The organism is Stenotrophomonas sp. TWI1409, assembly GCF_039673015.1.
In the GTDB taxonomy this organism is placed as follows: Bacteria; Pseudomonadota; Gammaproteobacteria; order Xanthomonadales; family Xanthomonadaceae; genus Stenotrophomonas; species Stenotrophomonas maltophilia_A.
Genome location: NZ_JBDJKU010000003.1, coordinates 1 through 55,659 on the forward strand (window position 1 = coordinate 1; position 55,659 = coordinate 55,659).

Sequence of the window (55,659 nt, forward strand, 5' to 3'; positions counted from 1 at the left end):
CCCTCCCGGCGGCCCCGCGCCCGCCACTACCCGGCCCCGCGCCCCGTGGTCGGGCCGGCCGCGGGCCGGCAACCTCCCCAGGATCAGGCGGCGACGCTTTCTTCCAGCGTCGCGTAATCGGTGAACCCGACCGCACCACCGCCGAAGAACGTCGCCCGATCAGGCGGGTTCAATTCCGCCCCCAGACGCAGGCGCTCCGGCAGGTCCGGGTTGGCGATGAACGGGCGACCGAAGCCGATCAGGTCGGCCCACCCTTCAGTCAGTGCCTGCTCGGCGCGCTCGGCGGTGTACTTGCCGGCGTAGATCAGGGTGCCCGGGTAGACCATGCGCAGCGCCTGCTTGAACGCCACCGGCATCAGCGGTGCGTCATCCCAGTCGGCCTCGGCGATGTGCAGGTAGCCCACGCCCAGCTCGCCCAGCAGGTGTGCCGCGGCCAGGTAGGTAGCCTGCGGCGTATCGTCCACCGCGCCCTGCAGCGTCGTCAGCGGCGCCAGGCGCACGCCCACACGATCACCGCCCGCCACCGCGGTCACCGCCTGCACGACCTCGCGCAGGAAACGCAGCCGGTTCTGCAGCGAGCCGCCATAGCCGTCGCTGCGCTGGTTGGCCTGCGAGTCGATGAACTGGTTGATCAGGTAGCCATTGGCTCCGTGCAGCTCAACGCCATCGAAGCCGGCGGCCAGCGCATTGCGGGTGGCCTGCGCGTAGTCGGCGATGATGCCCGGAATCTCGGCCTCGGCCAGCGCGCGCGGCATCGAGTGCTGGATCATCTCGCCCACGCCCGCTTCCGGGCCTGCGCCGGTGGGGTCGACAAACACCTTCACGCCCTCGGCCAGCAGCGCCGACGACGACACCGGCGCGGCACCACCGGGCTGCAGGGCCACGTGCGAGACCCGACCCACATGCCACAGCTGGGCGTAGATGCGGCCACCAGCGGCGTGCACGGCGTCGGTCACCTGGCGCCAGCCCTGAACCTGCTCCGGGTTGTGGATGCCCGGGGTCCAGGCATAGCCCTGGCCCTGCGGGCTGATCTGGGTACCTTCGCTGACGATCAGGCCGGCGCTGGCCCGCTGCGCGTAATAGGCAGCCATCTCGGCAGTGGCAACGTTGCCGCCTGCGGCGCGCGAGCGGGTCATCGGCGGCATCACGATACGGTTGGGCAGGGTCAAGGCGCCCAGGCGGTGGGGGGTGAACAACATGGCGGCGATCTCTTGCGGGGGGAGTGCCGCAAAGGATGGGGATGCCGGCTGCCACGCAACAGGCATGCGCTGGCAAAACAATTGTTCCCCCGAGGCAAGGATGGCCGGCCGAGGGTCAGAGCCCCTTCCTGCGGAACGGGATCCGACCCTGCGCGCAACCGGGGTCGGATCCCTTTGCAACGCAAAGGGCTCTGACCCCGAAGCCGGTTACAGCGTGGGCTCGATCAACGCCCCGCCATGCGCCACGCGGTCATAACAGGTGCGCACCACGTCTTCGCCGTACTTGATCTCCAGCCGGCGCACGATGAAGTGGCCGCGCGCCATGTCCTGGTAGTAGTCGGTGAACATGGTGTTCAACGTCGCACCGGCGGCCGCACCCACGATCGGCACCGCCTGCGCGGCGAATTTCTCGGTGACCACCACGCCGAAGCGCGCGGCCACCTTCTCCACCATCTTCGCCAGCAGCTTGCCGGCTTCCTTCGGCGCCACGCCCAGGGTGAGGTCGCGGCCGGTCACCACGCGCCCGGCCAACTCGGCCGACAGGTGGCGCATCACATCAGTGGTGAAGCCACGGGCCAGGTAGTAACCGGTCTCGCTGGCGTCATCGCGCGGCGAGTTGCCGCCCAGCGCGAACACCTCCAGGCAGGCCTGGCGTGTGCTGAACTCGGACAGGTCGAAGCCCTCGCTACGGGCCACGTCGGCTACCGCACGCATCATGATGGTGGTCGATACCGGCAGCTCGATGAACAGCGCGGCAAAACCAAAGCCGCCACCCACCGCACCGGAGGTCGCTGCCGCCAGCTTGTGCCAGCGGGTGGATGCCCCCTTGCCGGGCGTGTTGTCCATGCTCCACAGCGCCGCCTGCGCCGACTTGAACAGTGCTGCCTGCACCGCACCGTGGATGCGGCCGGAGAACGCCTTGGGCAGCGCCTTCACCGCAAACTCCAGCGGCGTGCCGACCAGATTGGCCATGCGCGCGGTCAGGGTCGGCGCTTCCAGCAGGGCCACCGCCCGCTGCAGGTCAGACCAGTCGCGGGCGTCGTGGGCAATGTCGCGGGGAAGCAGGATGGGCTCGTTCATGGCGCTGATCTTAGCGCCGGATAGTTGAACGGTTCGTCGCGGGGATCAGGGCCCTTTCCGCTGGAAAGGGAACCGCCCCCGGCGCCTTGCCGGCCAGCGGCCGGCACTACCAGTTCGCGTGTCACCCGGTAGCGCCGGGCCATGCCCGGCGTCGTTGTTCAGGCAACCGGCAGCCCCGACAGCGCGCCCATGAACTGGCGGTAGTGACGCAGCTCGGCGATGGAGTCATGCACATCGCTCAGCGCGGTGTGGTTGCTGTTCTTGCCAACGCCAGCGGCCACGGTCGGCGCCCAGCGCTTGGCCAGCTCCTTCACCGTGGACACGTCCAGGTTGCGGTAGTGGAAGTACTTCTCCAGGCGCGGCATCTGGCGGTGCAGGAAGCGGCGGTCCTGGCAGATGGAGTTGCCGCACATCGGCGAGAGGCCGGCCGGGATCCACTGCGCCAGGAAATTCACCGTCTGCGCTTCAGCTTGGGCAAGGGTCACCGTGCTGTCCACCACACGCTGCCACAGGCCCGAACGGCGGTGCTGGTTGCGGTTCCACTCGTCCATCGCTTCCAGCGTTTCCAGCGGATGGTGGATGGCGAATTCCGGACCTTCGGCCAGCACGTTGAGCTGGGCGTCAGTGACTACGGTGGCGATCTCGATGATCGAATCGTTGTCGGTATCCAACCCGGTCATTTCCAGGTCGATCCAGATCAGTCGTTCGTTGGCCGCGCCGTTGTCCGCCATGTGTCGCCTCGTTGCTGGGCAGGCGCGCGGCCTACCGGTGATGGAAAGAGGCGCCCATCATACCCGTTCGCCCCTCAGCCCTCGCTGGCGTGGTCTTCCAGCAACAGCGGCGGCTTGCCACGCTTGGCGCGGAAGTAGTTGGTCAGGCGCATGCTGGCTTCCTTGGCCAGTACCCCACCGTGGATCTCCACCCGGTGGTTGTGGCGGGCATCGCCAATGAGGTCGAACACGCTGCCGCAGGCACCAGTCTTGGGGTCGCTGGCACCGTAGACCAACCGTGCAACGCGCGCGTGCACGATCGCCATTGCGCACATCGCACACGGCTCCAGGGTCACATACAGCGTGCTGCCAAGCAGGCGATGGTTCGCCAGCAATTTTCCGCCCGCCCGCATGGCCACGATCTCGGCGTGTGCGCTGGGGTCATGCGAGGCGATGTTGAGGTTCCAGCCCTCGCCCAGCAGTTGGCCGTCGGCACCGACCAGCACTGCACCCACCGGGATCTCGTCGAACTCGCGTTGTGCGCGCTCGGCCAGCGCCAGCGCGTGGCGCATCCAGTGTTCGTCGGTGTCGTGCACCGGCACACCCAGGGCGTCGGTCATGGCGGTTCTCGCGTGTCTGCAGGGCCAGGATGGCCGCCGGGGCCGCATTGTACGCCCGCAGCCGTGCAGGCGCCGCTAGCGCGCGTCGAAGCGCTCGCGGGCAGCGTCCAGCGCCGGGAAATTGTGCTCGGCCCAACGGTCCAACGCGGTCAGGGTGTCTACCAGACTGCGCGCAACCTCGGTCAACCGGTACTCCACGTGCAGTGGCTTGCCGCCCAGATCGCAGCGCTCGATCAGGCCGTTGCGCACCAGCTGCCGCAGGGTCTGGGTCAGCACCTTCTGCGAGATGCCTTCGATCTTCCGCAGCAGCGCACCATTGCGTTGCGGGCCCTCGGCCAATGCCGGCAGCAGCAGCATCACCCACTTGCCGGAGATCAGTGCCAGCGCATCGCGCGCCGAGCAGTCGGCGGCATAGACATCACCGGGAAAGGCCATGGTTACCTCAAAGTGCGTAATTGCCGGGGCATGCCGGCATCGCGAGGATGGTCGCACACTCCACGAACACCTCGCCCCATGCGCGCCCTGATCCTGCTGGCCCACCCCGAACCCCGTTCCTTCAATGCCCACCTGGCCATGCAGGCGGCCGAGCAGCTGCGGCACGACCATCTGCAGGTGGACATGGTCGACCTGTATGCAGAAGGCTTCGATCCGCTGGAAGCGGCCTGGCACCATCCACGGCGCCTGCAGCCCGAGCGCTTCGATGCCCAGCGCGAACAACGCTACAGCGCCGAACACGACCAGTTGCCCGCCGATGTGCGGCATCACCTGCAGCTGCTGCAGGCCGCGGACCTGGTGATCCTGCAGTTCCCACTGTGGTGGTTTGCGGCGCCGGCCATCCTCAAGGGCTGGCTGGACCGCGTGCTGGTCTACGGGCCGATGTACAACAGCCGGCAACGCCACGAGCGCGGCGTGATGCAGGGCAAGCGTGCGTTGCTGAGCGTCACCACCGGCTCTTCGGCGCGGGCGTGCGCGGTCGATGGCCGCGAAGGCGATACCCGGCTGTTGCTGTGGCCGTTGATGTACAGCCTGCGCTACGTCGGCTTCGAGGTGATGGAGCCGCATATGGTGCACGGCGTGCGCTCAGGGCTTGCAGCGGAACGCGTGCAGGCCCACGACGAAGCATTGGTTGCAGCCACCCTTTCCTACCGCGAGCGACTGTCGCGATGGCGGCAGTGGCCGACCGTGCCCTTCAACAACAGTGAGGACTTCGAGGATGGTGTGGCGCTGCGCGCGGAAGCGACTGCCTACATTCCCTTCATCCGCCATCGCAACGCCGGATGAACCCGCACCTGCAGGCACGGCCGGAAAGCTTCACAATGCGTATTCCTGTCAAGCACCTTGGTGAACACATGACCACCCTCCGTCCCTCTCGCGCCGACGACGGCGCCGCCCTTGTCGATCTCTGGCGCCGCGCCGTCGACGCCACCCACGACTTCCTCAGTACCGAAGACCGCCAGGCCATCGATGCCGAAGTGGCCGCTTTCCTGCCGCAGGCGCCGATGACCGTCGCCGTCAATGCACAGGACCAGCCGCAGGGATTCATGCTGATCGATGGCACCCACATGGAAGCGCTGTTCATCGATCCGGACGTGCGCGGGACCGGTATCGGCCGTCAACTGCTGCAGCACGCACTGGCCCAGCATCCGCAGCTGAGCACCGACGTCAACGCACAGAACGCGCAGGCCGTAGGTTTCTACCTGCGCATGGGCTTTGTCGAAACCGGTCGTTCGCCGCTGGATTCGCAGGGCCGCCCGTATCCGCTGATCCACCTTCGGCATAAGGCCTGACATCCGTTGGCAGCAGCTGCGTGCTAGCGTGGCTGCTTTCGATCAAGGAATGCCGTACATGGATGGTGCAAAAGCCCTGTTGACCCTGTTTGCGCTGGGCATCAGCCTGGTCTGGATCCTGGTGCCGTTCGCCATCTTCGCCGTGCGCAACCTGCTGCGTGAGGTACTGGTCGAGCAGCGTCGTACCAATGAAATTCTCGAGCATATCGGCGGCTACCGCATTCCGAAACCGCAACCCGAACCGACCGTCTGGCGCGCGCCCTGAGCGGGCGCACGCCCGCCGTGGCTCAGGCTGTCGCCTCGAAGGCCGGTGAGTACTGCACCTCGCCCTGAGCCAGCGGAGGCTGCAGGCAAAACGCCTGGAAGTACTCCGCCGGCACGCCCGGCAACACCAGGCCCGGCTCGGCACGGAAGCCGAAGCGCCCGTAATAGGCCGGCTCGCCCAGCAATACACAGCCATGCGCACCCTGCTGACGCAGTGCTTCAAGTGCGGCGCGCATCAGGGCCGCACCGATGCCCTGCCCCTGCCACGCGGGCACTACCGAGATCGGGCCCAGACCAAACCAGCCCGTGCTGCCATCGCTGACCGTCACCGGCGACAGGGCAATGTGACCGACCACCTGGCCCTGAGTTTCGGCGACCAGCGAAATGCTCAACTCCCCGCGGGTGCGCAGGGCGTCGACGATGAACTGCTCGGTGTGGCTGCTGTGCAGGGCTTCGCGGAAGGCGGCCTCGGTGAGTGCATGGATGGCGGCGTGGTCGGCCGTGGTTTCGGTGCGGATCATGCAGTTCAAGAGAACGCCTTTGATAATGTGATGAATGCGTGAATTATTGATTTAGGTCGCAGATTCAACCGCGAGCAGCCCCTGCCAGCAAGGCCAACGCGACGCCCGAATCCCCTGTGCTGCAATCGATTCGCCGGAATACACCGCATCGGGCGCGTCAAAAAGCCGTCGCGGCGGTGGCGCAGCGTTCCTGACACGCTCCATAATCGAGAAACCTGTCACCCAGGAAGGATATATGGACATGGACGCACGATGCAGGATCAGGCCATGGGAGTAGCGCTCCCTGAAAGGAAAAGGCAGCCGCTGCTGGCGTTGCTCGCCCTTATCCCACTGGCCGCATGCTCGCCCTATGCTGATGCCGAGCGCGACGTCGCCGCTGGTGGGCGCGGCCTGGCCAAACTCAACCCATCACCGCAGCAAGGCTACGAGCTGGTGCTGACACTGAAGGATGCCCCCGGTCCCTTCGCGGTGGTCGAGGGCGTTGCCCAGTACGACGTCAGCAACCACAAGGACTGCGGCCGGGTCCTGAGGGCGACCGGTACCGCCAGCCGTATTACCAGCCAGGAGCTCGTCACGCTGCGCAAGGTCGGTGAGAACGAGTACCGCGGTACGTTCTACCTCGACCGCATGCAGGACGAGGATTACTACGGGCGTGGTGTCTGCCATTGGGCGCTGACGGGAGTCGGTGCGATGTTGCGCGCTACGACCGGCGAGGCGGATACGCGATTCCTGACGTTCATCGACAAGGAGCGCATGGACGCGGGGAGCCGGGTGACGCGGCACTACCCACGCGCCGACTACCCCCGAATCGAAGAGATCATCGGATACGGAGCGAGCGGCGAGGAAGATCCTTCCAGCTATCGTGCCGATCTGCGCGACGCGCTGTTCTCGACCACCACCACTGTGCAGAAACTCGCGCCATGAGCCGCCAGTTCAACCATCCATCTACCCCCAAAGGAGGCCGACATTGCGCCACAAGATGATCCCGTGCCTTGCTCTGCTTCTATTGACCGCCTGCAATCCGGAGACCGCCATGAACCAGGAACGTGCCGCTGCTGAAGCCGATGTCGCCCAGGGTGGGCGTGGCCTCGCCAAGCTCAACCCCAGCCCGCGCAAGGCCTATGAACTGGTACTGCGCCTGAAGGATGCACCCGGTGAGTTCGCGGTGGTTGAAGGTGTCGCGCAGTACGACGTGACCAACGAAGACCAGTGCGGGCACATCGAACCGGCCACCGGTACCGCCGCACGCATCACCAGCCAGGAGCCGGTGGAGCTGCGCAAGGTCGCCGACGGCGAGTACCGCGGCACGCTGTATGTGGACCGCATGCTGGATGAGGACTACTACGGCCGCGGCGTGTGCAAGTGGGAGTTCAGCGGCGCAGGGGCGATGCTGAAGGCAACGGGTGCTGAAGGCGAAACGCGCTTCCTGACCTTCGTCGAGGCCAAGCCACTGACCGAAGGTAGCGCGCATACGCTCTACTACCCGGACGCGGCCTATCCGCGGGCACCGCTTGCTGCCAACTATCCGGCCACGGGCAAGACCAATCCTACAGACTACGTAGCCGAGCTGCGGGGCAAGCTGTTCACCATGAGCCTCAGCGCCAGTGAGGTCACCCAATGACCATCACCTCTCAGGACTACGCCGCACTTTCCGATGACGCCTATAAGGATCGTGCAGTCGGGCGACGGGCTCCGGGCCAGGAAGAGAAAGTCACGCTCAACGGACACGAGTACAAAGTACTTGAGCATGTCGACAATCGACTCAACGGCTACCAAGGCACCATTTACCAACGCACCGACACCAACGAGATCGTCGTCGCTCATCGCGGCACCGAACAGATTGCTCGTGATGCAATCCTCACCGACGGAGGCATGGTCGTTGCCCGCACCAATGTGCAGGCCCCCGATGCCATCGCCCTGACCAAAAGCGCGCTGGACTACGCGAAGCAGGAAGCTGCATTTGGAGGCCGCGCGCCTCAGGTCACCGTCACAGGCCACTCCCTCGGCGGCGCCCTGGCCCAGATCACCTCGCACCACTTCAACGTCAAGGGCGAGACCTTCAATGCCTACGGCGCGGTCAGCCTCAGCTACCGTATCCCGGAAGGCGGCAACACCATGATCAACCACGTCATGGCCTCCGATCCGGTCAGCGCTGCCTCGCCGCACTTTGGCCAGGTCCGCATCTACGCCAAGCCCGACGAGATCAAGACGCTCGCGGCAAACGGCTTCAGCAATCACGCCCTGCGTGATCTGATTCCAGACCGTCCGATCATCGCGGCCACCAGCTCATTCGGCGCGCACAAACTGGGCAACTTCCTCAACGAAGGCTCGGTGCTGAAGCACCCGGAAACGCAGAAACTGGCGAAAGACAACGCCAAGATGATCGAGGAGTACCGCGACGACGTGGAATCACTGCGTCGTGGCGTCACCCGCGCGGCACGCGGCATCCCGGGCGGCGCCATCGATCTGTACGACCACATCCGCGGCCCGCTGCAGCCCGGTGAGCCGGCCCGTCGCGAGGCGGAGAAGAACGGCCATCACACCAGCATGCTGCGCATGGACGATGCCAATCACCTGGGCAACCCGCTGTTCAACGACGCTATCCGTGGCGTGCATGCGCAGGACGTTCGCGTCGGCCGCGTGCCGGATGTGATGAGTACGCAGTTGGCCGGTAGCCTGGCGGCGGAGATGCACGCTGCAGGCGGCAAGCGCATCGACGAGGTGGTGATGAATGCCGATGCTTCGCGCAGCTTCGCGGTGCAGGGCCAGGGCGGCGACCCGGCGCATCTGCGCGTGTCGGTGGACACGGCCGTGGCGATGAACACCCCGCTGGAGCAGAGCAGCCAGCGCATTGATCAGCAAGCCGCGGGACAGCGCCTGGCACAGGACCGCGATCAACAACTGGAACAACAGCAGAACCAGACCCGCAGCATGCAGGCCTGATGAACAGCGCGGGAGCCGGTCAATCCGGCTCCCGCGTCACTTCGGCCCTCTGCCTCAGGGGCTTGAGGCCGCGACCGGCGCGGACGCACTGGCGATCACGAACAGATCCGGCCCGGAATCCGGGAAGCCACCACAGGCGCGATCACCCGGCGCTACCGGATCACAGGGCCACTGCGCCCGCGCGACCTTTTCGCGCAGCTCGAAGCGATCCCCAGTCCAGACCACGAAGGCCAGGTGCTCGCGGTTCCAGTCACTGTAGGCACGCGGACCGCCCTTCTGCGCTGCCTCCGGGTACTGCACGAACCACCGCATGGCCGGGCCGTACTGCAGCTTGCTGTGGTCCAAGCTGATCCGGCCGTCGCGCGACAGCTGCCGCGCACGATCGGCCTCCGTCACCTGGGGCATGGCCGGCATGGCATCGGCGGTCACATCCCTCGGCGCGGCGTCCCCGCGAACCTGGTACACACGCTGGGCCACATAGGCCTCGCGGCAGTCACCCGCTGGCACACGTACCGGCTCCGCGCCGTACTCATCGCGGTTGGCGACCCGGTCGCTGCAGGTGAACGGTGCCGACACCAGGTAGAACGTGCTGTCGGCGTCGCGTCCTTCCAGCGAGCGCACCCAGATGTCGCCCATCCGCGCGATGAAGTCCGGGCGCTGGCCGTAGCCCGGCACCGCCTTGAACCAAACCTTCTGTTGCACCTCACGCTCGCGCCAGCTGCGCGGCAGGTGGATGTCCTGCTGGGGCAGCGCGACCAGCAGCGCGGCCAGATGCGCCGGCATCGTGCCCTGGCAGGCGCCGATCAGCAGCTCGCCCTGGGCCGCCAGCCGCCCAGCCAGATCCACCGGGCAGCGGGCACCAAGCGCACGCTCGGTCGCCTGCTCGGGCGGCAACGGCGCGATGACCAAGGCGGGTGGCGCGGGAGCTACCGCCGGGACGGCTGGCTCGACGACAGCAGGCGGTGCAGCGACAGGCGCCGCCGCTGCGGATGCAACGGGCACAGGCGTCGGGTCTGCAGCCGGCGCCGGCTGCGCGTCCACCACTGGTGTCGCAGGAGGTGTCACGGCAGCCGGTACATCGGGAGCCGGCACCGCGACAATGGTTTCGGTGGCCATGGGCGCTGCAACAGGTGCCATCCCTGCAGGCGCGTCAACGATCGCCTCGGCGGCGATGGGCGCCTCCACGACGGGCGCCGATGTCTCCTGAGCCTGAGCCTGTGCCGACGCTGCGGCAAGTCCAAGTGACAGCAGCCAGAGCGGCGGCAGGCGGCGCGCGGATGCATCGCAGCGGGCAGCGACGTGCCGGGCATTCGAGGGAACGATTCGCATGTGGTGTCCTTCCGAGTGGGTTTCCATGTCGGCGCCACAGGGCGCCACGCGTCGTACGTAAAGCGCCGGCGGATCCCCTGCCCGCCGGCATCAGGTGTTACAGGGATCGAGAACGCTGCTCCTGCTCGCGGGCGAGCGCGGCCGCCGGGTCCTGCTGGGCGACACTGGCAGCCAACTGCTGGCTGCTCTGCGCCAGCGGCTGCTGGGCGGCCTGCTCCCGGTCAACGGACGCACGCAGCATCGCCGGATCTCCCAGCGTGCCCTGCACCGCAAACAGCGTGCGCCCGTCGTTGCCCGCCAGCAGATGATCGATACGCGACAGGCCGGCCTTCTGCGCGCTCAACGCCAGCGCGCCGGCGGCGTTGTCCAGTTCCTGTTCACTGCGCAGTCCGCTCTGCACCCCCATCTGCTGCAGGTGCTGGCGTGCCCCCTGGAACAGGGCGTGTCCCGGCTCGCCCGGCTGCGACATGTCGCGCAGGGTGGCCTGCTGCGCCGGCGCCCCTACTTCGCCCCGCTCCAGCCGCGCCATCACATCAGGCGTCAGCTTCTGCTGCCACGCATCGAATCGCTGCTGGCGGGCCTCGATGCCGTTAAGGCCACCATTGATCGCGCGCGTCGCTTCGCGCACATCCTCGCGCGCCGCCTCCGGCACGCGCGTTTGCCACTGCCACACCGCAATACGGCCCGCATGCTCAGGCTGCGCGGCCAGTTCCGGTTGATTCACCAGATCCAGATCCAGCGCCTTGCCGGCACGCTCGTAATTCTCTTTGCCGACCAGCGGCAGATAGCCGCGACCGTGATACTTCAATGCGTCGCCGGGCGCATCATTGCCCATGCGCCCGCCGTACATCAGCTCGGCCAGATTCTCCGGACGGCCGCGCAACGCGTCCTGGCGGGCGTCCTCAAGCGCGCCATTGCCATTGCGCCACGCCGCTTCCACCGGGATCTGCGAGATACCCCGGGTGAAGTTGAAACTTTCATTGAGCCGGCTCAGGCCACGGGACTCGTGCCCGGCCTGCGCCATGAAGTTGGCCAGTTCCCGGGACGAGGTGATGCCGGCCTCCGTGGCCTGCCGCAGCAACTGCGACTCTCTATCCTGCGACACGGTGAAACTCCTGCTCGATCATCGTTGGGTACTCCCGCCTCCTCACAGGCATGGCACTCAGGGCAAGCTCACGTCGGCGACAACGGACGGATCGAAATCCTCGAACCGCACCCGACCAAGTTCGGCCGCCGAGAAATCGCGTGTATGACTGGCCTCGGTCTCGGTGTCGACCACCCTGCGCTGCACGCCATGCACCCAACAGGCCTCGTCGGCCGGAACGTAGCGGAACGTGTAGATGCTGCTCCAGCGCTCACGGCTCCCGCCGTTGGTGATCACACTGAACGCGCCATCCTCGATGGTCACGTACGCGAAGGGGTCGCCGGCAATGCCCCCACGGGTGGAGCACGGCACCAGCTTGTCGTTGCGCGCGGCCAACTGCCATCGGCCCGCGGCGTCACCCAGCAGCAGCAACAACACCCGGTTGGGACCGTGCTCGCCGGGCACCAAGCCGTCGGGTGCCGGTTGATCGATCACCAGCAACTGGTCGTCGATCCCGTTGCCGGTGAGATCGCCGCGTACCGCCTCCAGCAGGTTCGCGCCGGACGGAACGAACGCCAAGGCATTGTCCATGTGTACGCCACTCCCCTTCTGCATCCCCTGCGACTCCTTCAATCCTGACTTTCCAGTACCCGCGCGACGACCGGGAAACCATGCGCTGCGCTGCAGGCTCCGGTTTCCACCATGGCGGATGATAGCCCCGGCCCTGCGGCGTCTGCGATGGTCGCAATCAACATCCGCATCGTGGGTCGTCAGAGTCCTCATGGACGGAAAAGCTCCTGCGTTCGATGGCACCGATGCGTCGGGATTTTGACGCGCACGCAGCTTACTTCGAGGAGGCGGGGCTCGTCGAAGGGAGCTTGGGATGAAAAGCGCACTTGATCACAGAAAAAGCGCAGTTAACGTGAATGGTGGCTTATCCGAAAAACAGATCCGCGGTGGATGGCGCCGGGGATGCATCGCCTCCCGCAGCCCCGCCGGCCTGAGGTTGCGCGGAAAGCGTGCGCTGCTTATCGCGCCCGAACATGCCCATGCTGGTGGCAACGGCCACAATCAACGCTGCCCGCGCCATGTTGGTTACCAGGACCATCATCGAGTCGCGGCTGCAGCCTGTACCGATTCGATAGCCTTGCAACACTTCTCCACAGCGCAGTAAAAGAACATTTGCCCACTAGGACCGTCGCGCCACTCGATCTCGGCGGGATGTCACGGCAACCATGAGACTAGAACGACTCAAAGATCGGCTCAGAACAATCTGTATATAGAACTTTGCACTGCCCACCACCGATGTCCGCGCAATGGGACAAAACTCGATTTGTAGCCTCCTCCTTGGAGCCTGCAACCGAATAGGAGACGCGCCCCTTACTCCCCCTCTCGGGATCAGCATATGCAACGCACTGGTTCTTATAGGTAGTTCCGACTTTGCAATCTCTAGCGCCATGGGTCGCGCAACGGGAAAGCGCCTCGGACACAGCTTCCTGCTTTGAACGCCTTCCGACTGATGCCCCCATATCGCCCGTGCTTACTGCGGTTGCAATAGCTCCCCAGGTTTTGATCCAGCGGCCTGTCGCGACCGGACCACTGGACCCCGCAGCGCCTCCATTGGAGCCCGGTATTGGCGCACATCCACCAACCCCCTGTCCGCCAATCGGATACTGTCCGGGCGGGCAGCGCCCCTCCGCTTGGACATCTGCTGTCACAAGCAAGAACAAAGCAGAGCAAATCCAAAAGAGGGAGATCACAATGCGCTTCACGTTAACTCTCCAATACGCCTGAAATCACTGTCTACCAGGATGAGCAGCTCGCTGGCCAGTTTCCGCAATCCTTGTTGCATCCGACTGCGGCAATGTCATGCAGCTTGTTGACTGATTACTGTAGTCACCGGCGTCTGCAGTACGCCCCTTCTCCGGCTTATCCGGCGAGTAGTAGCTACCCGGCGGCTGCCCACTCGGGCCCGGCGCCTGCGCAACAGGGCTGCCACCTATCTGCGAATATGCCATGAAGCTACCCAAGGTGCCCTGGAAGAACATGGCCGCCATTGGGGGCGCAGTCAGAATCAGGGTCGTCAGGATCAATCCCATGCCGCCCTACTGCATCGCCTGACTGGTCATGCCGTCGCTGGACGCGCCCATCAGCGGGAACTTGTTCACCAGCGGGGTCACCCCGAACGACGCAGACACGCGAATCACCATACCTATGGCCAGCGATTCCAACCCCAAAGGCAAAGTCGATGTCTTAGGCGGAAGTGAGAAATAGAAATAGCCCGCTTCTCAGCAGGCCACCTCTAAAACAAATAAGAAGAACCTCGGCGTGCAACAAAGCTCACCCAACGCGAGGATTCCATCAGCGGAAAGGCTTAAACTCAGACATGCTGCACGCAGAGTAGATAACGGTACAACTGCGCCCCTTACCCTCGGATTCACAACGGCGCACTGATTCCGCCTTCGCATCCTCTTCATTAGGTGATCGATACGCCACGGTTGTCACATCGGCCAGGGGTATTGAGCCAATCACCGGGCCGGCTAGCGCGGCGCATTGATTGTGGTACTCAAGAATAACTTTACACTTCTGCCCCCCCATGCGCTGACATTCAGAGAGCGCGAGAGACCTGGCTTCTCTCTTTGATTTTTTGACCTCTGCCACACCAATCGCCAAATTCTGGCCTACTTGATGGTCTGCATCTTGCGCCAAAGCACCCCACCGGGTTTCCCACTTGCCAGTTGGCGTGGGGCCATTGCTCTCACCACCAATTTGACCGCCCGGAATTGGCGCACAACCTCCTACGCCCTGCCCTCCCACCGGGTACTGACCTGGGGGGCACCGCCCTTCTGCCAACGCCACATTAGAAATAACGAGCAGCAAAAGCACGACAATGCACTTCATACTTACACCTCTATCAATCGACACTGTCATTTCACGCTAGGCACCAGCCTGCCCATATTTTCCAGTATCTTGCTTGATCTCACCTGATCGCCCAATACCGTAACCAGAAGTCGCGCCGTGGCAGGAACTGACCGATGAAGCACTGGAATGATCCTTTGTCTGGGCCGGCGAATAGTAGCTACCCGGCGCCTGCGCAACCGGGCTGCCACCTATCTGCGAATGTGCCATGAAGCTACCCAAGGTACCCTGGAAGAACATGGCCGCCATTGGGGATAGTCAGAATAGTGTTCGTCAGGATCAAGCCCACGCCCCCCCCTTCTGCGCCGCGCAGCGTCATCCGCAATGCTCTTCGCCAAAGTCCTCATCGACGGGAAAGCGCCTGCGATTGAGGGCCAGATGCGTCAGCATTTTTGACGCGCACGCAGCCCACTTCTTCGGGCATGGGACCGAACTCCCGAATTCAGCTTCGAGAGTTCATTTCATGATGGCCCCAGCCACTCTGATCCCTCTACCAAAGTGCGATAGGTGTTGGACGTCGGATGTGTCAACCCAGCTCCATAGAGCAATCAGAACTCTTGGAAGATTGGCTCACTGCAATCCGTGTACTTGATCGTGCACTGCCCACCGCCGTGAGCAGCACAGTACTTCAGAACCTCAGTGGAAGCGGCCTCTCTCGTTGGACCACCGGCCATTGAAATCAATCCTTTAGAGCCCGGAGCCGGATCCGCATAAGCGACGCACTGGTTTTTATACGTTATCCCTACAGAGCAATCTTTCGCACCATATGTCGCACAGCGGGACTGAGCCTCAGCGACGGCCTCGGCCTTTGATCTCTTTCCAACCGAAGCTCCCACATCACCGGTCACAACAGATCGGGATATGGCTCCCCAGGTCTTGATCCACTTACCTATCGCACGCGGCCCGGAACTCCCCTCACCCTGAGAGGCTGGAATCGGGGCACAGCCACCCGCACCCTGCCCGCCAATCGGATACTGACCTGGCGGGCAGCGCCCCTCCCCATATGCAACTAGTGGGGCAAGGAACAGGAGAATCAGCAATAGAAAATTATTCATTCTCATAAGAAACCACTCGACAGCAGATCAAGAATTTGCGCCAACTTCCCGGCGACGCATCAAGTTAACGATTCACCCCGCGAAGGCCCGTGTCGTGAATCGTTGGCGCTGAGTTCTGTGGCAAGGTCATGCGAGCTGTCCCGGCAGCCGCATCCTGACCCGCCGTCGGAGCGTCAGTACTGTTAGAGGGCTTCGGAGGAGCGTAATAGCTCCCTGCCGGTTGGCCATTCGGACCAGGCGACACAGCCCCAGCACTGCCACCTATCTGCGAATATGCCATGAAGCTACCCAAGGTGCCCTGGAAGAACATGGCCGCCATTGGGGGCGCAGTCAGAATCAGGGTCGTCAGGACGCCCTGCTGCATCACCTGACTGGTCATGCCGTCGCTGGACGCGCCCATCAGCGGAAACTTGTTCACCAGCGCTGTCACCCAGAACGAGGCGGACACGCGAATCACCATCTCCAGTGCGATCGACACCATTGCCGCCAGCACCGCCAACATGGTTCCGATGCCATAGAACAACCATCGCTGGAACAACTGCTTGGTCTGGTCGAACAGAAGGCAAAGAATGAACAACGGCCCGAATCCGATGAACAACGCTATTGCTACTTCGTAGCGCAGAAGCATTGAACCCGCAGTTACCGCTGGACCGCCGGTGCCGAGGCCGATGAACCAAATGGCCCGGGTCTTGTCTTCCTGCAATCCAGGGTCATTCAGAATCTTGATGCCATCAATACTGGACAGCGCCACCTGCATCCAAGCCAGACTCTTGTCGATCTGCTCTTCCGGTGCCTGGTCTTTTCCGGCTAATCAGGCATTTCTACGTTTTCAGCCAGAAACTCATAAGCGCAACCTCAGAAGCTCTCAAACTCAGGCTCGGTGCATCCAGAATAAATCACTTTACAGCCATCGCTCCCCTGTTTTAAGCACGCATCCACAGCCATCTTACTCGCAGCATCAACAGATGCCGCACGCGCAAACGTGGAGCCACCAAATCTTGCATCACTGGGGGATACGAATGCTGCGCATTGATTATTGAACTCCAATACCACCCTGCAATCCGTAGCCCCCCGCTGTGCGCAATTAGCAAGGGACTCCGAAGCCGCATCCCTCTTCTTTCGCTTACCGAGAGCCACGCCGACATCGCCCCCCTTCGCTAAAGCGATGGCCCCCCAAGTCTTGATCCAACGCCCTGTCGCAACAGGCGACGCTTGGCCTGCTCCAGTGGTACCACCTGGGATGGGAGCACAGCCGCCGACTCCCTGACCGCCAATTGGATACTGACCAGGAGGACACCTACCTTCTGCATTGGCCGTCTGTGGCAATTGGCAGGCAATGATTCCCACACCCAGCAGGAGTACTACACCTGAATAGACACGAATTGACTTCATTTCCGGCCTCTAGTTCGAAGCTAAGCCTTTACGACCAGTATCAGAATTGCCTGACCCAACTGTGGAGTTGCTGCCAGTGACTACGACATTGCTCCCAACTGAAGTCGATCCACCCGATTGACTGCCACCGCTCGTCGACGGCTTGTCCGGCGTGTAATAACTACCCGACGGCTGCCCGCTCGGACCCGGCGCCTGCGCAACAGGGCTGCCACCTATCTGCGAATATGCCATGAAGCTACCCAAGGTGCCCTGGAAGAACATGGCCGCCATTGGGGATAGTCGGAATAGTGTCCGTCAGGATCAAGCCCACGCCCCCCCTTCTGCGCCGCGCAGCGTGACCCGCAATGCTCGTCGCCAAAGTCCTCATCGACGGAAAAGCGCCTGCGCTTGAGGGCCAGATGCATCAGCATTTTTGACGCGCACGCAGCCTACTTCCAGGAGGTGTTGCTCGTCGAACGGGACTTGGCTTGTTCACCAGCGCCTTTGTTCAGAACGAATCCGACGCCAAAATTACCATGTCCCAGACGAGGGAAACCCCATACAACTGCACTCAGGTGATTAGTGAAGACACCTAACCCTACCAACTAGATCAGCTGCTCCAGCTCGCCGACAAATGAGATGGCCTGCTTTTCGGCAGGCCATCTCCATCATGCAAAGGCCCATTCAAGAATCTCACCTGTGATTCGACTGACATAGCTCAGAAAGATTCAAATATTGGCTCAGCACAATCCGTGTACAACACCTTGCATTGCCCTCCACCGTTCTTCGCACAGTAGGAGAGAACCCGACTGGTCGCCTCCTCTCTTGAGCCGGCGACTGAAATAGAAACTATTCCCTTACTGCTCGGCTCAGGGTCAGCATATGCGACGCACTGGTTCTTGTACGTTGTATCGATCTTGCAGTCTTTCGCTCCATGTGTCGCGCACCGAGCAAGCGCTTCTGAGACAGCCTCTCGCTTGGAACGCCTTCCAACGGAAGCCCCCATATCGCCCGTGCTTGCCGCCCCCGCAATAGCCCCCCAAGTCTTGATCCAACGCCCAGTAGCAATGGGGCCGCTCTGGACGCCACCGGTACCAGAGCCCGGAATAGGTGCGCATCCACCTACGCCCTGACCACCAATGGGGTACTGCCCTGGCGGACAACGCCCTTCCGCTCTCGCCTCACCCGTCACAAACAAACATAGGAGCAAGCCGACAAGAATGAGAGGAAACATGTATTTCACACTTCTACTCCGTACGCATGGGGCTATTGATTGCCGGGATGTGCAGCTCTGAGACCGGTTTCGGCAACCCTGGAGGATTCCGACGACGGAAGGGTTGAACGTGCGGTCGCATGTCGATCATGCGCACCACTGTCCTGGCCGGACTGCCCCTTCTCCGGAGCGGCCGGCGTGTAGTAACTACCCGGCGGCTGCCCACTCGGGCCCGGCGCCTGCGCAACCGGGCTGCCACCTATCTGCGAATATGCCATGAAGCTACCCAAGGTGCCCTGGAAGAACATGGCCGCCATTGGGGGCGCAGTCAGAATCAGGGTCGTCAGGATCAATCCCATGCCGCCCTGCTGCATCGCCTGACTGGTCATGCCGTCGCTGGACGCTCCCATCAGCGGGAACTTGTTCACCAGCGCTGTCACCCAGAACGAGGCGGACACGCGAATTACCATGTCCAGTGCGATTGACACCATTGCCGCCAGCACCGCCATCGAGAACATGGTTCCGATGCCATAGAACAACCATCGCTGGAACAACTGCTTGGTCTGGTCGAACAGAAGGCAAAGAATGAACAACGGCCCGAATCCGATGAACAACGCCATTGCTACTTCGTAGAGCAGAAGCATTGAACCCGCAGTCACCGCTGGACCGCCGGTGCCGAGGCCGATGAACCACATGGCCCGGGTCTTGTCTTCCTGCAATCCAGGGTCATTCAGAATCTTGATGCCATCAATGCTGGACAGCGCCACCTGCATCCAAGCCAGACTCTTGTCGATCTGCTCTTCCGGCTTCTGATCCTTGCCAGTGACAACATGGGTGATCAGCCCCTTCACGTCCTCGGTCAGGAACTCATGAAGATCGCGCCCGAACATGCCCATGCTGGTGGCAACGGCAACAATCAACGCTGCGCGCGCCATGTTGGTTACCAGGACCATCATCGAATCGCGGCTGCGGCCTGTAACGATTCGATAGCCTTGGATCAGCACCCACAAGGTCATGAGGGTCAGCGCGATGCCGCCCACCCACGCCATCATGTTGTCCATCAGGTCGAAGCCGAACTTGCCGATCCTGTCCCGCAGGTAGTCCAGGATCAGCTTGAAGAACACGAAATCGCCAATCGACTGGACACGCGCGACGTGCCCCATCAGATCCTGGAATCCGCCCGAAAAATCAAAGTTGGCAATCGACCTGATCGTCATACCCACATTCCCTTGGTAATACTGCAATCACATGAGGGGCGACGCAGACGCGCGCACCCTTGGTGCTCCATTCCATGCATCAGTCGATGGACAGCGCTGCCTTCAGCGCCGCCGTCTTGACCAGATCACTGGCAATGGTCTTCATCGGGTCGCCCTTCAGCGCTGCCTGTGCAACGACCTTCTGATTGGCTTCCATCACCTCGATGTAGGCATCGTAGGCCTTCTGCTGTGCCTCGAAGGACTTTGCCTTGGCTGCCATGTCGTTCGCGGTGCGCAACGTGTCGTTCTGCGTTGCGTTGACGTTGCCGAGCAGATTGCTGACATTTCGCTGCTTCTCGATTGCATCGAGGCTATCGAAGAACGACGGCATCGTCTTGAGCATGAAGTCCACCGCATCGTTGTACTTGCGGTTCTGCATCATCCGGATGTTCACGCAGATCTGTTGCTGCTGATCTTTCCAATCGCCCTTGAAATTGAAAACGACCCGGGTCGCGAGAGTCTTCAGGTCGGTGCCGATTCCGCAGGTCTCGGCAACCAGATAATTGGGTGGCACCGGCGTCAGCGGGGCGGAATCCGGCAACCCGAAGGAATTCACGATGCCCTGGATCTGGACCATCGTCTCCTGGTACTCCTTGATCGTCTGCGCCCAGTCCCGTGCCCACTGGGTGTTCTCCTTGACGAACTGGTACTTCTCCTGGAAACGGGCCTGGTACGTATTGATCTGATTGAGGATGTGCTGCCACAGTGCAGGACCCGTTTCCTGCACCGGGCCGATGGCGCCCGCATTGGTCGCTGAGAGGGCCAAGGCAACGCCGAGCACCTTGGCCATCGGCTTGAGTACCTTGCGGGCGCTGGCCCGACGCTTGACGTTGTTCATGGGAAAACTCCTGTTGTTCTGATTGACGTCCACTTGCCTGTCTCCTGCTCGCACGGCCGTCAGGCCGCGTCGGACCGGGGTTCCTTTCCCGATCCCTTCCGGTTCTTGTAGAAATCTTCCAGCCACTGCTCCGGGCTGAGCTCGTCTACAGTGACGCGATTGCGGACCGCGGCCGTCTGCAGGACCCGATGCATGACATCGATGTTGTCGGTCGAAGCTGAGATCACCGACAGGATGTCGTCCATGCCGCGCAGGTTGAGCTGGCACACGCTGGAGGCATGGCCCTGCTTGACCAGGAAGCAGCGCGAGCGCTCGTCCAATGCGGTCACCACCCTGAACTCGGCCTCGGTCAGCTTCAGGCCGTCCATATAGTCGCTCTTGCTGGCATTCGGGTTCGGCAGCAGGATCAGGGTAGCGGTCTGCTCGATCAGGGCAGCGGAGATATCACTCTTCAGCGCGTCCTCCGGGCTCTGCGTTGCGAAGATGCCGAGACCGTTCTGCTTACGGATGGTCTTCTGCTTGTTCTTCGCGAACTCCTTCAGGCCACCTTCGCCGTCCAGGATCTTCCAGAATTCGTCCATCACATAGATCAGCGGACGACCGTCGATCAGCGACTCCAGGCGGTGCAGCAGGTAATTGATCACCGGCACGCGCACTTCAGGATTGTCGATGATGTCGGTGTAGTCGAAGCCGATGATGTTGGCCTTGCTCAGGTCAACGGTATCGATCGGATTATCGAACACCCAGCCCAGCGAGTTGCCCGAGGTCCAGCGGCGCATGCGCGCGTAGAGGCCATCGTCGCCCATATTGGGCAGGCTCTTCTGGAAGTTGGTCATGCTGCGCAGGTGCATTGGCGTATCGAGCATGCTCTCCACCGCGCGGTAGATATCCTCTTCCTCACGGGCGCTGTACTCGCGCTTGCCGGCCAGCACCTTGATCAGGTCAGCCAGGAACTGCAGGTTGGCTTCATTGTTCTCGCACTGGAACGGGTTGAAGCCAGTCGGCGCGCCGTTCTCCAGGGCCAGATAGTTGCCACCGCAGGCGCGCACGAAGATCTCCGCGCCGCGGTCCTTGTCGAAGAAGAAGATGGTCGGCGACGGCTCGTACTTCTGCACCTGGCTGAGCAGGAAGTTGATCAGCGCGGTTTTACCGGTACCGGACTTGCCGATCACCATGGTATTGGCGATCGCCTTCTCACCCAGCGAATTCTCCGAGGGATGGGTCGCATGGAAATTGAAGTAGTACGGCTGGCCATTGGTGGTCTGCAGCGTGGTGACGCAGTCGCCCCACGGGTTGTTGTGCTGCTTACCGGTGGCGAAGTTGTGCAGCGGCGACAGGCCCAGGAAGTTCAGCGAGCTGACATTGGCCAGGCGTGTGCGATAGCGCCAGTTGCCCGGCAGCTGCGAATAGAACGACGAGGTAACCGCCAGGTCTTCCTTGGTCGATACGAACCCGGCGTTGGACAGCTCGGCGCGGGTCGAGGCGACGTTCTGCGAAAGCTTGGCCTGCGTGTCGCCGTAGACCGCCATGATGAAGTGGTATTCACCCAGCACGAAGTTGCCCGACGACAGCTGATCCATGGCCTGGTCCAGCTCGACGATCTGGCTGACCGCCTTGTCGCCGGAGGAGATCATCATGCCCTTGGTGCGGTCGAGCACCTTCAGCGCGTCCTGGCGCCCCATCGGGCTGAACGAATGGGTGATGACGTATTCGTAGTCGAGGTACTTCAGGCCGTTGAGGATGCCCGGGTAAGTCCCCTCGGCATACTCCTTGATGTTCAGAATGGCGCCGTAGTGATTGGCACCGTTGGGAGTATTGATCGCAAAATCGCCGGTCTTGGCCGAGAACATGTGGCGACTGACCGGCAGGTAATCCTTGATCGGTGCCGACAGCACCGGCACCGGCTCGTCGATGCGATTGATCAGGTAACCGAACAGCTCCAGCGTTTCCGAGAACACCACGCCATTCTTGGCTTCGTACATACCCAGGCGATACGGCGCGTAGTCGCGGATCACGGCCTCGACGTTGCCGGCCATTTCCATCAACTTCTCTACCGCCTGCTCCTGCTCGGCGCGCAGCTTCTCCACGTTCGCCGACTTTTCGACGAAGCGTTTGCCCGCCACCACCGGGCGATAGATCATGGTCAGGTACAGCTCGTTCTGCATGATGCGCTGCGAGGACAGCATGCCCATGTACTGGTCGGAAACGTCCTGGTTGAAGCGCTGCCTGTAGTTGCTCTTGCCCTTCAACGTGCGACGGCGACGGATGTCGTGCACCCAGAAGGCTACGTTGACAAAGTCAGGCGCGCGCAACGTCTGCAGCAGACGGTTGAACGTGTTGTGGCGATGCTCGAGCTCCCACTCCTCTCGGCCGACAAACGGCAGCCCTTCCAGATGCCAGGTCAGCAGGTAGTCGCCGCCCGTGGTCTTGACCACGTTCGGGGCGACATGCGACGACAACGGGATGAACTCACTGATGGAGGTGTCAGGGCTGAACATACGACTGCTTCCAAAGAGGTACTGCCAAGAAGTTTCAAGAGACCTGGCGGGCGCGGATGCCCGCCAGGCCGCATCCGGACCTCAATCCATTCGGGCCGGCTTGTTGCGGTAATGGTTGGGGTTGAGCACCCACATGCCATCGTGCTCCTGCACGTTGCGCACCTTCAGCTTGAACATCAGGCGCAGGCCCAGCAGACGGAAGATCATTTCGTCACGCTTGGCCATGTGCCGCATGATGAAGACCGCCACCGGAATGGTGAGCAGGAACCAGAAGTTCGTGTACATGCTGAGCAGCAACAGCCCGCCTGCCACCATGAAGAATGGCAGGTAGGGAACGCCCAGGAACATCGCTGGACGCGTGCAGCCGCGGAACACGACGTTCTTATGCACTGTAGTACTGGATCACGTGGTTGATCAGGTAGGAGGTGCTGGTGCCACCACCGCACTTGCCGTCGCTGCCATCACCCAGCAGCATGCGCGCGATCTGGCCTGCGGCGCCGATCAGCACGCCACCGATCAGGATCGGGGCGACGTCAGCGATGCGCTTGTGCGCGAAGGCGATCTGGTAACCAGCGAAGATCACCGCGATGGTGACCACGGCGATCGAGGCGATGTTCAGCAGGCCGTTGATGTTGTTGAAGAAGCTGCAGACCTTCTTGTCGGTGCCGCCGAAGTCGGTGGCGCCGTTGGCGAAGACTTGCGGGGCAAACAGTGCGCCGACGAACAGAGTGGCCATCAGCAGGGTCTTCAGCGTGCGCTGGGCCTGGACGAGGTCGAGATTGGATCGCTTCATGGATTGATTTCCTTGTTGATGGACTAACACAACTGAATCGACCAGCCGGGGGACTGGCCGTACCACGACTTCGTCAGAACACGAAGGCCGCATCCCCTGCGGGAATCTGCTGCACCGGTGTGGACTGTGCCGGTGCGTTATATGAACTGCCATTGCCGGCCACTGGCTGATTGCGCTCATTCCAGGGCCGCAACATCACAGGGCCCTCGTTGCTGCCACCTGCAGCACCTGGCAACTGCTGCGGCATGGCCATCGCCTGCGCCGGACCCTGCTGAGGCAGCTGCTGCGGCATGCCAGCGGCCTGTTGCTGCGGATAGGCGGCCCCTTGGGTGTGCTGCGCCTGTGGCTGCATCATCCGGTCCACCGAACCCAGCACTACCTTGGACAGCGCCTGGTCGGCGATGTTCAGCAGGCTGCCCCGCGCCATTGCACCGGTGGACGGATACACGACATACGCACGTGCCGGGTCTTCCGACGGCACGTACACCGGGCCACTCGCCTGCGCAACGATGCGCGCCTGCGCCGGCGAAGCGAGCTGCGGGTGATGCTCGACCTTCACGCTGCGGCGTTCACCGCGACTCACCACGTCGATCGGTGCAACACCATTGCTGGCAAGCTGCTGCCCGCGGCGCATCGAGTCATAGACCTTCTGCACATAGCCATGGCGGAAGCCGGTCTCGAAATTGCCCGAGTAGTAGCAACTGAATGACTTGCCCCAGTCACCACCGGAGCGCTTGTAGCACTCGGCGAGGATCCGAGAACCCGCTTGCAGGTTCGGGCATTGCTGGAAAGCCTTCTCGTAGGAATCCAGGCCGTACTTGCCCAGGTTATAGCGATTGACCTGGGCCAGCCCGATGGAGAAGTTGTAGCCTTTCTCTTCCAGCATCCGAACCGTCGCCAGCGCCTCGTCCAGCGCCTTGGGCTGGCGCACCAGAGCGCCGCCGACTACGCCGATGGCATAAGGGTTGCGTGACGATTCAACGTTGATGACGTGCTGCATCACGTCCATCGACACCGCCATCTCCGGGCACGCCATCATCTCCAGTCCTGGCAGCATCCTTCAGCCCTCCTGCCCCTGGGCACGCCCAGGATTGAAATCGATACCGGTGATGTAGCGCGAACCGGCATGCGCCTTGATATGCACGACGATGTCGATGGTCATCATCAACAGTCGCTTGATCACGTTGAACTCCAGGCCCGAACCTTCGGTGGAGGCCTTCACCATGAGGGCCAACTGGTCCCAGGTCTGCTCCGGACTGCCTGCATGGCAGCTGGTGATCGAACCCGGATGGCCCGATGCGCAGTTGCGGATGAAGTAGAACGCCTCGTCACCGCGCAGCTCGGCCAGGATGATGCGCTCGGGCTTCATGCGCAGGCAGGCTTCCATGCAGCTCTTGGCACTGACATTGCTGGTGCTCTGCCCACCCTTGGAGTACAGCAGGTGCACCACATTGGGTTGGGTCAGAAACAGCTCGCGCGCGTCCTCGATCGTGACCAGGCGTTCGTTGTCCGGAATATGATTGACCAGCGCTTTCATGAAGGTGGTCTTGCCGCTACCGGTCGCACCGGATACCACGATGTTCTTGCGGTACATCACCGCACGCCGGAAGAACTCTGCGTACTCGCGCTGCTGACGCAGCTCCAGCAGCTCGCGATCCTGCTCGCTGATGCTGCCATCGCTTTCCAGGATCTGGTTGAAGAACCCATCTTCGTGATACTGGCTGAGCGACTTGGTGTGCTTGGACGGCAGACGGATGGTGATCGACACCTTGCCTGCATCGCACGCCGGCGGAATCACGAACTGGGCACGCTGGCCGGTGGGAAACGTGAGCGAGACCACCGGATCGGCATCGGTGATGCGCTGGCCGGTGTTGCTCTCGTTCACCACCGCCGTGCAGAACTGCCGGGCCCGCTCGAAGGTCAGGCCCGGCACGTCCACCCGTTGCCACCCTGCCCGGGTTTCCAGGTACAGCTCACCGGGACGGTTGATGCAGATTTCCGTCACCTCCGGCGAGGTCATGTACTCGGCGATGCCCAGCACTTCGTACTGATAGCGCAGGAAATCGCTGGAGACGAGGGCAAGGGGTGACACTTCAGCGTCCATGATCGTTCGTTGGGTTACCGGCGAGGATGCAGCACGCTCGTGAAGTCGACGTCCTTGGCGACGTACACATTCACGATGGTGCCTTGGTTGATGGTCACGGTCGGCGGGCGACGTTGGCTGAGCGACTCGTTGGCCAGGCGTTCCATGGTGCGCGCGGTGGCGCTCTCATAGGGCGACTGGATGGTCATGCCGTTGTTGGCCACCGTGGTGGTCTCCGGGCCATGTTCGGCGGCGGCGTACTTGAACGCGTCGGCCAACAGGCTGATCATCAGCGCCGAGGCGATACGGCTGCCCCAGTGCGCGCTGTACTGGCCCGGGTGGCCTGCGCCACCCAGCTGATCAACGCCCGGGCTGGACATTGCCACGTCAATACCGTTCGGCGTGGTGATGCGGTCCCAGATCACTTCCACCCGCTTGCCGGTAGGACCACCGCCATAGGCGCCATAGATCTTGGAGCCCTTCGGCAGCAGCAGATTGCGGCCGTTGATCGAGTACACCGGCTCTGTCACCAGGCACGAGGTGTAGCCCGCGATGTCAGTGATGATGCGGGTTTCCAGTACACAGCGCAGATAGGTTCCTCGCACCAGCAGCGCATCGGGACTGCGGATGTAGCTGGCATTGGACACGTCATCCACGTCGGGGCCACGACGCACGCGCGCTGGCGCTGCATTCTGCTGCCCGTTCATCTGCTGCAGCATTGCCCGCGTGTATTCGTCCATGCCCGCCTGCTGCGAGCGCTCCTCATCCTGTGAACCGCCATTGCCAACGAAACCGTCGGCACTGGCACCCATCCGACGTTCGGCAAGCGTCGGACCACGAGGGCCCGCGGAGCGATCTTCCAACGTCACTGGCGGCTCAGGGCGGCTCGGCCCCAATGGAGGCGGCGGCAACATCGGAATCGGATCAACGGGCTGCATTGCCTGCGCCGGACCCGGATCGGTCTGGACAGCATCCGGCAGTGTTGGCGTGCTCGCGCGCGCAACATCCGGCACCTTCGGCGCATCGTCCTTGTCTTGGCCCTTGCGGAACAGCAGGAAGCCCATGGCAACAAGCAGCACCACGATACCGCCCAGGAACAGCAGCGCCTTGCGGTTCAATCGCTGCTCTTCAGCCGAGCGCAGCTGCGGCGCGGCCGCGTCCAGATCCGGTGCAGGCTCAGCCTGGGTCGTGCCGAAGTACGGATTCGTCTGCGCCTCCGGAGCAGCCTGTGCACCGTACGGACTCTGGCTCTCGTCGCGTCCGTTGTTCGGGTCGTTTCCGGGAGTGTTCTGCTGGCTCATTTCTTCACGTTCCTTCGCAGGCCGACGACGAAGTCGCCGTGGCGGATGACCAGGTACGGGTAGGTCCCGTGCACGATCAGCGTATTGCCTTCAACCGTGGTGTTGACCACGAAGTCTTCACCGTATTCCGTTTCACGACCGAACACGGCCGGGAAGATACCGGTCTTGTACTCCGGCGAATTCGGTAGTTTCAGGTAGGTGAAACGGCTGTCGTCGTAGGCGTTGACCGGGATCAGCCAACCCATCTTCTTCGCCTTGCTGGTCGAATAGGAGTAGTTGAAGTTGTACTGGCGGTCCTTGGCCAGTTCAGAGCTCAACAGCGGCTGCGCCTCCTCTTCCACCGCTTCCTGCGCGACGCCGAACACGGTGTCGTTCGGGTAGGTGAAGGCGATCTTGTACTGCACGCCAGCACGACGGGCCTGTTCCAGCTGGCGCCAGTCAGTGGCCACCACCTTGAGCTCGAAGATGTAGGAATGGGTCTCGGTGCGCACCATCATGTTGGTGTCGACGTCGACGTTCTTCGGCTTGAGATAGAACACGTTCTCGCGACGGGTCAGTTCCCAGCCGCTGCTGAAGCCGGTGCTGTAGTCGAGGATCTTCTCGTTCGGGCTCAACTCGATCTGGGTGGTCAGGCCCAGGCCGGTGCGAACCGGATAGATGCGATCCTTCTCGTACTCGTAATGGTCCACCGCCTGCGCCATCGCCGCTGCTGAAAACAACAGCGACAACATCGACAGCAGCGCCAGTGCGCTTCCCCTGATATTTCGACTACTCATCGGTTGCTTGCTCCATCAGCAGTTCCGGTGGAATTGTTCTGCGCCGGCCTCATGGCCGGCTGTCCGGGCATGGCCTGCCCCGGCATTGCTTGCCCCTGCACCGGCTGACCCGGCATGGGCTGCCCCTGTACGGGCTGACCCGGCATCGGCTGGCCCGGCGTCGGGCCATTGGCCGGGACGGCGACCGGCTGGCCGGTGGCCGGATCGATCATCGTGGCCGCGGCCGGGTTGTTGGGATCGTAGACACCCTGGGCCTGCTGCGCGGCCTGTGCAGCCTGCTGCGCCTGCGCCTGCATGGCGCCGTCATCCGGCACCGGGACGCCACGGGAATAGTCGTTGTCGACGCGATACTCGGTGACCTGGAAGGCCAGCGGATTGAGGATGCGATCCTGCTCGGACAGCGCCAGGTTCTGGTTGTAGCCGAAGCGCATCGTCACCAGCTGGTTGTCCAGGTAGGTGGCAACGCCAGTGCGCTTGTCCAGCAGGCTGCGCTGGATGCGCACCGAAGCGCCGCGGAAGCTGCCGTTCGCTTCGGCGCCCAGCGGCGTGATGCTGAGGATCTTGACCCGGATGGCACGCTCGCGGCCATACATCACGAACGGGTTCTGCGGGTTGTTGCCGGCATAGCGCACGCGCATGGACTGCGCCACCGGATCGGTGGACATCACGAACACCAGTTCCCAATCGCGCAGGCCCATCACCGCCGAGTCGTACGACTCGCGCGCCAGTACGTACTGGGCCACATTGCTGCGATTGATCGCTTCGTTGCTGGTAATCGTCTCGCCCTGGAAGGTCCCGCTCAGGCGTGCGACCGTCGCGGTACCCGTGTACGCATCGGCCATCACCAGGAACGGCACCTTCTCCTTCAGCGGCAGCATGTAGTAGTAGCCGCCCGCCAGTGCGAGCGACATCAGCAACGAGCCCGTGGCGACCCACCAGGCACGGCGCTCGCTGCGACGCGCCATGTCGGCCACGGTGATCTCGTAGCTGACCGCCTTGGCGACCGACTGCTCGACCTTGGGACTGTTGCCGGGATCCTTCTTGCGGAACATGGATTCTTCCGTACTGCTGAAACATCAATGGGCATGGAGCCCCTGCGACAGGCGCGGGGAGCGGCACGTTCGATGGTTTCGAGGTGGACTCAGGTGCCGCTGTTGGAATCAGCGCCCTGCGCCGACGCGGTGGGCGTCGAGCCAGCGCTCTGCACAACGATCTGGTTGCCAACAATGGAGACGGAGATGCCTTGCGCCGAATACGCCGAAGTCAGATCGATCACGGCCTGCTGCGCATTGGTGGTGTCAATCTTCGAGACCGCGCCATACAGCGTGAAGTCCGAGCTGAGGCGGTAGTCCAGTGTTCGTCCGGAATCCTTGGCCCAGCGCTCGAGCATGGCTTTGAGCGTGCCATCCATCGGCGAGGCCTGGTAGACGTAGCTGGAATACAGCGGGATCTCGGTCGTCGCCACGGCAAAGCGGTTGACCGGCTTCCAGCGCCCACCGAAATCGGGGGCGGACTTGGTGGCACACCCTGCCACCATCAGCGCCGCAACTGCGGCGATGGAGATTTTCGCGATAAACGCCTGATTCATACGGGCTTCACTTTGACGTACGAAAAAGCAGTCCCGAGCGTTGGTTCCCTGGCCGTCCGGCGCTGCATGGCGCACGCCGGAATCGGGGAGACGCGCTGGCATGCAGCACACCTGCCCCGGCTCCCCTGCAGCCCGAAAGCTGCCAACCAGGTCGCGGGGCCGCCAGACGTTGCCGGCGACACACCCGCACACCCTCACCAACGTCGAAACCATCCTTGTTTCCATGGCACAAACTCCTGGCCACCCTGCGTTACAACTTTTGCCATCCAGCACACACTTCTGGATGACGCACACAGAGTTACACAACCACGCGTCAATTCCATGTCAGACAAGTCTGAAAATCTATGAACAGATGCCGAATTTTTGACTCAGCTCACGCTTTCACGTCGGTGAATATGAATCTACGTCACAAATTTAGCGACGTGAATTAGACGTTAATCATCGGAACGTCGACCTTCGGCAGCAGCCGCGATGTGAAATAGCGATCCTTGTAATAGCGGATCTTGTCGCACTTCACCGGATGCGGTATGCCCTCGTAGAGGAATACTTCCTTGTCCGGCCCCATCGCCTTCAGCTCCTGCGGCAGCATCAGTGCACGCCGCTCTTCGGTGAAGTTGTGGGTCTTCTCACGGGCATGGGTGACGTTCTTCTTGCGGACGGTGGTGTAGCCCAGCATGTCCGAGTAGTCGTTGGCGTCCTGCTGCTCGCGCGGCGCGTACAGGATCTGCAGTGCGTGGTTGGTGATGATCGTGCGTGACACTTCCCGGCCGTAGGTGGCATCAAGCTGGGACATGCTCTGGATGATCGGCAGCAGGCGGATGTTGTAACCGGCCATGTAGGACACCGCCGAGGCGATGATCTCGACCTTGCCGATGGAGGTGAATTCGTCCATCAACAGCAGGCACTGGTACTTCAGGTCCGGGTTGGACTTGGGCAGTTCCTTGGTGTTGAGGTTGATCAACTGGCTGAAGAACAGGTTGATGATCAATCGGCTCTCGGCCAGCTTGTTGGGCTGGATGCCGATGTAGATGGTCATCTTCTTCTTGCGGACATCGGTCAGCAGGAAGTCGTTGCTGCTGGTGGCCTTGTCCAGCACCGGATTGATCCAGGGATTGAGCGGCTCCTTGAAGGTGCCCAGGATCGAGGCGAAGGTCTCATCGGCCTGGGACAGCATGTTGGCGAATGCCGAACGTGCGTTGCCACTGAGGAACGACCGCTCCGACAAGGCCTTGAGGTACTTCTTCAGATCGGTGCCGTCGCCCGATGACAACCGGTAGACAGCGCCCAGCGTCGGCGTGCCCGAGCCGCCCGGGAATCCGCTGCTGCGCTCGTCATCCCAGTTCTCGAACAGATACAGGGTGAAGGCCATGAACGCATTGCGCGCCTGGCTGACCCAGAATTTCTGGTCCTCGGCCCCGTCCGGATACAACATTGCGGCGATGCTCATCAGGTCCGAGACACGGAACGCCGGGTCATCGGACACATAGCTGAGCGGGTTCCAGCGGTGCGTGCGCCGATCTTCAGCGAAGGGATTGAACAGGTAGATCTCCTGCCCTTGGCTGGCACGCCAGCCACTGGTCAGGTCGAAGTTCTCCTGCTTGATGTCCAGCACCACCAGCGATTCGCCGTACTCCAGCAGGTTCGGGATGACGACGCCCACGCCCTTGCCTGAACGGGTGGGCGCTGCAAGGATCACGAACTGCTGGCCGTCCAGCCGCACCAGCTTGCCGCCATGGCTGCCAACCACGATGCTCTGGCCGGTCTTCTTGAACATGCCGTGCTTGGACAGGTCGGCGCCGGTGGCAAAGCGCGCGTCGCCGTGCAACGAGCGCTTGTCCTTCTTCAGCAGCAGCACCAGGCCGGTCACCAGCAGGACCAACAGCGGCAGGCCGAAGCCGAGATAGCCGGCCCACTTGATCTTGCCCACGAACGGCGCGACCTGCGGCTGGCCAATGGCGTGGTAATACTGGTAGTACGTGTTCCAGGTGAACAGCTTGGTGTCCAGCCCCAGCAACAACAGGGTCAGGTAACCGGAAAACACGAAACCAAGCAGCAGGGTCGCCAGCGTGATGATGGCGATGAGCAGATACTTCTTACTGGGCAACACCCGGATCCTCCATGATGCGCACAAGGGCGCGACGGCCTAGCGGCGGCGCCAGCGCGACGCCTTCTTCCGCAGGTGGTTTTCGTTCTCCAGCCCGGGCTCTTCGCCCTCTTCACGCACCAGTGCCTGCAGGCGTTGGCGCGCTTCGGCCAGCGACATCAGGTCGGTCAGACGATCCCCATCGTCGGCGACGACCGCATGGCCGACCACATCGCCCGGAGCGTACACCGGCGCGTAGGACACCGCTACCAGCTGATAGCGGCCGCGCGTCTCCAGCACATGCCTGAATTCCTGCATCGACATCCTCCTTGTTCCAGCACTCCGCAGCCCCTGTGTTTCGCATCATGCCGACGTCCATGTCGTCATTACATGCAGGACGCCGACAACAATGCGCCGAACCTGCTTTCGTACCGAGCCCGTGCCCGGCTTGCCGCAACCCCACGGATCAAACGCTGATTTACCCCCAGCGTGGCTGCTGCTGTTGCGGTGCAGCAGTACAATGCACGGCTCCCCGCCCCCATCGCGCCCCCGCATGAGCCCCAACTCTTCCCTGGCTGCGCGGCTGACGCCCCGTCAGCGCACCCTGATCATCCTTGCCCTGTCCCTGGGCGGCTTCGCCATCGGTACCAGCGAGTTCGCCAGCATGGGCCTGATGCTGGAGATCAGCCGTGGCCTGTCGATCAGCGAAACCCAGGTCGGCCACCTGATCAGCGCCTATGCCATCGGCGTGGTCGTCGGTGCGCCGATCCTCGCCTTCGTCGGCGCCAGCTTCCCGCGCCGCAAGCTGCTGCTGGCACTGATGGGCTTCTATGCTGTCGGCAACCTGGCCAGCGCACTGGCACCGAACTACGGCACGATGCTGATCGCACGTTTCGTTGCCGGCCTGCCGCATGGGGCCTACTTCGGCGTGGCGATGCTGGTGGCCGCCGCGATCAGTCCGGCCGGCCAGCGCGGCCAGGCGATGTCGCGCGTACTGCTGGGCCTGTCGATCGCGATCCTGGTCGGCAATCCGCTGACCACCTGGCTGGGCCAGCAGCTGAGCTGGCGCACCGCCTTTGCCCTGGTCAGCATGCTGGCCATCGCCACCGTGGCGATGATCGCGCGCTTCCTGCTGCCCGACCCGGACGAGGTGCGCACCTCGCCGATGCGCGAACTGCGTGCCTTCAACACCACCCAGGTGTGGCTGGCACTGGCGATCGGCGCGGTCGGTTTCGCCGGCATGTTCTGCGTGTTCACCTACCTGGCGCCGACCCTGGTGCAGGTCACCGGCGTGGCCGAATCGTGGATGCCGCTGGCCGTGGGCGTGTTCGGCATCGGCGCGATCATCGGCAACATCGCCGGTGGCTGGCTGGTGGACAAGTTCCACTTCAAGGCCGCCGCGGTGGTGCTGCTGTGGTCGATCGTGATGCTGCTGCTGTATCCGCTGGCCGCACAGTCAGTGTGGACCATCGGCCCGATGATCATCACCGTCGGCACCATGGGTGCGCTGGCTGCGGTGCTGCAGACCCGCCTGATGGACGTGGCCGGCGAAGCCCAGACCCTGGCCGCCGCCTCCAACCATGCCGCCTTCAATACCGCCAACGCGCTCGGCCCGTGGCTGGGTGGCATGGCGATCAGCGCCGGCTTCAGCCCGGCCAGCACCGGCTACGTCGGTGCGGCCACCGCCATCGGCGGCCTGCTGCTGTGGTGCGTGGCGGTGATGCTGGACAAGAAGCGCAAGAGCGCCGTCGCCGGCAGCCTCTGAACATCGCGCCGGATCGTCATTCGCTGCCCGTGCGGCGGCGGCGATCCGGCCGCAGCAACGCGGTATCGCCGGCCGCCAGGGTCGGCCGCGCCAGCTCACCACGCTTCACCCGGTCCAGCACCCGCTGCGAATTGGCCGCGCAATCGATGCCCTCCGGCCGCGCCTGGATATCTTCGATCAGGGCCAGCAGGTGCGCACGGCTCTGTGCCAGCCGCAACTGCAGCGCTTCGATGTCGGCCACCTTCTGCTGCAGCATCGTGATCAGTGCCTCGTGCTGCCACTGGCCCATGTCCGGCGGCAACAGCGCGCGGATCTCTTCCAGGCTGAAACCGGCGCGCTGCGCACCGGTGATCAGTTCCAGCAGCAGCACCGCCTGCTCCGGATAATCGCGGTAGCCGTTGGCCTGGCGCTGGACCACCAACAACCCGGCCTCTTCGTAGAAGCGGATGCGCGACGCTGCCAGGCCCGTGCGGCGGGCCAGCTCACCGATCTTCATCTGCCTGAACCCTCGACATGGAAGCCTGTTGACCTTCAATCAAACTTGAAGGTTAGCGTAGCCCCATTCCCCTGTCCTGGAGCTGTCCGATGTCGCTGTTCTCGCCCCTGGCACTGCCATCCGGTGCCGTCATCCGCAACCGCATCGCCAAGGCGGCGATGGAGGAAAACATGGCCGACGCCGACCACGCTCCCTCCGAAGCGCTGCTGCAGTTGTACCAGCGCTGGGCCGACGGCGGCGCCGGACTGATCATCACCGGCAACGTGATGGTCGATGGGCGCGCCATGACTGGGCCCGGCGGCGTGGTACTGGAGGATGACCGCCACCTCGACCGCTTCACTGCCTGGGCGGACACTGCCCGCTCGCGGGGTGCGCAGATGTGGATGCAGATCAATCACCCGGGGCGGCAGATGCCGGCCGCACTCGGTCAACCCGCGCTCGCGCCGTCGGCCGTTGCATTGCAGATGGGCGCGCTGTCCAAGCAGTTCGCACCGCCGAAGGCGATGACCGAGGACGACATCGACTCGGTGATCGCGCGCTTCATCCGCAGTGCCGAACTGGCCGAGCGCGCCGGTTTCAGCGGGGTGGAGATCCATGCCGCGCACGGCTACCTGCTCAGCCAGTTCCTGTCGCCGTTGTCGAACCGGCGCGAAGACCACTGGGGCGGCAGCCTGGAAAACCGTGCGCGCCTGCTGCTGGAGATCGTGCAGGGTGTACGCGCGGCGGTGGCGCCCACATTCGTGGTGGCGGTGAAGCTCAATTCCGCCGATTTCCAGCGCGGCGGTTTCTCGCCCGAGGATGCGCGCGCCGTGGTGGAGATGCTGGCCCCCCTCGGCGTGGATCTGGTCGAACTGTCCGGCGGCAGCTATGAAGCACCGGCCATGACCGGCGCCGCACGCGACGATCGCAGCGTGGCCCGCGAAGCGTACTTCCTCGAATTCGCACGCGAGATCGCCACGGTGGCAACGATGCCGTTGATGGTCACCGGCGGCATCCGCCGCCGCGAGGTCGCAGAACAGGTGCTGGCCAGCGGCATAGCCATGGTCGGCATCGCCACCGCACTGGCGATCGAGCCGGATATGCCACAGCACTGGCAGCAGGGCCGCGACCCGGCGCCGACGCTGCGCAACATCAACTGGCGCAGCAAGCCGCTGGCGGCCAGCGCGCACATGGCGGCAGTGAAGTATCAGCTGGGCCGGTTGAGCCGGCGCCGCCCCACCGCACCCACGGTTTCACCGGCATGGGCACTGCTGCTGGCACAGGCGGCCGCACAGTGTCGGACCCGCCGCTACCGGCGCTGGATCAGCGCCCGCGCCATCGCACATTGAGCCGCGCGGTCTTCTCATCGCTGCAGCGATGCGCCACCATCTGCAGGATCGGCGGCAGTCCGCCGCCGGTCGCAGCACGCAGAAGGAACCACCGTGGCAGCAGGATCAAACAGGAACCGCGAAAAGCTGCTCGATGACCTGCTCTCGCTGGGCCGCAACTGGGCACTTGCCATCGCCATCGCCGGTGCCGGGGCTGCCGTCCATTACAACGAATCGGTCTACGAGGCCGGGCTCTGGCGCGGCCTGTTGCCCACGCTCTGCTTCCTGGTCGCGATCATCTGGATCGTGCTCAGCATCATCCGTTTCGACCTGACCATCCAGCAGCACTTCGAGCGCAAGCTGTCGCGCTGGCTCAGCCGCCTGCTGTATGTCGTGCTGCTCGGCACCGGCATCACCGCCGTGTTCTTCGTCACCGAGCTGGCAGAGAACAACCATATTGCGCGGATGTGCGACTCGGTAGCCAACGAACCCGGCAGCCGCATCCACAGGTCGGCCGAATGCCAGCGCCTGTATCAGCACCGCGCTGCCTACCGGCAACGGTTGGAATCGGCCGAGGGTGAGTTCGACTGAGGCCTGCATCGGCCCTGCATCGCGTGCGCGAAAAACACATGGCGTGGATATGTGATCGGGCACAGTGGCTGCGCCTCCCTTGCAGCAAACGAACGCCGCCGACATGCACCACCCGCCCGCCCCTGCCCGTCACGATGCCATCGCTCTGCAGGCTGGCGTGCTCGGCAGTGTGCTGGGCGTGACACTGTTCAAGGCGATCGCACTGTCAGCGCTGGCGAGTGGCTCTTTGATGGTGATCGGGCTGTGGCTGCTGGCCTGTGCGCTGCTGGCTGCCTGGGCACTGGCCGCCTGCCTGGCCTGCCTTGCGCTCAGCCGGCGCGTATTCGTGCTGATGCTGGCGCTGAGCATGATGCTGATGATCTGCGTGGCCTGACAGCAGCAGGCGCCGGACTATCGCGCATCTGTTACAGAATAACAAGTGTGATTGGTCGGATTGTCTGCGCCCGGTGTCACGGATTTGAATTCCATGGCCAGCCCGGCACCACCCGAGACCCTCCCATGAACCTGCAGCCCCTGCTCCGCACCACCCTCGTCGCCATCACTCTGGCCTCGCTCAGCGCCTGTGCAACCTATGACGACAGCAACATGCATCAGGCCTGCCAGGAGTCGCCGCATCTGAAGGACCTGCCGCGCGAAGTGGCTGCCCGCGAGAGCCGCTGCAACAAGAGCATGGAAGTGTGGTCGAGCGAGCGCAAGGGCAGTGACCGGCCGATCGACCTGAGCGGCAAGAAGAAGGATCTGTAACCGCACCCGGCGCAGCCCACATCGGCTGCGCCTCCGCCCTGTACGTCAGTCAGCCTCCGGCAGTCCGAACCCGCGCTGCAACGCTTGGCGCAACCCTGCCTGATCACCTCCCGCATCGCAGGCCCACGCGACAATTCCATCGGGCCTCACCAGTACCGCCCCCAGGCCGAGCGCATCGTCCACCGCCGAGGCAATGCGGGTGAACGGCTGCCGCCAACGGTCGACGGGGTTGTACGAAGCGCCGTTCTCATCGAGCACAAGCAACACCCCCTGCCCCGTCCTCAGCACCTCTCCCATGCGGCGGCCATCGGCCAGCAGGAAGTCCGGCACGCTGCGACCGGCCAATGGATGGCCATCGCCCAGATCGAGCTGTCGCGACACGCACCAGACCCGTTCGGCCAGATAGGTGGCGCCATCGCGGGTGCCGGCCAGATCGGCCATGACCGCCGCCAACGCGCGCGAACCGGCTCCAGGACGCATCAGCGCAACCTGCGCGCGCGACCAGTCCAGTACGTTGGCGCCAATTGGATGCCGTTCCGCGTGATAGCTGTCCAGCAGCGCCACGTCAGCGTCACCGCGTATCACGCTGGCGAGTTTCCAGCCCAGGTTCATCGCATCGCCGATGCCCAGATTCAGGCCCTGCCCTCCCAACGGGGAATGCACGTGCGCAGCGTCGCCTGCCAGCAGCACGCGGCCGTTGCGATAGGCGCTGGCCTGGCGCGCACCATCGGTCCAGGTGCTGTGCAGATGCAGCGCGGTGATGGTCACGTCGCGGGCAGACACACGTCGCAGCAGCGATTGCGCTTCATCCAGCGCGAGAGGTTTTCGATGCCCGGCACCGCCATCGAAATCGGCAAGCGCGAGCACACCGGGGGGATTGAAATTGCACATGCCCTGCGCGGTGTACTGACGGCCCGGGGTCAGCACGCCGGGATCTTCCAGATCGACCTGCAGCGAATGACCGGTGAATTCGGGATCCGTGCCGATGAAACTGAAACCGCATTGCTTGCGCACTGTGCTGCGGCCTCCATCGCAACCTACCAGCCAGCGACCACGTACCGCCCCGTCAGCGGTCTCGATCTCCACTTCGGTTGCACCGGCGCGCACCGCCTGTACCGCACGCCCGCGTTCGATGCGCACGCCCAGCGTGGTCGCACGTTCGGCCAAGACCGTTTCCAGGGCCTGCAGCTCCACCGCCATCTGGCTGCCCACCGGCGACGGCAGGCGCCAGGTCCAGCGCGTGCGGTCGACGTCGTCCAAGGCAAACGGTATTCCGGCGAAGTGGCCGCCCAGCGCCCGCGGCTGCGCGAGCCAATGGGCGGTGCCGGGCGGCGGCGCCCCCTTCTCGGGCTTGAGCACCTGTGTCGCGGCGACCGCGTCCAACAGGCCGCGCCGATCCAATGCCTCCAGCGTAGAGGCGTTCAAGCCGCGCAGCCCGAATGGCAAGCGCTTCAACGGCGAGCCGGCGGACCTGGCCTGCTCCAGCACCAACACCGAACAGCCGGCCAGGGCCAGCTCGCAGGACAGGAACAGGCCGACCGGGCCAGCCCCGGCAATGACGACGTCGTACAGCATCGGAATTCCTTGTGAGCACCGGGCCGGCACTCTGGCGAAGCGAATGCTACACTCGGTGTACGTTTCCACAAGTGAACCGCCCATGACCCCGCCTCCAGGTCGTCGCGAACAACGCAAGGCCGAGACCCGACAAGCGATTTCGGACGTCGCCACCGAGCTGATCATCCGGCGTGGCTTCGAGGCCGTCTCCATGTCCGAAATCGCCGAAGCCGCGGGCGTCTCACGCAAGACGGTCTTCAACTACTTCGCCAGCAAGGAAGACCTGGTGTTCGATCGCGATGAGGAGGCGCGCATGCTGCTGCGCGAGGGCATGATGGCGCGCAGCGGCATGACCCCGCTGGCGGCCTTCCAGTCACTGGTGCGCGAGTTGCTGGAGGCTGGCCATCCGCTGCTGCGCATCAATGCCGGCGCTGCCGCCTTCTGGGGCACCGTGGCGGAGAGCCCGGTACTGGTCGCGCACGCGCGACGGCTGCAGGCGCAGTTGACTGACGACCTGGCGCGATTGATGGCCGACGCTGCCGGCCGGCCAGAACATGACGCCGAAGCGCGATTGGGCGCGGCCATGCTGCTGGCGTCGATGGTGGCGGCCTATGAGAAGGGATTGGCAAGCCAACTGCAGGGCGAGGACCCGCGTGAGGCCATGCTGCAGCTGATCGTGCGCGGCGCCACCGGGGTACTGGTGGCCTTGGCGGGCACCCCGTATACGGACCCCGGCGCGCGTCCATAACGCATTCGGGGGATAGGTCACGAAGTGTTGCAAATGTTAATCTTTCTCATTTGCAGACACACCCCCTCTCCCGATGCCTTTTCCAATGCCCCTGCAACGCGCCCTGTGCCTGGCACTGACCCTGCCCCTGGCAACCCTTGCCCATGCTGTCGAGCCCTCCACTCCCGCGCCAAAGGACCTGGACAAGGTCGAAGTTCGCGGACGTGCACAGACCCTGTACCGGGTGGACGATGCTGCGGTCGGCACCCGCACGGATACACCGCTGGAGCTGGTCCCACAATCGATCCAGGTCATCCCGCGTGAACTGATCGACGATCAGGCCGCGCGTCAGGTGACCGACCTCTATCGCAGCATCAGCGGCATCAGCTACTTCAGCTATGCCGGGGTGACCCTGCGCGGCTTCCGCCAGGAGAACGTGCTGTATGACGGCCTGCGCGGCGACCCGTATGCAGGTTTCTCGGTCCCGCAGTTGTTCAACATCGAGCGCGTGGAAGTGCTGAAGGGACCGGCAGGTGCGCTGTATGGCGGTGGTGATGCAGGCGGCGTCATCAACTATGTAACCCGCAAACCGAAAGCCAGTGCCGGACACAACATCGAGATCCAGCTGGGCGACAAGAACTTCCGTGCCGGATCGATCGAGGGTACCGGGCCGTTGAATGCCTCCGGCAGCGTGCGCTATCGCGCCGGGCTGTATGCCGACAGTGAAAAGGGCGTGCGCTGGAACACCGACAGCGAAAGCGTGATCGGCGACGCCTCGCTGGCCTTCGACATCGGCCAGACCGGCGAGCTGGTGCTGCAGTTCACCGACATCACCCAGAACCTCGGCGGCAACCGCCTGCGCGGCGTGCCGGTGAATGATGCGGGCACCTTCCTGACCGACCGCCGCTGGAACCACAACGAGGCCAGCGACTTCCTCGACATGCGCGCCAAAGTGGCGCTGGCGCAGTACCGCTTCGCACCACGCGACAATCTGGATGTGGACTTCGCCGCTCGCTGGTTCAGCAACAACGAGCACCAGATGTACCACGAGCCGATGGGCCTGATCGATCGTGACCGCGATGGCGTGGCCGAGTGGATGACCCGCCAGCTGCGCAACCAGATCCGCGACAACGAAGCATTCACTGCCAACGGTAATGCAGTCTGGCGGGTGACCACCGGCACCGTCGAGCACAAGGTGTTGTTCGGTGCGGACGTGTATCAGCTGGATGCGGATTTCACTGCACAGACCGCCAACAGCGCCGACCTTGCACGTGGTGCGGGGCCGGTGCGCGGCATCGACCTGTTCAATCCCGTGTACGGCGACAGTACCTGGCACGACTACAACCTGGCGGCCCTGCCCTGGCGCAGCACGTCCACCCGCAGCAAGCGCTATGGCGGCTACCTGCAGGACGAACTGGCACTGGGCACACGCTGGCATGTGCTGGCCGGGTTGCGCTGGGATGGCTTCAAGGACGACGACCGCATTGCCGGCAGCAGCGTGGATGGCAACGACCTCAGCTGGCGGCTGGGCAGCACGTTCACCGTCCGCGAAGGCCTGAATGTCTACGCCAATGTGGCCAGCGGCTTCGTACCGCAGAGTGCTACCAACCAGAACCCCGCCGCTGGCGGGCCGTTCGATGCAGAACGCAGCAAGCAGTGGGAAGTGGGCATGAAGTCCCTGCTGGCCGACCGTGTGACCTTGAACATGGCCGCCTACCGGATCGACCGCAGCAATATCGTGCAGGCCACCGGCGAAGTGATCGGTGGCGTGAACCAGTTGGCCGCGCTGGGCCTGGTGCGCAGTACCGGCATGGAGCTGGATCTGCTGGCCGACCTCACCGAGCGCTGGGTGCTGAATCTGACCTACGCCTACAACGATGCGCGGGTGAAGGATGCAGGCCCGAATGGCATCACCAACGCTTCCGGCGACCGATTCGCCAATGCGCCACGCAACAAGCTGGGAATGTGGACGCGCTACGACCTGCCGTCGATCAACTCCGCCATCGGCTTTGGTGCTGACCATGTAGGTGAGCGCGTCAGTCTGGACGGGCAGACGGTCAAGGCTTACACCGTGTTCGACATGAGCTGGAAGACCACATGGAAGCAGTGGCAGTTCCAGGCCAACGTCAAGAACCTGTTCGACAAGGTATATGCAGCCAGCGGTTTCATCGCGCGCAACGGGCATTTCCCGGGTGAGCCGCGGCGGGTGTACGTGCAGGCCGCTTACAGCTTCTGACGCAGGGCTGGGGGCGGTGATGATGGGGAGGTGGCAACCCACCTCCCCTGTGGGTGTCAGTGCGAGCAGGCCACCAGCATCGAGCGGGTGGCCATCTGGGTGGAAGTGAAGCCATTCTTGTTGCCCACCGCGATGGCGTTGCCGTCGTCGCCATCCTTGCTGAAGACTACATAGCCGCCTGGGCACATCTGTCCGGCCTTTTCGTAGCAGCCACTCCATGAACTGGAGCCGCTGCAGTCGATGGAGACGCCGCGCCGGCCATCAGGGGTAACGGTCATCTTCGCGGTGGTACAGCCACCCAACGCGGCCACGAGCAACAACGGAACGAACAACTTCATGGGTACTCCAGGGATTGGGGGGCAGCGAGTGGGCGCCAAGGCTGGAGTGCCTGGATTGCGCGAACCTTGCGCCGACAGCGTGTTTCCTGCGTCACCACAGCCGTGCGGAAGATCGGGAAGGCACGCCATGTTCACGCAATGTTCCTGTAATACGGTGCCGGCGCGTGCCGAACCGCCCTGCCACGCCCTTCCTGCCCAAGCCCTGCCGATGCACATCCTGCTGATCGAAGACGAAGCCGAACTGGCCGCCACCCTGAAATCCGCCCTGCAGCGCGAGCGCTACGTGGTGGACCTGGCCAACACGCTGGCGCTGGCCCGCGAAGCGGCCCTGTGCGGATCGCACAATCTGGTGCTGCTGGACCGCACCCTGCCCGACGGTGACGGGCTGGGATTGATTTCCCTGCTGCGTGAGCGCAACCCCGGGGTGCCGATCATCGTGCTGAGCGCGCTGGGCCAGCTGCCGGACCGCATCGCCGGCCTGGATGAGGGCGCGGACGACTATCTGACCAAGCCCTTCGCACTTGAGGAACTGTTCGCCCGCATCCGCGCTGCAGGGCGCCGGCCGAGCGGCATGCAGGTGGAACTGGTCAGCATCGGCCGGTTGGTGTTCGACCCGGCATCGGGTGAAGCCAGTGTGGGTGGGCAACGGCTTGAGCTGCCGCGCCGCGAGATCCGTGTGCTGACCGCGTTGGCCCGGCGGCTGGGGCGCACCGTGCTGCGCGAATCGATTGAGATGGCGGTGTATGGATTCGATGACGGCATCCATTCCAACACGCTCGACTCGCACGTCTCGCGCCTTCGCCGCAAGCTGGCCGATGCCGATGCAGGAGTAGAGATACACGCCATCCGTGGCGTCGGCTATCTGATGCGGGAAGCCAAGTAATGGCGCGTCGTCCCTCGCTGAAGCGCCCGTTGATCGTCAAAACGCTGATCTATCAGCTGCTGGCGTTGCTGGTGGCGTTCTTCGCGCTGCTGATGGTGCTGATACGTGCCGACAGCGGTGGCTACTACACCATCCAGACCTTCGCGCCGGTGGCGGCCGACGCGGTGCACCGCGACCGCAATGGCGACCTCTACGTGCAGAACACGCCGGAACTGGCCGAACTGCTGAAGGTCGTTCCCGGTGCATGGTTCATCGCCGAGGATGAGCACGGCCACCACGTTACGTTCGGGCCTGTGCCGCCGGCCTATGCCTCGCTGGTTGGCGCACTGGATGGCATCCCCTTTGGCGACCTGCGCGGGCGCGACCGCAGCGATGGCCTGGCCGTCGTGGTCCGCCAGCACAGCGGGCCGGCGGGCAAGCTGACCATCATGGCCCATGGCGAAACCGATACGCTGACCTGGCAGATGGCGTTGGCGGCACACATCATCACCCTGCCGATCTTCCTGCTGCTGGGCCTGGCCACCATCGTCCTGACACCGATCATCGTAAGACGAGCTTTGGCCGGGGTGGAGCGCATCGCCCAGGAAGCCCGCAACATCTCCGCCAGTCGGCGCGGTGTCCGCCTGACAGAAACCGCGGTGCCGGTGGAGATCGCTCCGTTGGTGACGGCGGTGAATGAAGCACTGGAGCGGCTGGACGAGGGGCACGAGCGGCAACGCCGCTTCATCGCCGCCGCCGCGCATGAGCTGCGCACCCCCATTGCGATTCTGAGGGTGAAGGTCGATGCGGCCGACGACGCCACCTCGCGCAACCTGGCCGTGGAAGTGGCACGGTTGGCGACGCTGGCAGAGCAGTTGCTGGATCTGCACCGCATGGACGAAGACGGGCCGAAGGAAACCATCAACCTGGCGCGGGTGGCCAAACGGGTGGCCGCCGATCTGGCGCCGCTGTTGATCCAGTCGGACAAGACCGTAGCCGTGGCGGTGGAATCGCACTTCCCGGTGTTCGGCGAGACCGGCGCAGTGGAGCGGGTAATCTCCAACCTGGTGCTGAATGCTGCCGAACATGGCGGACGCCAGATCATCGTGCGCGTTCAGGGCAGCTGCCTGGAGGTCGAGGACGACGGCCCCGGCATACCGGTCGACCAGCGCGAACGGGTTTTCGAACCCTTCCAGCGGCTGCGCCCGCGGCAGACAGGCGCAGGACTGGGGTTGAACCTGGTGCGCCAGGTGATCGACCGCCACGGCGGCCACGTCACGATTCTGGATGCGCCTGGCGGTGGTGCATTGATCCGTGTTGAGTTTCCACTGCACCCGGGCGTAACCAGCGCGCCACCGCTGGAGCACTGAACACACCGCATGCACCTGTGTAACTGGCACCTGTCCATGCGAAGCCGGTAGCGAGGACAGGCAAGGTTGCGGCAATGTTCGCTGCACAGCATCGGGGTGTGGCACCTGCCGTGCCACCGCGTTCCGATCTGACAGGAAGCCTGCATGTGACCCAGGGAGCTCCTCCACCGTCCTCTTCCACGCGCACTGTGCCACCGCGGAATTCGCCGGGCCTTACCGCTGCCGCGTGGAATCGCCGCCCGCGTAGTGGCCGCGCGCTCGGCCTGGAACATTGGCCGCATTGGCTGCGGGCAGTTCCCGAATCCGAGCGCGCAGGTGTATTGATGCGGTTGTTCGGCGCCTTGTTCCTGCTGCTGCCCGGCATTGCACTGGCGGCTTCAACGTACAGGCACGCGAGCGCTGTGGCGGCCGCTGCTGTGCTCCTGTTCGTTGCCGTGCATGCCGCGCTGCATGGGTTGGCGGCAAGGCGCGCGGCAACCTCCCGCCCGATGCCACCACTGCTGCGCGCTCTGGATGATCATGCCGCTGGGATAATGATTGCCAGCGCGCTGCTGATCAGCATCGGTGCAGGGATGACGAAGCTGCCTGTTCCAGCATTCTTCTGGTTGTTGGCCGGCGCGGTGAGTCAACTCCTCGCTGCGCGATTGGCAGGTCACCGGCTGCGCAATGCACTGCTGGTTCTCGGTAGCGCCCTGCAGTTCATCGCCGTAGCATTGCTCGCCCTTCCTGCCGCACGCTGACACAGCGATAGCCCCGCAAGGTTCACGCAACCCAGCGCATCGAGACTCGACGGCCAACCCCGTCTGCCACGCCAGACGTGTGTCTCTACTGCCGCGAGGACCCGCGATGACCTGTCTCTACTGGATGCTGCGACGATGAGCGCCGCACCACGCAAGCGCCGCCGCGCGCTCATGATTGCTACCGCCCTGCTGTGCAGCGCGCTGATTCTGTTTGCATGGTTGCGGCCCGCACCACCTCCGCAACTGCAGGTTGCGCCGGTCGTTCGCGGCAACATCGAACAGGTGGTGGAAGCCACTGGCACGCTGAAGCCCTCGCGGCTGGTCAGCGTGGGTGCGCAGGTCTCCGGCCGCATCGACACCCTGCATGTGAAACTGGGCGACAAAGTGAAAGCCGGCGATCCCATCGCCGATATCGATTCGCGTACTCAGCGCAATGCATTGCTGAGCGCGCAGGCCGCACAGCGCACCGCGCGCGCCAACCGCGATGCACTGGCCACCGACCTGCGCCAGTTCGAGTTGACACTGCATCGGCAGCAGCAACTGGCTGCCGTGCAACTGGTGGCCCGCGCCGACTTCGATGCAGCCCAGGCCAAGGTCGACGCCACCCGTGAACAGATCGCCGCGCTGGACGGTGAAGTTGCACGCCGACAGACCGACGTCGATGTCGCGCAGACCAATCTGGAGTACACCCGCATCACCGCCCCTACCGACGGCACCGTACTGGCCGTGGTCGCGCGCCAGGGGCAGACCGTGAATGCGGTGCAGAGCGCACCTACCATCGTGATGCTGGGCAATCAGGACGTGATGACGGTATACGCCGAGATCTCCGAGGCTGACGTCGTACACACCTCTGTTGGGCAGGAGGCGTTCTTCACCATTCTTGGTGATGCCGGTCGCCGCTACAGCAGCAGGCTTCGGGACATAGCACCAGCACCGGAATCGATCACCAACGAAGACAGTTCCAGCCTCGCCGCACCGGCGGTGTCGGGTGGCAGCCGCACGGCCATGTACTACAACGGCCAGTTCGACGTGGACAACGCCGATGGCCGCCTGCGCAGCTACATGACCGCGCAGGTTCGCATCGTGCTGGGCCGCGCCAACGATGTACTGACCATTCCCTCGGCCGCATTGGGTGCGCGCGCCGTCGATGGCAGCTACAGCGTGCAGGTCCGTGGTGCCGACGGCCGCGCCAGCACGCGGCGCATCACCACCGGGCTGGATGACCAGATCCAGGTGGAAGTACGCCACGGGCTGAGGGAAGGCGAACAGGTCGTGCTGGCGCAGGCCAACGACGAAGCCACCAGCGCACCCGCGCAACCCGAATGAGTATGACCATGACCGAGCCACTGCTGCGCGTTCGCGGCGTACGCCGTGAATTTGCCGCAGGCGAGCAGACACTGGTGGTACTCGACGGCATCGACCTGGATATTCACGCAGGTGAACTGGTGGCCATCGTAGGCCAATCCGGTTCGGGCAAGTCCACGCTGATGAACATCCTGGGTTGCCTGGATCGCCCTTCCGCTGGCGTCTATCAGATCGCCGGGCGCGAGACCGCGCAGATGTCGCCTGATGAACTGGCCGAACTACGCCGCGAGCACTTCGGCTTCATCTTCCAGCGCTACCACCTGCTGACCGATCTGACTGCACTGAGCAATGTGGAGGTGCCTGCGATCTACGCCGGCATGCCTGCCGAAGCACGCCATGCACGGGCAGCCACCCTGCTGTCGCGGCTGGGTCTGGGCGAGCGTATGCAGCATCTCCCTGGCGAGCTCTCGGGCGGCCAGCAGCAACGCGTTTCGATTGCGCGTGCGCTGATGAATGGTGGCGCGGTGATCTTCGCCGACGAACCCACAGGTGCGCTGGATACGCATTCCGGCAAAGAGGTGATGAAGATCCTCGGCGAGCTGCACGCGGAGGGTCATACCGTGGTGCTGGTCACGCATGACATGGCCGTGGCCGAGCATGCGCAGCGCATCATCGAAATCCGCGATGGGCGGATCGTGGATGATCGTGCAACCGGTACTGCTCTGGCAGCGGGCGTGGCGACGCCAGCCGTGCCCCAATCCGTGGGTAGCAGCGGCTGGCAGGTCTGGCGGGACCGGTTCGCTGAAGCCTTCCGCATGGCACTGCGCGCGATGAACGCCCACCGCATGCGCACCTTCCTGACCATGCTCGGAATCATCATCGGCATTGCTTCGGTCGTGGCGGTGGTAGCACTGGGCACCGGTGCACGGCAGGCCATCCTGTCCAACATCTCCTCGTTGGGTACCAACACGATCGAGATCTATCCCGGTTCCGGTTTTGGCGACCTGCACTCGGCGCGGGTGGAAACACTCACCCCCGGCGACAGCGTGGCCCTGGCCCGGCAGCCATTCGTGGACAGCGCCACCCCGGGTGTTGCCAGCAGCGGCACCGCCCTGCGCGGCAATCGCTCTGCCAGTGTGCAGGTGCAGGGCGTCAGCGAGCAGTACTTCCGCGTGCATGGCCTGAAGCTCGGCGAGGGCGCCTTCTTCGGTCCACCCGGCGTGGCCGGCTACCAGCAGGTGGTGGTGATCGACGCCAATACCCGCGCACGCTTCTTCGCCGCGACCGACAACCCGATCGGGCAGACCCTGCTGCTGGGCAATGTTCCGGTGCGCGTGGTGGGTGTGGTGAAGAAGGACGCCGGTGCGGCCGGTGATGCATCGCTGCTGCGGGTATGGCTGCCCTACACCACCGCAATGGCGCGCGTACTGGGGCAGAGCCACGTCTCCAGCATCACCGTGCGCGTCTCGGATGCGATCAGCATGGAAGCGGCTGAGCAGGCCATCGGGCGACTGCTGACTCGCCGCCACGGCAGCACCGATTTCTACATGAGCAACAACGCGCAGATCCGTAGATCCATTGAACAGACCACCGGCATCCTGACCATGATGATCAGCTCCATCGCTGCCATCGCACTGGTGGTGGGCGGAATCGGGGTCATGAACATCATGCTGGTCTCGGTGACCGAGCGAACCCGCGAGATCGGCGTGCGCATGGCGGTGGGCGCGCGACGCAGCGACATCCTGCAGCAGTTCCTGATCGAATCGGTGCTGGTCTGCCTGCTCGGTGGCGTGCTCGGCATCGGCGTGGCGCTGGCGCTGGGCGCGGTGATGGAGCTGGCCGATGCGGGCTTCAGCCTGGTGTTCTCCGTCAATTCGATTCTGGCTGCATTCGTGTGTTCCAGCCTGATCGGCGTTGGTTTCGGCTTCCTGCCGGCACGCCGTGCCGCACAGCTGGATCCTGTGGAGGCGCTGGTTCGATAGCCGCTGCAATTGCTCGCCCTGACGGCAGGTTCGCGCAATGTCTGCAGGGTGTACTACGGCTACCAACGATGTCCGCACAGGAGCTGGACGATGTTTCTGAAGACAGGAAGAACCGCGCTGATTCTGGCGGTCGCTGCGCAGCTGGTGTTGATGCCGTACGCCGGTGACGCCCATGCGCAGCGTGGCGACCGCTACAACCCGCAGTGGAACCAGGACTACCGCGATCGGGAGCGCGATGCATGGGAACGGCGCGAACGTGAGCGGAATCATGAGCGCGAACGCGAGCGCCGGCACGATGCCAAGACCGCCGGTGTCGTGGTGGGCGTGGTAGGTGCAGCGGTGGTGGCCGGCGTGATTGCCGCTGCCGCCAAACGCGAGCGTGAGACCCGCGAGCGCGCCGACTACTGCATGAACCGCTACGGCAACTACGACCGCCGCAACGACACCTATCGCGGCGCCGACGGCTACACCTATCCCTGCCGCTGACTTGTATCTCTCAAGGAAAAACCACCCATGACCAGGATCACTCTGTTGATCGCGCTGTGCGCTGCTCCGTTGCTGGCCCAGGCCTCACCGGCCGACCCGAAGCAGGCCTACATCGACGCCACATTCACCGCCATGGATGCCAACAACGACGGACGCGTTGACAAGGTCGAGTACGCGACATTTCAGCAGGAACGTTTCAGCAAGCAGGCCGATTCCATCGACGCCGCGTTTTCCGCGATGGACAGGAACAAAGACGGCAGGATCAGCAAGGAGGAAGCCAACGTGGTGCCGGAGATCGCGAAGTACTTCGCGGGCCTGGACACCGATGGTGATGGCTATCTGTCGCTGAAAGAGATGCAACAAGCCATGGTGGCCGCTCAGACTGCAGACGCGCCAACAAAGTAAATCCAGGGCGGGGCGCTGAAGATGGATACCCATCCGGGCGCGGTGCGGGTTGAATACACCCTCTTCCCACGTTAGCCTCCGAGGTGCCCAAGGAGGGCTATCAACGGAGTGAAGCATGAAGATTGGATTCAAGCTGTCTGTTGCTATTGCGGCTGCTGCACTGACCCTGGGAATCGGCAGTGCCTCCGCGCAGTCCCGCTGTACCCCGTGCTACACCGCGTACGAGGCCTGCCTCGCAGCGGGCAATGGCGAGAAGGTGTGCTACCCGGCTTTTGCCCGCTGCCTGCGGAACAGCGGCTGCACCATCCCGTAAGTCACGCACTGCCGTGATATGTGCTGGCCCCCATCCGGGGGCTGGCATTGGCTGCCAGGCATTGCCCCATGCTACTGATAAGGTTCCATACGCGATGGGCGGAGTGATTTCATCCCATCCGCATCGCGCTATTTTCGCGCGCCTGCACTTCGATATCCTGCTCGCCGCCCTTCACGAAGCGAGGCAGCGCCCCACATGCGCTGCCTCCTGCACTACCGCGATTGCTGTGGCCTCCGAAACGCTGCGGGGTGCGCGGGCCATGTCGACCACACTCGGCGCTACGCTTCAGACCTCAGCAGTCGCTGTCCGTGCTTCTATGGCCACGATAGGTTTCGCCCCACTCGCGCATGGCCAGCAGCACCGGCACCAGCGTGCGCCCGAATTCGGACAGCTCGTACTCGACCTTCGGTGGCACCTCTGCATAGACATGGCGGATCACCACCCCGTCAGCTTCCAGTTCCCGCAGTTGGCTGGTCAGCATGGACTGGGTGGCATTGGGCACCCGCCGCGTCAGCTCCATGAAGCGACGCTTGCCGGTCATCAGGTGGAAGAGGATGACAGGCTTCCACACGCCACCCATGACCGACAGCGTGACCTCCACGGCGCAACCGCTCTTGCCATCCCAACGCTTGCTACGCATGCATACTCCGGAAAACCATAGTACCTACGGAAAATCATCGTTCTTGTTGCAATAGCGGTGCGAGCCTAGCATGGCCCCATTCCTTGAATGTGAGCCCCTCCATGACGTTCAAAGCACTGCTCGCCCGCAAGACAAACAACCAGGTATCGACCGATCTGGTCGATTTTGATGAGGCCGATCTGATGGACGGCGACGTCCTGGTGCAGGTCGAGTACTCCACGCTCAACTACAAGGATGCGCTTGCCCTCACCGGCAAGAGCCCGGTCATCCGGACGTTCCCGCTCATTCCCGGCATCGATCTGGCAGGCGTGGTGCTGGAATCCAGCAGGGCCGACTTCAAGCCAGGCGACCGCGTTGTGCTCAATGGCTGGGGCCTGAGCATGAGTCACCACGGCGGCCTTGCACAGCGCGCCCGTGTGCGCGGCGAATGGCTCAACCGGATTCCCGGCAACCTGAGCACCCGCGACGCCATGGCCATCGGCACAGCGGGCTATACCGCCATGCTGTGCGTGCTGGCCCTGGAACATGCCGGCGTGACGCCCGACAAGGGCGATGTGCTGGTGACCGGCGCCAACGGCGGTGTCGGCTCGATTGCGGTGGCGATCCTTTCAAAGCTGGGCTATCGCGTGGTGGCCGCCACCGGGCGCCCGGAGCATGCTGAGTATCTGCACAACCTGGGTGCGAGCGAAATCATCGACCGCGCGCAGCTTTCGGAACCACGCGACCGGCCGGTGAGCGCCGAACGCTGGGCCGGCGTGGTGGATGTGGCCGGCGGCCCTACCCTCGTCAACGCCATCGCCGAGACCAAGTACCGCGGTGCCGTGGCCGCGTGCGGCCTGGCGCAGAGCGACGCGCTGCACGGCTCGGTGCTGCCTTTCATCCTGCGCAACGTGACCCTTGCGGGCGTGGATTCGGTGAATGCGCCGCAGGACGTCCGCCAGCGCGCGTGGGACCGGCTTGCCACCGACCTGGATCCGCAGAAGCTTGAAAGCACGGTGCAGCTGATTGGGCTTGCCGACGTGCTTGAGGTTTACGAGCAGATCATTCCGGGCAAGGTGCGTGGGCGGATAGTGGTGGATGTGAATGCCTGAGGAAGCCTCCCCAGCGGATTCCATCCGGCAACGAATGGTGAACATGCCGTGAAACCATGCGCGCAGCAATGGCCGCTTGCCACTGCTGCTCGCATACGCTCAGGTTTCCGCCGACTGTGGACACCGCCATGTCAATGACTGCACTCGCACTTGCGACCGCTCTTTCCGGCCTGCCCGACATTGCCTGGGAGCGCGAGCGCGGCGAAGACGCACACCAGCTGATGCTCTGCCAGATCCATCGCGATGAGCTGATGCAGGATGACGCGAAGAGCGATGCCTACCAGCGCGCCAAGGCTGTCTGCGATCTCCTGGCGCGTGAGTACAGGAACAAATGGGATTTCGATGCGCAGGAGGCATTGGCGGCATCGGCAGTGGATCTGGATGAGCTGATCAGGCGGGGAGACCTGGTTGAGGTGCCTCCAACAAGGCAGGACCGCGTCTACGAGTGATTCCGTGCCGGCAGGTGCTGGCACCTGGAGCTGCCGCAGGGCAACCAGGTCCAGTGCCGATCGGCGAGGCTAGCGGATGCGACTCCGCGCCAGTGCCAGGCGCCTGATCTCGTCTGGCAGAAACACGACGCCGTCCTCCATTTCGATGCGCATCTGCGAGGCATCACCTTCGTGCCCCTGCATTGCAGCGGTCACCAGAATCTTCAGTGCATCCGTGCGGATATCGTAGCCGCCGACGGTGTGCTTCAAGGTACCCACACTGTTCCAGTCGATTTCCATGATCGGCGTCCACATCCACAGGCTTCATGCTGGCAACGGCCTTCGCCCACGTCAATGAAACCGGTCGCACGGCCGACCATGAAGCGAAAGGCCACGCGCGTGGTCAAGGCCCCTTATCATGGAGGGGTAAGGGCTCTGCAAGCCCAGTTGACGTACGCAAGGCAGTATCTGGATGTCTATGGAATGGCGCCCCTCGGGCTGGGGCCTACGTGTGACCCGCTCGCCGAACTGGTGGCTGCGACTTGACGGCGAACATGTTGAGCTTTTGATTGAAGGTCGCCAGTACCGGCAACACGTGGCTGACGACGAGCGCATGCAGGTCATCCCTGGACTCTTCTGGGCCAAAGTCGTCTTGCAGACCCAGGGCGACGGCGTGCTGACCATGGATGGACTGTCCAACAGCCAGGCTTCCCGGCTTGCGGCAGCGCTGCAGCAGGTGCGCTTTACGGGTACCACGCGCGGGCGCAAGGCACTGTTCGACACGATTCTGGAGCAGATCCAGTCGTGGCTGGCCGAGGCAGATGCCCTCATCGACCGGGGCAGCACCGGCCGCCGCTGGATCACGCACGAACAACAGCAGGCACTGCTGGCCGGTCGCCCCGCCCTGCCGCTCCGGCCGCGCGAGCTGGAACAATTGTTCCTGGATGAGGATGTGCACGAGGACCTGCATTCGCCCAGCCACCGTGCAGCACTGGACGCCCTGCACGACTGGCAGCTGGACTGGCCCGCGGCGTGGGCCGACGCCAACGCAACCATGGCAGCGCGCGAACGGGTACTGGCCAAGGACTTCCTGGACCGGGTCGAGAGCAAGCCGCTGACCGACGAACAGGCCCGCGCCGTCATCTGTTTCGACAACCGCGTGCAGGTCGTCGCCTCCGCTGGCTCTGGCAAGACCTCCACCATGGTCGCCAAGGCCGCTTATGCCATTGATCGCGGCTTTGTCGAACCCGAACGGATCCTGATGCTCGCATTCAACAAGGACGCCGCCAGGGAGCTTGAAGAGCGCGCGCAGCAATGCTTCGACCGGCTCGGCATGGGCGACACCGTGGTTGAAGCCCGGACCTTCCACGCCCTCGGCCTGGCCATCGTCGCCAAGGCCACCGGACGCAAGCCCGACATCCCCGAATGGACCACTGACGCCACGCTGGGCTTCAACAAGCTGGCCGAACTGGTGGACGATCTGAAGGATCGCTCGACCCACTTCCGCACCCAGTGGGATATGTTCCGCCTGGTATTCGGGCGCGACCTGCCGCCATTCGGCGCGGAAATGGAGGCCGATGGCTACGACCGCGATGGCACGCCCTACATCCGTACCCTGCAGGGGGAACGGGTGAAGAGCCTGGAAGAGTGCGTCATCGCCGACTGGCTCTTCTACAACGGCGTGACGTACGACTACGAGCGACGCTACGAGTTCGACACCGCGACAGACACCCATCGCCAGTATCGCCCCGACTTCTATTACCCGGACGCCGGGCTGTATCACGAGCACTTTGCGCTGGATGCTGATGGTCAGCCGCCGAAGCACATTGCCAACTACAGCGAAGGGATGCACTGGAAGCGCCAGCAGCATGTGGCACGCGGCACGGCCCTTGTCGAGACGACATCCTTTGGCCTGCGCAGCGGGCATGCCCTGCTGGACCTCGCAGAGAAGCTTGGCGAGTGCGACATCGAGCTCGACCCGAATCCGGACCGCGAGCTCCCCGAGCAGGGCGCCAAGCCGATGCCGGACGCGGACCTGATCGGCTTGATGCGCACCTTCATTGCCCATGCCAAGAGCAACTGCCTGACGCTGGATGACATGGCCGCGCGCCTGCGGCAGATGCCCGAGGATCAGTTCAAGGAGCGACACCGTCGCTTCCTGGAAATCGCAGGGCCGGTTTTCCAAGCCTGGGACAACGCACTGGCTGAGGAGCGCGGCATCGACTTCGAGGACATGCTCAACATGGCGGCCGGGCTGCTGGAACAGGGCCGCTACGAATCGCCTTACGAGCTGGTGATGGCCGATGAATTCCAGGACGCTTCGCGCGCCCGCGCACGCCTCTGCCGTGCATTGGTCAGCCAACCGGGCCGCTATCTGTTTGCAGTGGGCGATGACTGGCAGTCGATCAACCGCTTCGCCGGGGCCGACGTTTCGGTGATGACCGGATTCCGCGAGTGGATGGGCCATGGCCAGGTGCTGAAACTGGAACAGACGTTCCGCTGCCCACAGGCGCTCTGCGATGTGTCCAGCCGCTTCATCAGCCGCAACCCCGCGCAGATCGCCAAATCAGTTCGCTCAGCTGCAACGGCCATGGGCCCGGTGCTGCAGGCGTTCCAGATGAATCGGCGTGAGGAGGTGCAGGATGGCGTTCGCCAGTACCTCGCCAAGCTGCATCAGCAGTTGTTGTCCGGGGCGGTGCCGCAAGGGCGCAACGGACGCGTGACGGTCTTCATCCTGGGGCGCTACCGCGCCGATCGCAGCGCGATGCCTTCGGATTGGAAGACAGCCTTCGGCAGCACGATGGAGGTCGAATTCCTGACCGCACATCGATCGAAGGGGCGCGAAGCGGACTACGTGATCCTGCCGGGCATGATCAACCGCAGCTTCCCGAGCCTGCGCGCGGATGACCCGGTGCTTTCCCTGGCAATGCCGGATGGGGATACCTACCCACTGAGCGAAGAACGGCGGTTGTTCTATGTCGCGCTGACGCGGGCGCGACGGTCGGTGGCCATGTTCACCCTGCAGGGGAAGCGCTCGCCGTTCCTGGACGAGCTGGTGAAGGACGGGGCAGTGAAAGTGACCGCAATTTCAGGCGCGGCCATCAATGAAGAACGCTGCCCAGTGTGCAAGGTGGGCGTGTTTGTGGACCGCAATGGGCCGCATGGGGCTTTCCGGTCGTGCTCCAGTTACCCGTTGTGCCACAACAAGCCGAAGGTTGGGCGACGCGGGTAAGTGCGTTCAGCTGAACCCATATGCGCCCATACCAAGCCGTGCAAGCTGGCCTGATGGTTCGATGGCTGCACAGCAGCTGCGGAGGCAGAAAAAAGGCCCCTGTTCCCAGGGGCCATTTCATGATTCTGGCGGAGAGAACGCTGGCCATGTAGCCGACGTCGCTGATACCAGCAACGTCGCCAGCTGCACATACCGTATGGAGCTCAATACACGGCTCAACCATTCAGAGAAGCTTGTTGAGGTCAGTCTCTAGTTGGGCTGGAACCCCCAAGCCCTGACGCGACTGAACGGCATTCCGGTGAGCGACTTGCACTCGCCCGGTAGCGGCGTGTCCGAGCGCGCAGATTTGACAATGCCATAACCGGTGTCCTGGAAGAACATTGCAGCACCGCTGTCGCCACCACCGCACGCGAGCGAGCTTCCCTCTACCTTGAACCAGACCTCATCGCACTGCATAGACTCGGTGGGCCCACAAATGTTTCCAGGACTATGCTTAACCGACGTGACTATTCCACAGCTATATCCGCTACGCGAACCACGGAAGCAGATGGTACCGTCTTTCGCTGGAACATTGTAAACGTTCGAAATAAAGCGCGTGGACACGGTTGACGACGCGTACGTCTCCAGCAAAGGAATGTGCGGAGATGGAATTCGATGCCACTGCACATCGGTTTGCGCATCGTTCCTTTGATCCTGGAATATCAAGGGGAACGTAACCAAGGTCCCGTTCTGGCTACTCCCATAGTTGCCATAGATGACGTCGTCGGGGCAATGCGCCGCCGTTATGATTCCCTTTAGACCTGTAGCCGTGTGCTTCACCGTAAATCCGGTGGTGCAGTATGAATTGTTTGACTGCAGTACGGCTCCGCCGATTGCATATATGGAATTGCTTTCAGGAACGTCCGATGTCTTGAAACGGAGCTTTACGCGATAGGCACGTTCGAGCTTGGACAGGATTCCCATATATTTCTGGGCGTCCTGTTCATCCCCACGTATTCTGACCTCAGCCTCGTTATCTCCCGCATATCCGGTCAATCCAACGAAACCCGGGATAGCTGACTGTGCTGCCAGCCGAATTTCCTTCAGTTGCTTGGTGAACTCCTCCTCCGTGAAGAGGTGCCCAGTGGAGAACTCGACACGCGCTTTACCAGCCGCCGTCGTCCATTGCCGCCCTGCAACAGCACCATCTCCCTTGAGCTTCACCGAAACATGAAAGTCAGGCGACTGCTCAATGCTGATTTCCGTCAAGCGCCCGGCGTACTCTCGACGAATGTCCTGGATGCTGGGCGCCACTGCCGCCTCCAGCTGAATCCGTCTGATTGCCTCATCAACCGATAGAGACTTGACTCTGGAAAGGAGGGAGCTGACTGCAACCGCAGTCTCCTCATCCAATCCCTTCAGTTTCTCACTTTCAGAAACATCCTTCTGAGCAAGTGCAGTGGTGGACACAACACTCCCCAAGAGGAGCCCGAACACACTCACGTAAATAGCGCCTGTTTTCACCTAGCCTCCTCCAATGAATGCTGTAGGAATCCTGCGCAGCCTGCTGCAGACTGAGCATGAGTGTACGACGTGATTACGATTGCTATTGAGTAGAGTGTTCCATTTCCAACCGTCAGTGTGTTGTCTTGGCAGCATGCGTGCTCTGCACGACTGCCGCCCCTCCCTGGAACTAAGTAGCTGAATTGATGAACTGACGGGCAGCAAGGCGGAAAAAACAAAAAAGCCCCTGTTTC

55 protein-coding genes and 5 pseudogenes are annotated in these 55,659 nt (G+C 63.3%); 24 read left to right on the forward strand and 36 right to left on the reverse strand.

What is annotated here, in order from left to right:
- Positions 1 to 83: 83 nt before the first annotated feature.
- The 5 genes from ABE423_RS01720 to ABE423_RS01740 form a co-directional block, all read right to left on the reverse strand.
- A complete protein-coding gene (locus tag ABE423_RS01720; protein WP_346484728.1) occupies positions 84 to 1,199 on the reverse strand; it encodes an alkene reductase in 1,116 nt (371 codons plus the stop codon).
- Between the two features lie 207 nt (positions 1,200 to 1,406).
- A complete protein-coding gene (locus ABE423_RS01725; protein ID WP_346484730.1) occupies positions 1,407 to 2,279 on the reverse strand; it encodes an EcsC family protein in 873 nt (290 codons plus the stop codon).
- Positions 2,280 to 2,437: 158 nt separating this feature from the next.
- Positions 2,438 to 3,010, reverse strand: a complete 573-nt coding sequence (gene orn / locus ABE423_RS01730; protein WP_107431636.1) for an oligoribonuclease — start codon at positions 3,008 to 3,010, stop codon at positions 2,438 to 2,440.
- Positions 3,011 to 3,084: 74 nt separating this feature from the next.
- Positions 3,085 to 3,609 (reverse strand): tRNA adenosine(34) deaminase TadA, encoded by a 525-nt coding sequence (tadA, locus tag ABE423_RS01735; protein WP_032129512.1) that lies wholly within the window; start codon positions 3,607 to 3,609, stop codon positions 3,085 to 3,087.
- Between the two features lie 75 nt (positions 3,610 to 3,684).
- Positions 3,685 to 4,044, reverse strand: a complete 360-nt coding sequence (locus ABE423_RS01740; protein WP_346484733.1) for a helix-turn-helix domain-containing protein — start codon at positions 4,042 to 4,044, stop codon at positions 3,685 to 3,687.
- A 78-nt stretch (positions 4,045 to 4,122) separates the two neighbouring features.
- On the opposite strand from ABE423_RS01740, the gene ABE423_RS01745 reads away from it, so the two are divergent.
- From ABE423_RS01745 to ABE423_RS01755, 3 genes are all read left to right on the forward strand, one after another.
- Positions 4,123 to 4,890 carry an NAD(P)H-dependent oxidoreductase gene (locus tag ABE423_RS01745; RefSeq protein WP_346484735.1) on the forward strand — a complete coding sequence of 256 codons (768 nt, stop codon included), beginning with the start codon at positions 4,123 to 4,125 and terminating at the stop codon, positions 4,888 to 4,890.
- Between the two features lie 68 nt (positions 4,891 to 4,958).
- Entirely contained in the window at positions 4,959 to 5,396 is a 438-nt protein-coding gene (locus ABE423_RS01750; protein WP_346484737.1) for an acetyltransferase, read from the forward strand.
- A 58-nt stretch (positions 5,397 to 5,454) separates the two neighbouring features.
- The gene (locus ABE423_RS01755) at positions 5,455 to 5,661 is read left to right on the forward strand and encodes a hypothetical protein (RefSeq protein WP_346484738.1); all 207 of its coding nucleotides are present in this window, start codon (positions 5,455 to 5,457) and stop codon (positions 5,659 to 5,661) included.
- A 22-nt stretch (positions 5,662 to 5,683) separates the two neighbouring features.
- Here ABE423_RS01755 and ABE423_RS01760 read toward each other — a convergent pair whose 3' ends face one another.
- Positions 5,684 to 6,181 carry an N-acetyltransferase gene (locus ABE423_RS01760; RefSeq protein WP_346484740.1) on the reverse strand — a complete coding sequence of 166 codons (498 nt, stop codon included), beginning with the start codon at positions 6,179 to 6,181 and terminating at the stop codon, positions 5,684 to 5,686.
- A gap of 252 nt (positions 6,182 to 6,433) precedes the next feature.
- On the opposite strand from ABE423_RS01760, the gene ABE423_RS01765 reads away from it, so the two are divergent.
- Genes ABE423_RS01765 through ABE423_RS01775 form a run of 3 tightly spaced genes read left to right on the forward strand, consistent with a single transcriptional unit; the run spans position 6,434 to position 9,124 of the window.
- Complete coding sequence (locus tag ABE423_RS01765) at positions 6,434 to 7,105, forward strand: hypothetical protein (RefSeq protein ID WP_346484742.1); 672 nt, start codon at positions 6,434 to 6,436, stop codon at positions 7,103 to 7,105.
- Positions 7,106 to 7,148: 43 nt separating this feature from the next.
- The gene (locus ABE423_RS01770; protein WP_346484744.1) at positions 7,149 to 7,802 is read left to right on the forward strand and encodes a hypothetical protein; all 654 of its coding nucleotides are present in this window, start codon (positions 7,149 to 7,151) and stop codon (positions 7,800 to 7,802) included.
- Positions 7,799 to 9,124 carry an XVIPCD domain-containing protein gene (locus ABE423_RS01775; protein ID WP_346484746.1) on the forward strand — a complete coding sequence of 442 codons (1,326 nt, stop codon included), beginning with the start codon at positions 7,799 to 7,801 and terminating at the stop codon, positions 9,122 to 9,124. Before ABE423_RS01770 ends, ABE423_RS01775 begins: the two co-directional genes overlap by 4 nt.
- Before the next feature lie 54 nt (positions 9,125 to 9,178).
- On the opposite strand, the gene ABE423_RS01780 is transcribed toward ABE423_RS01775, so the two are convergent.
- From ABE423_RS01780 to ABE423_RS01895, 24 genes and pseudogenes are all read right to left on the reverse strand, one after another.
- Entirely contained in the window at positions 9,179 to 10,033 is an 855-nt protein-coding gene (locus ABE423_RS01780; RefSeq protein ID WP_232528018.1) for a hypothetical protein, read from the reverse strand.
- Positions 10,034 to 10,550: 517 nt separating this feature from the next.
- Entirely contained in the window at positions 10,551 to 11,558 is a 1,008-nt protein-coding gene (locus ABE423_RS01785; protein ID WP_182266331.1) for an XVIPCD domain-containing protein, read from the reverse strand.
- Between the two features lie 57 nt (positions 11,559 to 11,615).
- A complete protein-coding gene (locus ABE423_RS01790) occupies positions 11,616 to 12,152 on the reverse strand; it encodes a hypothetical protein (protein WP_032129521.1) in 537 nt (178 codons plus the stop codon).
- Between the two features lie 415 nt (positions 12,153 to 12,567).
- Positions 12,568 to 12,693 (reverse strand): annotated as a pseudogene (locus ABE423_RS01795) (type VI secretion protein); the annotation flags it as partial.
- Between the two features lie 85 nt (positions 12,694 to 12,778).
- Positions 12,779 to 13,309: a DUF4189 domain-containing protein gene (locus tag ABE423_RS01800; RefSeq protein WP_321210794.1), complete on the reverse strand. Its 531-nt coding sequence runs from the start codon at positions 13,307 to 13,309 to the stop codon at positions 12,779 to 12,781.
- A gap of 171 nt (positions 13,310 to 13,480) precedes the next feature.
- A pseudogene (locus tag ABE423_RS01805) lies at positions 13,481 to 13,768 on the reverse strand (type VI secretion protein); the annotation flags it as partial.
- An 877-nt stretch (positions 13,769 to 14,645) separates the two neighbouring features.
- Positions 14,646 to 14,751: pseudogene (locus ABE423_RS01810) on the reverse strand (conjugal transfer protein TrbL); the annotation flags it as partial.
- Positions 14,752 to 15,004: 253 nt separating this feature from the next.
- Positions 15,005 to 15,517: a DUF4189 domain-containing protein gene (locus ABE423_RS01815; protein ID WP_182266333.1), complete on the reverse strand. Its 513-nt coding sequence runs from the start codon at positions 15,515 to 15,517 to the stop codon at positions 15,005 to 15,007.
- A gap of 58 nt (positions 15,518 to 15,575) precedes the next feature.
- Positions 15,576 to 16,316 (reverse strand): annotated as a pseudogene (locus ABE423_RS01820) (type IV secretion system protein); the annotation flags it as partial.
- Between the two features lie 50 nt (positions 16,317 to 16,366).
- A complete protein-coding gene (locus ABE423_RS01825) occupies positions 16,367 to 16,903 on the reverse strand; it encodes a DUF4189 domain-containing protein (RefSeq protein ID WP_223276932.1) in 537 nt (178 codons plus the stop codon).
- 697 nt (positions 16,904 to 17,600) lie between these two features.
- Positions 17,601 to 18,116, reverse strand: coding sequence for a DUF4189 domain-containing protein (locus ABE423_RS01830; protein ID WP_182267872.1), 516 nt, complete (start codon positions 18,114 to 18,116; stop codon positions 17,601 to 17,603).
- 32 nt (positions 18,117 to 18,148) lie between these two features.
- The gene (locus tag ABE423_RS01835) at positions 18,149 to 19,312 is read right to left on the reverse strand and encodes a type IV secretion system protein (RefSeq protein ID WP_346484750.1); all 1,164 of its coding nucleotides are present in this window, start codon (positions 19,310 to 19,312) and stop codon (positions 18,149 to 18,151) included.
- A 79-nt stretch (positions 19,313 to 19,391) separates the two neighbouring features.
- Entirely contained in the window at positions 19,392 to 20,189 is a 798-nt protein-coding gene (locus ABE423_RS01840; RefSeq protein ID WP_049398226.1) for a hypothetical protein, read from the reverse strand.
- 59 nt (positions 20,190 to 20,248) lie between these two features.
- A complete protein-coding gene (locus tag ABE423_RS01845) occupies positions 20,249 to 22,687 on the reverse strand; it encodes a VirB4 family type IV secretion/conjugal transfer ATPase (RefSeq protein WP_346484752.1) in 2,439 nt (812 codons plus the stop codon).
- 81 nt (positions 22,688 to 22,768) lie between these two features.
- Entirely contained in the window at positions 22,769 to 23,077 is a 309-nt protein-coding gene (locus ABE423_RS01850) for a VirB3 family type IV secretion system protein (RefSeq protein ID WP_006374695.1), read from the reverse strand.
- Positions 23,070 to 23,480 carry a TrbC/VirB2 family protein gene (locus ABE423_RS01855; protein WP_006374697.1) on the reverse strand — a complete coding sequence of 137 codons (411 nt, stop codon included), beginning with the start codon at positions 23,478 to 23,480 and terminating at the stop codon, positions 23,070 to 23,072. Before ABE423_RS01855 ends, ABE423_RS01850 begins: the two co-directional genes overlap by 8 nt.
- A gap of 580 nt (positions 23,481 to 24,060) precedes the next feature.
- A pseudogene (locus ABE423_RS01860) lies at positions 24,061 to 24,525 on the reverse strand (lytic transglycosylase domain-containing protein); the annotation flags it as partial.
- 15 nt (positions 24,526 to 24,540) lie between these two features.
- Positions 24,541 to 25,584 (reverse strand): P-type DNA transfer ATPase VirB11, encoded by a 1,044-nt coding sequence (gene virB11 / locus ABE423_RS01865; protein ID WP_049398229.1) that lies wholly within the window; start codon positions 25,582 to 25,584, stop codon positions 24,541 to 24,543.
- A gap of 14 nt (positions 25,585 to 25,598) precedes the next feature.
- The gene (locus ABE423_RS01870) at positions 25,599 to 26,864 is read right to left on the reverse strand and encodes a TrbI/VirB10 family protein (protein ID WP_006374750.1); all 1,266 of its coding nucleotides are present in this window, start codon (positions 26,862 to 26,864) and stop codon (positions 25,599 to 25,601) included.
- A complete protein-coding gene (locus ABE423_RS01875; RefSeq protein ID WP_006374751.1) occupies positions 26,861 to 27,640 on the reverse strand; it encodes a TrbG/VirB9 family P-type conjugative transfer protein in 780 nt (259 codons plus the stop codon). Before ABE423_RS01875 ends, ABE423_RS01870 begins: the two co-directional genes overlap by 4 nt.
- Positions 27,637 to 28,692, reverse strand: a complete 1,056-nt coding sequence (locus tag ABE423_RS01880; protein ID WP_032129528.1) for a type IV secretion system protein — start codon at positions 28,690 to 28,692, stop codon at positions 27,637 to 27,639. Before ABE423_RS01880 ends, ABE423_RS01875 begins: the two co-directional genes overlap by 4 nt.
- An 89-nt stretch (positions 28,693 to 28,781) precedes the next feature.
- The gene (locus tag ABE423_RS01885; RefSeq protein ID WP_032129529.1) at positions 28,782 to 29,228 is read right to left on the reverse strand and encodes a hypothetical protein; all 447 of its coding nucleotides are present in this window, start codon (positions 29,226 to 29,228) and stop codon (positions 28,782 to 28,784) included.
- A gap of 427 nt (positions 29,229 to 29,655) precedes the next feature.
- Positions 29,656 to 31,335, reverse strand: coding sequence for a type IV secretory system conjugative DNA transfer family protein (locus tag ABE423_RS01890; protein ID WP_346484756.1), 1,680 nt, complete (start codon positions 31,333 to 31,335; stop codon positions 29,656 to 29,658).
- Between the two features lie 36 nt (positions 31,336 to 31,371).
- Positions 31,372 to 31,629, reverse strand: coding sequence for a hypothetical protein (locus ABE423_RS01895; protein ID WP_006374755.1), 258 nt, complete (start codon positions 31,627 to 31,629; stop codon positions 31,372 to 31,374).
- 235 nt (positions 31,630 to 31,864) lie between these two features.
- Here ABE423_RS01895 and ABE423_RS01900 point away from each other — a divergent pair, with 235 nt between their 5' ends.
- Complete coding sequence (locus ABE423_RS01900; RefSeq protein ID WP_285302533.1) at positions 31,865 to 33,076, forward strand: MFS transporter; 1,212 nt, start codon at positions 31,865 to 31,867, stop codon at positions 33,074 to 33,076.
- A gap of 16 nt (positions 33,077 to 33,092) precedes the next feature.
- Here the strand turns inward: ABE423_RS01900 and ABE423_RS01905 are convergent, their stop codons facing one another.
- Positions 33,093 to 33,572, reverse strand: coding sequence for a MerR family transcriptional regulator (locus ABE423_RS01905; RefSeq protein ID WP_346484761.1), 480 nt, complete (start codon positions 33,570 to 33,572; stop codon positions 33,093 to 33,095).
- A gap of 89 nt (positions 33,573 to 33,661) precedes the next feature.
- Between ABE423_RS01905 and ABE423_RS01910 the strand changes: the two genes are divergently transcribed.
- The 4 genes from ABE423_RS01910 (at position 33,662) to ABE423_RS01925 (ending at position 36,214) form a co-directional block, all read left to right on the forward strand.
- The gene (locus tag ABE423_RS01910) at positions 33,662 to 34,900 is read left to right on the forward strand and encodes an NADH:flavin oxidoreductase/NADH oxidase family protein (RefSeq protein ID WP_346484763.1); all 1,239 of its coding nucleotides are present in this window, start codon (positions 33,662 to 33,664) and stop codon (positions 34,898 to 34,900) included.
- 93 nt (positions 34,901 to 34,993) lie between these two features.
- Positions 34,994 to 35,470: a hypothetical protein gene (locus ABE423_RS01915; protein ID WP_253144259.1), complete on the forward strand. Its 477-nt coding sequence runs from the start codon at positions 34,994 to 34,996 to the stop codon at positions 35,468 to 35,470.
- 103 nt (positions 35,471 to 35,573) lie between these two features.
- A complete protein-coding gene (locus tag ABE423_RS01920; RefSeq protein ID WP_010484830.1) occupies positions 35,574 to 35,843 on the forward strand; it encodes a hypothetical protein in 270 nt (89 codons plus the stop codon).
- Positions 35,844 to 35,968: 125 nt separating this feature from the next.
- Positions 35,969 to 36,214: a hypothetical protein gene (locus ABE423_RS01925; protein WP_049398237.1), complete on the forward strand. Its 246-nt coding sequence runs from the start codon at positions 35,969 to 35,971 to the stop codon at positions 36,212 to 36,214.
- Between the two features lie 45 nt (positions 36,215 to 36,259).
- On the opposite strand, the gene ABE423_RS01930 is transcribed toward ABE423_RS01925, so the two are convergent.
- A complete protein-coding gene (locus ABE423_RS01930; protein ID WP_346484766.1) occupies positions 36,260 to 37,789 on the reverse strand; it encodes an FAD-dependent monooxygenase in 1,530 nt (509 codons plus the stop codon).
- A gap of 82 nt (positions 37,790 to 37,871) precedes the next feature.
- Between ABE423_RS01930 and ABE423_RS01935 the strand changes: the two genes are divergently transcribed.
- Both ABE423_RS01935 and ABE423_RS01940 read left to right on the forward strand, forming a co-directional pair.
- A complete protein-coding gene (locus ABE423_RS01935; protein WP_049398239.1) occupies positions 37,872 to 38,516 on the forward strand; it encodes a TetR/AcrR family transcriptional regulator in 645 nt (214 codons plus the stop codon).
- A gap of 73 nt (positions 38,517 to 38,589) precedes the next feature.
- Positions 38,590 to 40,731 (forward strand): TonB-dependent receptor, encoded by a 2,142-nt coding sequence (locus ABE423_RS01940; RefSeq protein ID WP_346484768.1) that lies wholly within the window; start codon positions 38,590 to 38,592, stop codon positions 40,729 to 40,731.
- A gap of 56 nt (positions 40,732 to 40,787) precedes the next feature.
- On the opposite strand, the gene ABE423_RS01945 is transcribed toward ABE423_RS01940, so the two are convergent.
- Positions 40,788 to 41,069 carry a hypothetical protein gene (locus ABE423_RS01945; protein ID WP_071227584.1) on the reverse strand — a complete coding sequence of 94 codons (282 nt, stop codon included), beginning with the start codon at positions 41,067 to 41,069 and terminating at the stop codon, positions 40,788 to 40,790.
- 208 nt (positions 41,070 to 41,277) lie between these two features.
- On the opposite strand from ABE423_RS01945, the gene ABE423_RS01950 reads away from it, so the two are divergent.
- The 8 genes from ABE423_RS01950 (at position 41,278) to ABE423_RS01985 (ending at position 48,532) form a co-directional block, all read left to right on the forward strand.
- Positions 41,278 to 41,952, forward strand: coding sequence for a response regulator transcription factor (locus ABE423_RS01950; protein WP_125893896.1), 675 nt, complete (start codon positions 41,278 to 41,280; stop codon positions 41,950 to 41,952).
- Positions 41,952 to 43,301, forward strand: coding sequence for a HAMP domain-containing sensor histidine kinase (locus ABE423_RS01955; protein WP_032128607.1), 1,350 nt, complete (start codon positions 41,952 to 41,954; stop codon positions 43,299 to 43,301). The genes ABE423_RS01950 and ABE423_RS01955 overlap by 1 nt, the downstream gene beginning before the upstream one ends.
- Positions 43,302 to 43,624: 323 nt before the next feature.
- Entirely contained in the window at positions 43,625 to 44,041 is a 417-nt protein-coding gene (locus tag ABE423_RS01960) for a hypothetical protein (protein WP_346484771.1), read from the forward strand.
- A gap of 135 nt (positions 44,042 to 44,176) precedes the next feature.
- On the forward strand, positions 44,177 to 45,367 hold the full coding sequence (locus ABE423_RS01965) for an efflux RND transporter periplasmic adaptor subunit (protein ID WP_346484772.1): 1,191 nt from the start codon (positions 44,177 to 44,179) through the stop codon (positions 45,365 to 45,367).
- A gap of 2 nt (positions 45,368 to 45,369) precedes the next feature.
- The gene (locus ABE423_RS01970; RefSeq protein WP_346484859.1) at positions 45,370 to 47,328 is read left to right on the forward strand and encodes a MacB family efflux pump subunit; all 1,959 of its coding nucleotides are present in this window, start codon (positions 45,370 to 45,372) and stop codon (positions 47,326 to 47,328) included.
- Between the two features lie 90 nt (positions 47,329 to 47,418).
- Entirely contained in the window at positions 47,419 to 47,814 is a 396-nt protein-coding gene (locus tag ABE423_RS01975; protein WP_049398244.1) for a hypothetical protein, read from the forward strand.
- Between the two features lie 27 nt (positions 47,815 to 47,841).
- Positions 47,842 to 48,219 carry an EF-hand domain-containing protein gene (locus ABE423_RS01980; protein ID WP_346484774.1) on the forward strand — a complete coding sequence of 126 codons (378 nt, stop codon included), beginning with the start codon at positions 47,842 to 47,844 and terminating at the stop codon, positions 48,217 to 48,219.
- A gap of 115 nt (positions 48,220 to 48,334) precedes the next feature.
- Positions 48,335 to 48,532, forward strand: a complete 198-nt coding sequence (locus ABE423_RS01985) for a hypothetical protein (protein ID WP_032128612.1) — start codon at positions 48,335 to 48,337, stop codon at positions 48,530 to 48,532.
- Positions 48,533 to 48,824: 292 nt separating this feature from the next.
- Here the strand turns inward: ABE423_RS01985 and ABE423_RS01990 are convergent, their stop codons facing one another.
- Positions 48,825 to 49,172, reverse strand: a complete 348-nt coding sequence (locus tag ABE423_RS01990; RefSeq protein WP_125893886.1) for a winged helix-turn-helix transcriptional regulator — start codon at positions 49,170 to 49,172, stop codon at positions 48,825 to 48,827.
- A gap of 101 nt (positions 49,173 to 49,273) precedes the next feature.
- Here ABE423_RS01990 and ABE423_RS01995 point away from each other — a divergent pair, with 101 nt between their 5' ends.
- On the forward strand, positions 49,274 to 50,263 hold the full coding sequence (locus ABE423_RS01995) for an MDR family oxidoreductase (protein ID WP_329894071.1): 990 nt from the start codon (positions 49,274 to 49,276) through the stop codon (positions 50,261 to 50,263).
- 128 nt (positions 50,264 to 50,391) lie between these two features.
- The gene (locus ABE423_RS02000) at positions 50,392 to 50,712 is read left to right on the forward strand and encodes a hypothetical protein (protein ID WP_049463018.1); all 321 of its coding nucleotides are present in this window, start codon (positions 50,392 to 50,394) and stop codon (positions 50,710 to 50,712) included.
- A 69-nt stretch (positions 50,713 to 50,781) separates the two neighbouring features.
- Here the strand turns inward: ABE423_RS02000 and ABE423_RS02005 are convergent, their stop codons facing one another.
- Complete coding sequence (locus ABE423_RS02005; RefSeq protein WP_049463017.1) at positions 50,782 to 51,006, reverse strand: hypothetical protein; 225 nt, start codon at positions 51,004 to 51,006, stop codon at positions 50,782 to 50,784.
- 163 nt (positions 51,007 to 51,169) lie between these two features.
- Between ABE423_RS02005 and ABE423_RS02010 the strand changes: the two genes are divergently transcribed.
- Positions 51,170 to 53,923 (forward strand): UvrD-helicase domain-containing protein, encoded by a 2,754-nt coding sequence (locus ABE423_RS02010; RefSeq protein ID WP_346484776.1) that lies wholly within the window; start codon positions 51,170 to 51,172, stop codon positions 53,921 to 53,923.
- 249 nt (positions 53,924 to 54,172) lie between these two features.
- Here ABE423_RS02010 and ABE423_RS02015 read toward each other — a convergent pair whose 3' ends face one another.
- The gene (locus tag ABE423_RS02015; RefSeq protein WP_346484778.1) at positions 54,173 to 55,426 is read right to left on the reverse strand and encodes a hypothetical protein; all 1,254 of its coding nucleotides are present in this window, start codon (positions 55,424 to 55,426) and stop codon (positions 54,173 to 54,175) included.
- Positions 55,427 to 55,659: the final 233 nt, after the last annotated feature.

Excerpts from the sequence above, each read along its gene's own strand:
- ABE423_RS01720 (WP_346484728.1), bottom strand. The coding sequence starts at position 1,199 with ATGTTGTTCACCCCCCACCGCCTGGGCGCCTTGACCCTGCCCAACCGT.
- ABE423_RS01725 (WP_346484730.1), bottom strand. The coding sequence starts at position 2,279 with ATGAACGAGCCCATCCTGCTTCCCCGCGACATTGCCCACGACGCCCGC.
- orn (WP_107431636.1), bottom strand. The coding sequence starts at position 3,010 with ATGGCGGACAACGGCGCGGCCAACGAACGACTGATCTGGATCGACCTG.
- tadA (WP_032129512.1), bottom strand. The coding sequence starts at position 3,609 with ATGACCGACGCCCTGGGTGTGCCGGTGCACGACACCGACGAACACTGG.
- ABE423_RS01740 (WP_346484733.1), bottom strand. The coding sequence starts at position 4,044 with ATGGCCTTTCCCGGTGATGTCTATGCCGCCGACTGCTCGGCGCGCGAT.
- ABE423_RS01745 (WP_346484735.1), top strand. The coding sequence starts at position 4,123 with ATGCGCGCCCTGATCCTGCTGGCCCACCCCGAACCCCGTTCCTTCAAT.
- ABE423_RS01750 (WP_346484737.1), top strand. The coding sequence starts at position 4,959 with ATGACCACCCTCCGTCCCTCTCGCGCCGACGACGGCGCCGCCCTTGTC.
- ABE423_RS01755 (WP_346484738.1), top strand. The coding sequence starts at position 5,455 with ATGGATGGTGCAAAAGCCCTGTTGACCCTGTTTGCGCTGGGCATCAGC.
- ABE423_RS01760 (WP_346484740.1), bottom strand. The coding sequence starts at position 6,181 with ATGATCCGCACCGAAACCACGGCCGACCACGCCGCCATCCATGCACTC.
- ABE423_RS01765 (WP_346484742.1), top strand. The coding sequence starts at position 6,434 with ATGCAGGATCAGGCCATGGGAGTAGCGCTCCCTGAAAGGAAAAGGCAG.
- ABE423_RS01775 (WP_346484746.1), top strand. The coding sequence starts at position 7,799 with ATGACCATCACCTCTCAGGACTACGCCGCACTTTCCGATGACGCCTAT.
- ABE423_RS01790 (WP_032129521.1), bottom strand. The coding sequence starts at position 12,152 with ATGCAGAAGGGGAGTGGCGTACACATGGACAATGCCTTGGCGTTCGTT.
- ABE423_RS01815 (WP_182266333.1), bottom strand. The coding sequence starts at position 15,517 with ATGAGAATGAATAATTTTCTATTGCTGATTCTCCTGTTCCTTGCCCCA.
- ABE423_RS01825 (WP_223276932.1), bottom strand. The coding sequence starts at position 16,903 with ATGAAGTCAATTCGTGTCTATTCAGGTGTAGTACTCCTGCTGGGTGTG.
- ABE423_RS01830 (WP_182267872.1), bottom strand. The coding sequence starts at position 18,116 with ATGTTTCCTCTCATTCTTGTCGGCTTGCTCCTATGTTTGTTTGTGACG.
- ABE423_RS01835 (WP_346484750.1), bottom strand. The coding sequence starts at position 19,312 with ATGACGATCAGGTCGATTGCCAACTTTGATTTTTCGGGCGGATTCCAG.
- ABE423_RS01840 (WP_049398226.1), bottom strand. The coding sequence starts at position 20,189 with ATGAACAACGTCAAGCGTCGGGCCAGCGCCCGCAAGGTACTCAAGCCG.
- ABE423_RS01845 (WP_346484752.1), bottom strand. The coding sequence starts at position 22,687 with ATGTTCAGCCCTGACACCTCCATCAGTGAGTTCATCCCGTTGTCGTCG.
- ABE423_RS01855 (WP_006374697.1), bottom strand. The coding sequence starts at position 23,480 with ATGAAGCGATCCAATCTCGACCTCGTCCAGGCCCAGCGCACGCTGAAG.
- virB11 (WP_049398229.1), bottom strand. The coding sequence starts at position 25,584 with ATGGACGCTGAAGTGTCACCCCTTGCCCTCGTCTCCAGCGATTTCCTG.
- ABE423_RS01870 (WP_006374750.1), bottom strand. The coding sequence starts at position 26,864 with ATGAGCCAGCAGAACACTCCCGGAAACGACCCGAACAACGGACGCGAC.
- ABE423_RS01875 (WP_006374751.1), bottom strand. The coding sequence starts at position 27,640 with ATGAGTAGTCGAAATATCAGGGGAAGCGCACTGGCGCTGCTGTCGATG.
- ABE423_RS01880 (WP_032129528.1), bottom strand. The coding sequence starts at position 28,692 with ATGTTCCGCAAGAAGGATCCCGGCAACAGTCCCAAGGTCGAGCAGTCG.
- ABE423_RS01885 (WP_032129529.1), bottom strand. The coding sequence starts at position 29,228 with ATGAATCAGGCGTTTATCGCGAAAATCTCCATCGCCGCAGTTGCGGCG.
- ABE423_RS01895 (WP_006374755.1), bottom strand. The coding sequence starts at position 31,629 with ATGCAGGAATTCAGGCATGTGCTGGAGACGCGCGGCCGCTATCAGCTG.
- ABE423_RS01900 (WP_285302533.1), top strand. The coding sequence starts at position 31,865 with ATGAGCCCCAACTCTTCCCTGGCTGCGCGGCTGACGCCCCGTCAGCGC.
- ABE423_RS01905 (WP_346484761.1), bottom strand. The coding sequence starts at position 33,572 with ATGAAGATCGGTGAGCTGGCCCGCCGCACGGGCCTGGCAGCGTCGCGC.
- ABE423_RS01910 (WP_346484763.1), top strand. The coding sequence starts at position 33,662 with ATGTCGCTGTTCTCGCCCCTGGCACTGCCATCCGGTGCCGTCATCCGC.
- ABE423_RS01920 (WP_010484830.1), top strand. The coding sequence starts at position 35,574 with ATGCACCACCCGCCCGCCCCTGCCCGTCACGATGCCATCGCTCTGCAG.
- ABE423_RS01925 (WP_049398237.1), top strand. The coding sequence starts at position 35,969 with ATGAACCTGCAGCCCCTGCTCCGCACCACCCTCGTCGCCATCACTCTG.
- ABE423_RS01930 (WP_346484766.1), bottom strand. The coding sequence starts at position 37,789 with ATGCTGTACGACGTCGTCATTGCCGGGGCTGGCCCGGTCGGCCTGTTC.
- ABE423_RS01935 (WP_049398239.1), top strand. The coding sequence starts at position 37,872 with ATGACCCCGCCTCCAGGTCGTCGCGAACAACGCAAGGCCGAGACCCGA.
- ABE423_RS01940 (WP_346484768.1), top strand. The coding sequence starts at position 38,590 with ATGCCTTTTCCAATGCCCCTGCAACGCGCCCTGTGCCTGGCACTGACC.
- ABE423_RS01945 (WP_071227584.1), bottom strand. The coding sequence starts at position 41,069 with ATGAAGTTGTTCGTTCCGTTGTTGCTCGTGGCCGCGTTGGGTGGCTGT.
- ABE423_RS01950 (WP_125893896.1), top strand. The coding sequence starts at position 41,278 with ATGCACATCCTGCTGATCGAAGACGAAGCCGAACTGGCCGCCACCCTG.
- ABE423_RS01955 (WP_032128607.1), top strand. The coding sequence starts at position 41,952 with ATGGCGCGTCGTCCCTCGCTGAAGCGCCCGTTGATCGTCAAAACGCTG.
- ABE423_RS01960 (WP_346484771.1), top strand. The coding sequence starts at position 43,625 with ATGCGGTTGTTCGGCGCCTTGTTCCTGCTGCTGCCCGGCATTGCACTG.
- ABE423_RS01965 (WP_346484772.1), top strand. The coding sequence starts at position 44,177 with ATGAGCGCCGCACCACGCAAGCGCCGCCGCGCGCTCATGATTGCTACC.
- ABE423_RS01970 (WP_346484859.1), top strand. The coding sequence starts at position 45,370 with ATGACCATGACCGAGCCACTGCTGCGCGTTCGCGGCGTACGCCGTGAA.
- ABE423_RS01975 (WP_049398244.1), top strand. The coding sequence starts at position 47,419 with ATGTTTCTGAAGACAGGAAGAACCGCGCTGATTCTGGCGGTCGCTGCG.
- ABE423_RS01980 (WP_346484774.1), top strand. The coding sequence starts at position 47,842 with ATGACCAGGATCACTCTGTTGATCGCGCTGTGCGCTGCTCCGTTGCTG.
- ABE423_RS01985 (WP_032128612.1), top strand. The coding sequence starts at position 48,335 with ATGAAGATTGGATTCAAGCTGTCTGTTGCTATTGCGGCTGCTGCACTG.
- ABE423_RS01990 (WP_125893886.1), bottom strand. The coding sequence starts at position 49,172 with ATGCGTAGCAAGCGTTGGGATGGCAAGAGCGGTTGCGCCGTGGAGGTC.
- ABE423_RS01995 (WP_329894071.1), top strand. The coding sequence starts at position 49,274 with ATGACGTTCAAAGCACTGCTCGCCCGCAAGACAAACAACCAGGTATCG.
- ABE423_RS02000 (WP_049463018.1), top strand. The coding sequence starts at position 50,392 with ATGTCAATGACTGCACTCGCACTTGCGACCGCTCTTTCCGGCCTGCCC.
- ABE423_RS02005 (WP_049463017.1), bottom strand. The coding sequence starts at position 51,006 with ATGTGGACGCCGATCATGGAAATCGACTGGAACAGTGTGGGTACCTTG.
- ABE423_RS02010 (WP_346484776.1), top strand. The coding sequence starts at position 51,170 with ATGGAATGGCGCCCCTCGGGCTGGGGCCTACGTGTGACCCGCTCGCCG.